Source organism: Streptosporangium sp. CA-135522 (assembly GCF_050949235.1).
Lineage (GTDB): Bacteria > Actinomycetota > Actinomycetes > Streptosporangiales > Streptosporangiaceae > Streptosporangium.
This window is the reverse complement of record NZ_CP192026.1, coordinates 956,610-1,011,385: the sequence shown is the minus strand read 5'-3', so window position 1 is coordinate 1,011,385 and position 54,776 is coordinate 956,610. Positions and strand designations below refer to the sequence as shown.

59 protein-coding genes, 1 tRNA gene and 1 pseudogene (2 of these 61 cut by a window edge) are annotated in these 54,776 nt (G+C 67.8%); 24 read left to right on the top strand and 37 right to left on the bottom strand.

Going from position 1 to position 54,776, the window contains the following annotated elements:
- Window positions 1-212, top strand: partial view of a hypothetical protein gene (locus tag ACQPYK_RS05010; RefSeq protein ID WP_433250921.1) — the end only. 763 nt of this gene lie to the left of the window's left edge; only the last 212 of its 975 coding nucleotides appear in the window; its start codon lies beyond the left edge, outside the window; its stop codon occupies window positions 210-212.
- Window positions 213-591: 379 nt separating this feature from the next.
- Here ACQPYK_RS05010 and ACQPYK_RS05005 read toward each other — a convergent pair whose 3' ends face one another.
- The 9 genes from ACQPYK_RS05005 to ACQPYK_RS04965 all read right to left on the bottom strand — a co-directional run bounded on the left by ACQPYK_RS05005 (window position 592) and on the right by ACQPYK_RS04965 (window position 5,529).
- Window positions 592-891: a DUF1416 domain-containing protein gene (locus ACQPYK_RS05005; RefSeq protein WP_433250918.1), complete on the bottom strand. Its 300-nt coding sequence runs from the start codon at window positions 889-891 to the stop codon at window positions 592-594.
- A complete protein-coding gene (locus ACQPYK_RS05000) occupies window positions 891-1,730 on the bottom strand; it encodes a sulfurtransferase (protein ID WP_433250915.1) in 840 nt (279 codons plus the stop codon). The genes ACQPYK_RS05005 and ACQPYK_RS05000 overlap by 1 nt, the downstream gene beginning before the upstream one ends.
- A 13-nt stretch (window positions 1,731-1,743) precedes the next feature.
- Window positions 1,744-2,142, bottom strand: a complete 399-nt coding sequence (locus tag ACQPYK_RS04995) for a DUF4395 domain-containing protein (RefSeq protein ID WP_433250912.1) — start codon at window positions 2,140-2,142, stop codon at window positions 1,744-1,746.
- A 63-nt stretch (window positions 2,143-2,205) separates the two neighbouring features.
- Window positions 2,206-2,289 carry a putative leader peptide gene (locus ACQPYK_RS04990; protein WP_362807785.1) on the bottom strand — a complete coding sequence of 28 codons (84 nt, stop codon included), beginning with the start codon at window positions 2,287-2,289 and terminating at the stop codon, window positions 2,206-2,208.
- 91 nt (window positions 2,290-2,380) lie between these two features.
- Window positions 2,381-2,797 (bottom strand): TlpA family protein disulfide reductase, encoded by a 417-nt coding sequence (locus ACQPYK_RS04985; protein ID WP_433250909.1) that lies wholly within the window; start codon window positions 2,795-2,797, stop codon window positions 2,381-2,383.
- 141 nt (window positions 2,798-2,938) lie between these two features.
- Window positions 2,939-3,715 (bottom strand): zf-HC2 domain-containing protein, encoded by a 777-nt coding sequence (locus tag ACQPYK_RS04980; RefSeq protein ID WP_433250906.1) that lies wholly within the window; start codon window positions 3,713-3,715, stop codon window positions 2,939-2,941.
- The gene (locus ACQPYK_RS04975) at window positions 3,712-4,263 is read right to left on the bottom strand and encodes a sigma-70 family RNA polymerase sigma factor (RefSeq protein WP_433250903.1); all 552 of its coding nucleotides are present in this window, start codon (window positions 4,261-4,263) and stop codon (window positions 3,712-3,714) included. The genes ACQPYK_RS04980 and ACQPYK_RS04975 overlap by 4 nt, the downstream gene beginning before the upstream one ends.
- Window positions 4,264-4,272: 9 nt before the next feature.
- The gene (locus ACQPYK_RS04970; RefSeq protein WP_433250900.1) at window positions 4,273-4,959 is read right to left on the bottom strand and encodes an LmeA family phospholipid-binding protein; all 687 of its coding nucleotides are present in this window, start codon (window positions 4,957-4,959) and stop codon (window positions 4,273-4,275) included.
- Window positions 4,960-5,277: 318 nt separating this feature from the next.
- A complete protein-coding gene (locus ACQPYK_RS04965; RefSeq protein WP_433250897.1) occupies window positions 5,278-5,529 on the bottom strand; it encodes a MoaD/ThiS family protein in 252 nt (83 codons plus the stop codon).
- Window positions 5,530-5,736: 207 nt separating this feature from the next.
- Between ACQPYK_RS04965 and ACQPYK_RS04960 the strand changes: the two genes are divergently transcribed.
- On the top strand, window positions 5,737-6,450 hold the full coding sequence (locus ACQPYK_RS04960; RefSeq protein ID WP_433250894.1) for a response regulator transcription factor: 714 nt from the start codon (window positions 5,737-5,739) through the stop codon (window positions 6,448-6,450).
- A gap of 131 nt (window positions 6,451-6,581) precedes the next feature.
- Here ACQPYK_RS04960 and ACQPYK_RS04955 read toward each other — a convergent pair whose 3' ends face one another.
- The gene (locus tag ACQPYK_RS04955; protein WP_433250891.1) at window positions 6,582-8,378 is read right to left on the bottom strand and encodes a bifunctional metallophosphatase/5'-nucleotidase; all 1,797 of its coding nucleotides are present in this window, start codon (window positions 8,376-8,378) and stop codon (window positions 6,582-6,584) included.
- A 131-nt stretch (window positions 8,379-8,509) separates the two neighbouring features.
- On the opposite strand from ACQPYK_RS04955, the gene mshD reads away from it, so the two are divergent.
- Window positions 8,510-9,484 carry a mycothiol synthase gene (gene mshD, locus ACQPYK_RS04950; RefSeq protein WP_433250888.1) on the top strand — a complete coding sequence of 325 codons (975 nt, stop codon included), beginning with the start codon at window positions 8,510-8,512 and terminating at the stop codon, window positions 9,482-9,484.
- A gap of 252 nt (window positions 9,485-9,736) precedes the next feature.
- Here mshD and ACQPYK_RS04945 read toward each other — a convergent pair whose 3' ends face one another.
- The 3 genes from ACQPYK_RS04945 to dcd form a co-directional block, all read right to left on the bottom strand.
- A complete protein-coding gene (locus ACQPYK_RS04945) occupies window positions 9,737-10,741 on the bottom strand; it encodes an anion permease (protein WP_433250885.1) in 1,005 nt (334 codons plus the stop codon).
- Window positions 10,742-11,359 carry a DUF47 domain-containing protein gene (locus tag ACQPYK_RS04940; RefSeq protein WP_433250882.1) on the bottom strand — a complete coding sequence of 206 codons (618 nt, stop codon included), beginning with the start codon at window positions 11,357-11,359 and terminating at the stop codon, window positions 10,742-10,744.
- A 546-nt stretch (window positions 11,360-11,905) separates the two neighbouring features.
- Complete coding sequence (gene dcd, locus ACQPYK_RS04935) at window positions 11,906-12,481, bottom strand: dCTP deaminase (protein WP_433250880.1); 576 nt, start codon at window positions 12,479-12,481, stop codon at window positions 11,906-11,908.
- Between the two features lie 109 nt (window positions 12,482-12,590).
- Here dcd and ACQPYK_RS04930 point away from each other — a divergent pair.
- Both ACQPYK_RS04930 and ACQPYK_RS04925 read left to right on the top strand, forming a co-directional pair.
- Window positions 12,591-12,664, top strand: a tRNA-Gly gene (locus tag ACQPYK_RS04930).
- 143 nt (window positions 12,665-12,807) lie between these two features.
- Window positions 12,808-12,987, top strand: a complete 180-nt coding sequence (locus tag ACQPYK_RS04925) for a DUF6980 family protein (RefSeq protein ID WP_433250877.1) — start codon at window positions 12,808-12,810, stop codon at window positions 12,985-12,987.
- Window positions 12,988-13,070: 83 nt separating this feature from the next.
- On the opposite strand, the gene ACQPYK_RS04920 is transcribed toward ACQPYK_RS04925, so the two are convergent.
- Both ACQPYK_RS04920 and ACQPYK_RS04915 read right to left on the bottom strand, forming a co-directional pair.
- Window positions 13,071-13,718 (bottom strand): GntR family transcriptional regulator, encoded by a 648-nt coding sequence (locus ACQPYK_RS04920; protein WP_433250874.1) that lies wholly within the window; start codon window positions 13,716-13,718, stop codon window positions 13,071-13,073.
- A gap of 156 nt (window positions 13,719-13,874) precedes the next feature.
- On the bottom strand, window positions 13,875-14,153 hold the full coding sequence (locus ACQPYK_RS04915; protein WP_433250871.1) for a hypothetical protein: 279 nt from the start codon (window positions 14,151-14,153) through the stop codon (window positions 13,875-13,877).
- A gap of 360 nt (window positions 14,154-14,513) precedes the next feature.
- Between ACQPYK_RS04915 and ACQPYK_RS04910 the strand changes: the two genes are divergently transcribed.
- Window positions 14,514-15,806 (top strand): hypothetical protein, encoded by a 1,293-nt coding sequence (locus tag ACQPYK_RS04910; protein ID WP_433250868.1) that lies wholly within the window; start codon window positions 14,514-14,516, stop codon window positions 15,804-15,806.
- 54 nt (window positions 15,807-15,860) lie between these two features.
- A complete protein-coding gene (locus ACQPYK_RS04905; RefSeq protein WP_433250865.1) occupies window positions 15,861-16,706 on the top strand; it encodes a toll/interleukin-1 receptor domain-containing protein in 846 nt (281 codons plus the stop codon).
- A gap of 281 nt (window positions 16,707-16,987) precedes the next feature.
- Here the strand turns inward: ACQPYK_RS04905 and ACQPYK_RS04900 are convergent, their stop codons facing one another.
- Window positions 16,988-17,365, bottom strand: a complete 378-nt coding sequence (locus tag ACQPYK_RS04900; protein WP_433250861.1) for a hypothetical protein — start codon at window positions 17,363-17,365, stop codon at window positions 16,988-16,990.
- Between the two features lie 695 nt (window positions 17,366-18,060).
- Window positions 18,061-18,612, bottom strand: coding sequence for an ArsR/SmtB family transcription factor (locus ACQPYK_RS04895; protein ID WP_433250858.1), 552 nt, complete (start codon window positions 18,610-18,612; stop codon window positions 18,061-18,063).
- Window positions 18,613-18,685: 73 nt separating this feature from the next.
- Between ACQPYK_RS04895 and ACQPYK_RS04890 the strand changes: the two genes are divergently transcribed.
- Together ACQPYK_RS04890 and ACQPYK_RS04885 are read left to right on the top strand one after the other, a co-directional pair.
- Window positions 18,686-20,035, top strand: a complete 1,350-nt coding sequence (locus tag ACQPYK_RS04890; RefSeq protein ID WP_433250855.1) for a M20/M25/M40 family metallo-hydrolase — start codon at window positions 18,686-18,688, stop codon at window positions 20,033-20,035.
- Window positions 20,036-20,052: 17 nt separating this feature from the next.
- Entirely contained in the window at window positions 20,053-21,318 is a 1,266-nt protein-coding gene (locus tag ACQPYK_RS04885; RefSeq protein ID WP_433250852.1) for an MFS transporter, read from the top strand.
- Between the two features lie 126 nt (window positions 21,319-21,444).
- On the opposite strand, the gene ACQPYK_RS04880 is transcribed toward ACQPYK_RS04885, so the two are convergent.
- The 6 genes from ACQPYK_RS04880 to ACQPYK_RS04855 form a co-directional block, all read right to left on the bottom strand.
- Window positions 21,445-21,987 carry a GNAT family N-acetyltransferase gene (locus ACQPYK_RS04880; protein ID WP_433250849.1) on the bottom strand — a complete coding sequence of 181 codons (543 nt, stop codon included), beginning with the start codon at window positions 21,985-21,987 and terminating at the stop codon, window positions 21,445-21,447.
- A 408-nt stretch (window positions 21,988-22,395) separates the two neighbouring features.
- A complete protein-coding gene (locus tag ACQPYK_RS04875) occupies window positions 22,396-22,698 on the bottom strand; it encodes a YciI family protein (protein WP_433250846.1) in 303 nt (100 codons plus the stop codon).
- A 321-nt stretch (window positions 22,699-23,019) separates the two neighbouring features.
- On the bottom strand, window positions 23,020-23,610 hold the full coding sequence (locus ACQPYK_RS04870; protein WP_433250843.1) for a hypothetical protein: 591 nt from the start codon (window positions 23,608-23,610) through the stop codon (window positions 23,020-23,022).
- A 461-nt stretch (window positions 23,611-24,071) separates the two neighbouring features.
- Entirely contained in the window at window positions 24,072-24,281 is a 210-nt protein-coding gene (locus ACQPYK_RS04865) for a type II toxin-antitoxin system RelE/ParE family toxin (protein ID WP_433250840.1), read from the bottom strand.
- A gap of 357 nt (window positions 24,282-24,638) precedes the next feature.
- Window positions 24,639-24,953, bottom strand: a complete 315-nt coding sequence (locus ACQPYK_RS04860; protein ID WP_433250837.1) for an SCO4225 family membrane protein — start codon at window positions 24,951-24,953, stop codon at window positions 24,639-24,641.
- 47 nt (window positions 24,954-25,000) lie between these two features.
- A complete protein-coding gene (locus ACQPYK_RS04855; RefSeq protein ID WP_433250834.1) occupies window positions 25,001-25,246 on the bottom strand; it encodes a tyrosine-type recombinase/integrase in 246 nt (81 codons plus the stop codon).
- 489 nt (window positions 25,247-25,735) lie between these two features.
- Here ACQPYK_RS04855 and ACQPYK_RS04850 point away from each other — a divergent pair.
- A protein-coding gene (locus ACQPYK_RS04850; protein WP_433258694.1) for an IS3 family transposase occupies window positions 25,736-26,880 on the top strand; the annotation gives its coding sequence in 2 pieces (ribosomal slippage) (window positions 25,736-25,949 and window positions 25,949-26,880; 1,146 coding nt in all).
- Here ACQPYK_RS04850 and ACQPYK_RS04845 read toward each other — a convergent pair.
- Together ACQPYK_RS04845 and ACQPYK_RS04840 are read right to left on the bottom strand one after the other, a co-directional pair.
- Complete coding sequence (locus ACQPYK_RS04845) at window positions 26,865-27,449, bottom strand: hypothetical protein (RefSeq protein ID WP_433250831.1); 585 nt, start codon at window positions 27,447-27,449, stop codon at window positions 26,865-26,867. The two genes, ACQPYK_RS04850 and ACQPYK_RS04845, sit on opposite strands and share 16 nt — an antisense overlap.
- 384 nt (window positions 27,450-27,833) lie before the next feature.
- Complete coding sequence (locus tag ACQPYK_RS04840; RefSeq protein ID WP_433250828.1) at window positions 27,834-28,073, bottom strand: helix-turn-helix domain-containing protein; 240 nt, start codon at window positions 28,071-28,073, stop codon at window positions 27,834-27,836.
- Here ACQPYK_RS04840 and ACQPYK_RS04835 point away from each other — a divergent pair.
- Window positions 28,072-28,392 (top strand): helix-turn-helix domain-containing protein, encoded by a 321-nt coding sequence (locus ACQPYK_RS04835; protein WP_433250825.1) that lies wholly within the window; start codon window positions 28,072-28,074, stop codon window positions 28,390-28,392. The two genes, ACQPYK_RS04840 and ACQPYK_RS04835, sit on opposite strands and share 2 nt — an antisense overlap.
- Before the next feature lie 149 nt (window positions 28,393-28,541).
- Here ACQPYK_RS04835 and ACQPYK_RS04830 read toward each other — a convergent pair whose 3' ends face one another.
- Complete coding sequence (locus ACQPYK_RS04830; protein ID WP_433250822.1) at window positions 28,542-29,357, bottom strand: hypothetical protein; 816 nt, start codon at window positions 29,355-29,357, stop codon at window positions 28,542-28,544.
- A 295-nt stretch (window positions 29,358-29,652) separates the two neighbouring features.
- Here ACQPYK_RS04830 and ACQPYK_RS04825 point away from each other — a divergent pair.
- From ACQPYK_RS04825 to ACQPYK_RS04815, 3 genes and pseudogenes are all read left to right on the top strand, one after another.
- A pseudogene (locus ACQPYK_RS04825) lies at window positions 29,653-29,871 on the top strand (transposase family protein); the annotation flags it as partial.
- Window positions 29,872-29,903: 32 nt separating this feature from the next.
- A complete protein-coding gene (locus tag ACQPYK_RS04820; RefSeq protein ID WP_433250819.1) occupies window positions 29,904-30,137 on the top strand; it encodes a hypothetical protein in 234 nt (77 codons plus the stop codon).
- Between the two features lie 1,047 nt (window positions 30,138-31,184).
- Window positions 31,185-31,322: a hypothetical protein gene (locus tag ACQPYK_RS04815; RefSeq protein WP_357596394.1), complete on the top strand. Its 138-nt coding sequence runs from the start codon at window positions 31,185-31,187 to the stop codon at window positions 31,320-31,322.
- Window positions 31,323-31,856: 534 nt separating this feature from the next.
- Here ACQPYK_RS04815 and ACQPYK_RS04810 read toward each other — a convergent pair.
- On the bottom strand, window positions 31,857-33,080 hold the full coding sequence (locus ACQPYK_RS04810) for a cytochrome P450 (protein ID WP_433250815.1): 1,224 nt from the start codon (window positions 33,078-33,080) through the stop codon (window positions 31,857-31,859).
- 404 nt (window positions 33,081-33,484) lie between these two features.
- Window positions 33,485-33,757 carry a hypothetical protein gene (locus ACQPYK_RS04805; RefSeq protein WP_433250812.1) on the bottom strand — a complete coding sequence of 91 codons (273 nt, stop codon included), beginning with the start codon at window positions 33,755-33,757 and terminating at the stop codon, window positions 33,485-33,487.
- 512 nt (window positions 33,758-34,269) lie between these two features.
- Between ACQPYK_RS04805 and ACQPYK_RS04800 the strand changes: the two genes are divergently transcribed.
- Entirely contained in the window at window positions 34,270-34,884 is a 615-nt protein-coding gene (locus ACQPYK_RS04800; protein WP_433250809.1) for an HAD family hydrolase, read from the top strand.
- 26 nt (window positions 34,885-34,910) lie between these two features.
- Here ACQPYK_RS04800 and ACQPYK_RS04795 read toward each other — a convergent pair whose 3' ends face one another.
- Entirely contained in the window at window positions 34,911-35,882 is a 972-nt protein-coding gene (locus ACQPYK_RS04795; RefSeq protein ID WP_433250806.1) for an ArsR family transcriptional regulator, read from the bottom strand.
- A 70-nt stretch (window positions 35,883-35,952) separates the two neighbouring features.
- On the opposite strand from ACQPYK_RS04795, the gene ACQPYK_RS04790 reads away from it, so the two are divergent.
- Together ACQPYK_RS04790 and ACQPYK_RS04785 are read left to right on the top strand one after the other, a co-directional pair.
- A complete protein-coding gene (locus ACQPYK_RS04790) occupies window positions 35,953-36,903 on the top strand; it encodes an MFS transporter (protein ID WP_433250803.1) in 951 nt (316 codons plus the stop codon).
- Window positions 36,904-36,918: 15 nt separating this feature from the next.
- Complete coding sequence (locus ACQPYK_RS04785; protein ID WP_433250800.1) at window positions 36,919-37,200, top strand: hypothetical protein; 282 nt, start codon at window positions 36,919-36,921, stop codon at window positions 37,198-37,200.
- Between the two features lie 19 nt (window positions 37,201-37,219).
- Here ACQPYK_RS04785 and ACQPYK_RS04780 read toward each other — a convergent pair whose 3' ends face one another.
- The 4 genes from ACQPYK_RS04780 to ACQPYK_RS04765 all read right to left on the bottom strand — a co-directional run bounded on the left by ACQPYK_RS04780 (window position 37,220) and on the right by ACQPYK_RS04765 (window position 40,761).
- Window positions 37,220-37,720: a DinB family protein gene (locus ACQPYK_RS04780; protein WP_433250797.1), complete on the bottom strand. Its 501-nt coding sequence runs from the start codon at window positions 37,718-37,720 to the stop codon at window positions 37,220-37,222.
- 123 nt (window positions 37,721-37,843) lie between these two features.
- Window positions 37,844-39,037, bottom strand: a complete 1,194-nt coding sequence (locus ACQPYK_RS04775; RefSeq protein ID WP_433250794.1) for an NAD(P)/FAD-dependent oxidoreductase — start codon at window positions 39,035-39,037, stop codon at window positions 37,844-37,846.
- 66 nt (window positions 39,038-39,103) lie between these two features.
- Window positions 39,104-39,955, bottom strand: a complete 852-nt coding sequence (gene sigJ, locus ACQPYK_RS04770; RefSeq protein WP_433250791.1) for an RNA polymerase sigma factor SigJ — start codon at window positions 39,953-39,955, stop codon at window positions 39,104-39,106.
- 176 nt (window positions 39,956-40,131) lie between these two features.
- Window positions 40,132-40,761 (bottom strand): TetR/AcrR family transcriptional regulator, encoded by a 630-nt coding sequence (locus ACQPYK_RS04765; RefSeq protein WP_433250788.1) that lies wholly within the window; start codon window positions 40,759-40,761, stop codon window positions 40,132-40,134.
- Window positions 40,762-41,025: 264 nt separating this feature from the next.
- Between ACQPYK_RS04765 and ACQPYK_RS04760 the strand changes: the two genes are divergently transcribed.
- Both ACQPYK_RS04760 and ACQPYK_RS04755 read left to right on the top strand, forming a co-directional pair.
- On the top strand, window positions 41,026-42,486 hold the full coding sequence (locus ACQPYK_RS04760; RefSeq protein ID WP_433250785.1) for an alpha/beta fold hydrolase: 1,461 nt from the start codon (window positions 41,026-41,028) through the stop codon (window positions 42,484-42,486).
- A 62-nt stretch (window positions 42,487-42,548) separates the two neighbouring features.
- On the top strand, window positions 42,549-43,754 hold the full coding sequence (locus ACQPYK_RS04755; RefSeq protein WP_433250782.1) for a multidrug effflux MFS transporter: 1,206 nt from the start codon (window positions 42,549-42,551) through the stop codon (window positions 43,752-43,754).
- 115 nt (window positions 43,755-43,869) lie between these two features.
- Here the strand turns inward: ACQPYK_RS04755 and ACQPYK_RS04750 are convergent, their stop codons facing one another.
- Window positions 43,870-45,285, bottom strand: coding sequence for an MFS transporter (locus ACQPYK_RS04750; protein ID WP_433250779.1), 1,416 nt, complete (start codon window positions 45,283-45,285; stop codon window positions 43,870-43,872).
- Between the two features lie 177 nt (window positions 45,286-45,462).
- On the opposite strand from ACQPYK_RS04750, the gene ACQPYK_RS04745 reads away from it, so the two are divergent.
- Genes ACQPYK_RS04745 through ACQPYK_RS04735 form a run of 3 tightly spaced genes read left to right on the top strand, consistent with a single transcriptional unit; the run spans window position 45,463 to window position 48,145 of the window.
- On the top strand, window positions 45,463-46,431 hold the full coding sequence (locus ACQPYK_RS04745) for a hypothetical protein (RefSeq protein WP_433250776.1): 969 nt from the start codon (window positions 45,463-45,465) through the stop codon (window positions 46,429-46,431).
- Window positions 46,428-47,543 carry a sensor histidine kinase gene (locus ACQPYK_RS04740; protein ID WP_433250773.1) on the top strand — a complete coding sequence of 372 codons (1,116 nt, stop codon included), beginning with the start codon at window positions 46,428-46,430 and terminating at the stop codon, window positions 47,541-47,543. Before ACQPYK_RS04745 ends, ACQPYK_RS04740 begins: the two co-directional genes overlap by 4 nt.
- Window positions 47,540-48,145, top strand: coding sequence for a response regulator transcription factor (locus ACQPYK_RS04735; RefSeq protein ID WP_433250770.1), 606 nt, complete (start codon window positions 47,540-47,542; stop codon window positions 48,143-48,145). The genes ACQPYK_RS04740 and ACQPYK_RS04735 overlap by 4 nt, the downstream gene beginning before the upstream one ends.
- Window positions 48,146-48,486: 341 nt before the next feature.
- Here the strand turns inward: ACQPYK_RS04735 and ACQPYK_RS04730 are convergent, their stop codons facing one another.
- Both ACQPYK_RS04730 and ACQPYK_RS04725 read right to left on the bottom strand, forming a co-directional pair.
- Entirely contained in the window at window positions 48,487-48,648 is a 162-nt protein-coding gene (locus tag ACQPYK_RS04730; protein WP_433250767.1) for a hypothetical protein, read from the bottom strand.
- Window positions 48,649-48,760: 112 nt separating this feature from the next.
- A complete protein-coding gene (locus ACQPYK_RS04725; protein ID WP_433250764.1) occupies window positions 48,761-49,183 on the bottom strand; it encodes a YjdF family protein in 423 nt (140 codons plus the stop codon).
- A 1,154-nt stretch (window positions 49,184-50,337) separates the two neighbouring features.
- Here ACQPYK_RS04725 and ACQPYK_RS04720 point away from each other — a divergent pair.
- On the top strand, window positions 50,338-51,330 hold the full coding sequence (locus ACQPYK_RS04720) for an alpha/beta fold hydrolase (RefSeq protein WP_433250761.1): 993 nt from the start codon (window positions 50,338-50,340) through the stop codon (window positions 51,328-51,330).
- A 291-nt stretch (window positions 51,331-51,621) separates the two neighbouring features.
- Here ACQPYK_RS04720 and ACQPYK_RS04715 read toward each other — a convergent pair whose 3' ends face one another.
- On the bottom strand, window positions 51,622-52,179 hold the full coding sequence (locus ACQPYK_RS04715; protein WP_433250758.1) for a hypothetical protein: 558 nt from the start codon (window positions 52,177-52,179) through the stop codon (window positions 51,622-51,624).
- A 722-nt stretch (window positions 52,180-52,901) separates the two neighbouring features.
- On the opposite strand from ACQPYK_RS04715, the gene ACQPYK_RS04710 reads away from it, so the two are divergent.
- Window positions 52,902-54,776 carry the 5' portion of a discoidin domain-containing protein gene (locus ACQPYK_RS04710; RefSeq protein ID WP_433250755.1) on the top strand. It continues 1,455 nt past the right edge of the window, so 1,875 of the gene's 3,330 nt are visible here — the first part of the coding sequence; it begins with the start codon at window positions 52,902-52,904; its stop codon lies off the right edge, out of view.

Sequence of the window (54,776 nt, the reverse complement as noted above, 5' to 3'; positions counted from 1 at the left end):
TCGAGAGCTGCCTGCTGGACAAGGGCTACCGGTATGTGGTCTACGTTCACCCCGCCGATCGGTTCTGGCGATTCCAGCTCACCGAGGCGGCGATCCTCCTGGCCGGGACCCTCCTGCTGGGCGGGATGACCGTTCGGAGGACGCTCAACACGCTGAGGAACCGCGGTAGACGTCCTGTGCGGCCGGGCGGGCGGCCTCCCGCGGCTGCGTAAACACCTCGCCATGGTCAACGTCACCCGGTTCGATCCCCCGATCGGACCGGGTGACAGCCGTCCGGCTACCCGCGCCCTGGCCCGTCGCCATGAAGGAGAGTCCGAAGCGGCACCCTCAGGACCCATGCGGTCACCGGACTGGTCGCACCGTGCTGCTGACATGTGGTGTCGCGGTCACCGACGTTCTCCCGCCGCTCGACCTCCTGCCGCCCAACACGTCCACCCGAACGTGGTCAACGCCGGATTCCGTTCCAGATCCCTCTGACCACCGAGTCGTCCTCGTCGCGCCCGCCCGCGAACGAGGTGCGGGTGCGGGTGCGGAACGACCGAGGGCCGGCGCCCCGCGAACGGGGTGCCGGCCCTCGGCCGTGAGACGGGGTCAGACAGCCACGGCGAGCTGGGTGACCTCACCCAGGCGGGCCTGGGCCTGAACGTCCTTGGTGACGCCGCCACCCGCGATGATGCGGACGGTCCAGTCACCCGGAGCGGCGAAGAAGCGGAAGATGCCCTCCTCCGACACCACCACCTCACCGGTGAACTCGCCGGAGTGGTCCAGCAGGCGGGCGTAAGCAGTGCCCGCGCCGGACACCACCCCCTGGATGACGGCCTGGGTCGACAGGTCGATCCCGGCCGGAAGAGCGATCGTCTGTTCCGGAGCAGCGCAACCCTGAGTCGTCATTATCGAGCCTCTCCCAGTTCGATCGGCACGCCCACCAGCGAGCCGTACTCGGTCCATGAACCGTCGTAGTTCTTCACACCCGTCTGACCGAGGATCTCGTGCAGCACGAACCACGTGTGCGCCGAGCGCTCGCCGATCCGGCAGTAGGCGATGGTGTCCTTGCCGAAGTCGACGCCCTCGGCCTCGTACAGCGCCTTCAAATCCGCGTCGGACTTGAAGGTGCCGTCGTCGTTGGCCGCCTTGGACCACGGGATGTTACGGGCGGTCGGCACGTGGCCGCCGCGCTGGGCCGCCTCCTGCGGGACGTGCGCGGGAGCCAGCAGCTTGCCGGTGAACTCGTCGGGCGAGCGCACGTCGACCAGGTTGAGCTTGCCGATCGCGGCCAGCACGTCGTCGCGGAAGGCGCGCAGCGAGTGGTCCTGCTCGGCGGCCCGGTAGCTCGTCGACTCCCGCGCGGGCACGTCCTTGACCAGTTCGCGGGAGTCGAGCTCCCACTTCTTCCGGCCGCCGTCCAGGAGCTTGACGTTGTGGTGGCCGTAGAGCTTGAAGTACCAGTAGGCGTAGGCGGCGAACCAGTTGTTGTTGCCGCCGTAGAGGACCACGGTGTCGTCGTTGCCGATGCCACGGGAGGAAAGAAGCGTCTGGAAGCCCTCGCGGTCCACGAAGTCACGGCGGACCGGGTCCTGGAGGTCCTGCTTCCAGTCGATCTTCACGGCGCCACGGATGTGGCCCTTGTCGTAGGCACTGGTGTCCTCGTCGACCTCGACGAGGACGATGCCGTCGGCGTCGAGGTTGGCCTCGACCCAGTCAGCGTCCACCAGGACGGCGGAGCGGCTCATGAATCCTCCGGGATTATCTTGCGGCGGGCAGTAAACGGCGAATGATGAGAAACATCTCGCAGCCGAGGCAGAAGCCGAAAGCTGCGTTGAGGAAGGCGGCGAAGAGAGCCGCAGCGGTGGCGCCGAGGGCCAACGGCGTGATCTGCGTGATGTATCCGATCAAGCCCACCAGAGCGAAGACGAGTCCGACCCCCTGCGCGAAGCGCGGCGGGGCGGCCTCCTCCAGCTCCTTGGGAGGGCTCTTCACTATCCCTTTGAAAATCATCCCGTACGGCGAGGCCCGGAAGATGCTCAGAGCGAACACCGCTGCCTGCGCGGCCAGCAGCCACGCGCTGCCTGTGACCAGGACGAGCGCAAGAACGATGGTCGTCACGGCCGCCGCGAAGCGGAGAGCCCGGGGATCAGCCTGCATCGCTTGATGCTCCTGAAGGGTTGTGCAGATCGGTGCGGCTCGAAGGCCGCTTGAGATCGCCCTTTAGGAAACGCGACAGAGCGCGGTGGTCACGCGGCAGAAATCAACCGCGCGCCGCTTCGTCAGCAGCTCTGTCGTGGGGTTCATGCCGATGACACTACCCCGACGTTCCGGGATCTGTCACATCCCTGTCCAATTCCTGAGACAAGATTGCTCAACCGGCGGTAAGGTGCGCCGCTCATTCCTCGACGACCGAGCCCAGGGCTCCGATCACGTCAACCTTCCGTGGCTGCCCGGAGGCGCGTTTCACAACCCGTCCTGACGCGTCGAGGACCAGCACGGTCGGAGTGCGCATGATGTTCAGCGACCGGACCAGATCGAGGCGGGACTCCGCGTCGATCTCCACGTGCGCCACTCCCGGCACCATCTCCGTCACCTCGGCGAGGACCCGGCGGGTGGCCCGGCAGGGCTGGCAGAAGGCGCTGGAGAACTGGACGAGTGTGGCCCGCTCCCCCAGCGCGGCCTCAAGATCGCCGGATGTCAGCCGCTCCACGTCGCCTCCCACCTCGCGCGGCACACCGCCGCGCCGGCGCATCACCACGCCCACCAGCGTGGCCACGGCGAGCGTGACGAGCACCACCGTCAGTCCGGTCACAGAGCACGACAACACGTGTCCGCGTCACGCCATTCCCCGTCCCGTCCCCGTCCCGTCCCCGTCCCGTCCCCACCCCCGCGCCGCCCTCGCGTCGCTCGGAAGGAGGGCGGAGCTCAGGGAAACTCGGAAGGAGGGCGGAGCTCAGGGAAAGTCGACGCTGGCCAGCATCCGGCCTCGGGCGGTCATGATCTCCGCCTTCGCGATGCTTCCCGGGGGGAGCGTGGTGGTGCCGTTGAAGGCGCCCGACTTGTCGTAGGCGGCCCTGTCGACGATCCAGTTCCCGGCCGTCTCCCGGCTCCCGTCGACGCCGACCACCTCCAGCCGGCAGCGGGTGCCCTTGGCGACCCCGGTGAGCATGACCTTGACCGTGGTCGCCTTCTCCCCCGGTATCGCGGTCACCGTGGCGTGGACGGGGGCGTCGCCGCCCTCGGCCGTCCGCTCGCCGGCGCTCTCACGCAGGAGCCTGGCCTCGGAGTCGGGTCCCGCGGAGGGGACGGCCTTCTCCTTCAGGAAGGCGCCGCCGCTGTCGTCCGCCGCGCTCGACTGGGGGGCGGCGGCCGTCGTGGCCTCCTGGGCGGGCGGGGTGGACTGGGTGGTCGACCACAGGGTCCCGCCGAGCCCGATCAGCAGGACCGAGGCGGCCAGCGAGAGCAGCGCCCGGGTCATCCGGCGCCGCTTGACCCTGGCGCTGAGCAGCCGGTCCAGCACCGCCTGGGGCGGGCTGGACACCTGGGCCACGTCCGCCTCGGAGACCCGGCCGAGGAACGCGGCCACCCCGGACAGCTCCTCGAACTCCGCCCGGCAGGCGTCGCACTCGGCGAGATGCGCCTCGACGAACACGCACTCCTCGGGCTCCAGCGCCCCGAGCGCGTATGCGCCGAGGGAGATCCGGACCTCGTCACATGTCGTCATCATCATGGCGCGAGCCCCCGCTCCTCCAGCGCCAGCTTGAGCGCCCGAAGGGCGTAATACGTGCGCGACTTCACCGTTCCCGCCGGGATGCCGAGTGCCTCCGCGGCCTCTTTGACCGACTTCCCCTGGTAGTAGACCTCGGCGAGCACCTCGCGGTGCTCGGGCCGCAACGTGGCCAGCGCCTCGGCGACCGCCCAGGACTCCACGGCCCGTTCGAGCTCGTCGTCAGCGGGCAGCACGGAGAGGGCCTCGTCCCCGGTCTCCGGGGGACGCGACTTGCGCGCCCGGTGCTGGTCGACGACGAGGTTGCGGGCCACCGTGAACAGCCACGCGCGGATGGGGCGCCCGCTGAGAACGTCAGGATGCCGCCAGGCCCGCAACAGCGTCTCCTGCACGACGTCCTCCGCTCTCCCCGGGTCACCCGTCAGCCGCAGAACGTAGCCGTAGAGTGGCCCGCCGTGCTCGTCGAAGAGGGCTCTGACGAGCTGCTCGTCGGCGGTTCCGGCTTGACTCACATCCTCATGACGTACGGCGGGGCGGATCGGTTCGGACATGGGACGGCTTCAGTCGTGAAGAGGGACGTCAGACGCCTCACCGGTGACCTGGACGCCTCCCGGCACGGTCTTCACGCCGGTCACCTTGAGGTCGAACGGCAGGTCCTTGATCGGAACCCGGTAGGAGAGGAACCGCTCCGGCTGCGGCACCGGGATACCGCCGCCCAGCGTGACCTGCTCGGGGACGAACCGCAGCGCGCCGTCGTCCAGCCCGATCTTCATCTTGGCCTTCACCGGCACCTTCCGGCCCAGCACGGTGATCTCGCCGTTGACGTTGAGACCCTCGCCGTCACCGTCGGCCTCGACCTTGATCCCGCGCGGGGCCCGCTGGTTCAGCGTCTCCAGGGGAACCACCACGACGCCCGCCACGCGCTCGGCGCGGATGTTCACCTGATCGGCATGGAGCACCAGCTGGTCCAGCGGCGCGGTGACCCCGTAAAGGGTGAAGTCCACGCTGGACAGCCGGACGCCGGCCAGGCTCATCGGGCCCGCGGCGACCTTGACCTCGTCATAGCGCCCGGCGATCGCCTGGGTCAGGAAGGGGATGCCGAGAATCTTCACCTCGGGCGGGGTGTCGAGGTCGTATTTGGCGGTGGCCCGCGTGGCGATCTCCCGCTGCACTCCGGTGACCGCGACCCTGTCCAGAACCGCCAGGAGAACGAGCAGCAGAATCAGAAAAGCGGCCAGCTTGCGCATCCGGTCCCCTGTTCGTTTTTTGAATTCGGCCAGCGTGCCATCGCAGCACATCCCCCGGCAATATTGTGTAAAACGTCACGCCAATCATCGCTTACCCGGGATCGGGCGTTTCCCGCCGCCCTTTCACCGGCTTCACCGGCTTCACCGGCTCGCCGCTCACGGCGGCCGGCCCCGCGGAGAAGAGCCGCTCCCCCTGAGATGCCGCTCCCCGAGAGGCCGCTCCCCTTGGGATGCCGCTCCCCTGAGATGCCGCTCCCCTTGGGATGCCGCTCCCCTGAGATGCCGCTCCCCGGAAAGGCTGCTCCTCCGAGGGACCGGTCAGCCCCCCGCGAAGGGGGGAAGCACCTCGACCGTCGCCCCGTCGGCGAGGGCTATCGCGTCATGAGCCCGCCGCCCCACCGGGTCCCCGTTCACCAGGAAGGACGACCGTCGCGCCACACGGGCCAGCTCGTCACGGCCCACTGTGATCTTCGTTATGAGCTCGGCCAGCGTCGCCGCCTCGAAAGCCTCCTCGGCGACGCCTGCCGCATCCTTCGCCACCGCCCAGTAGCGGATCGTGCCCCTTGCCATCTGTAGATCAACCCCTTCCCGCACACGTACGGTTACCACGCCATTACGGTGAATCCACGAGGGAAACAGGTGTTCACCAGGTGGACGCTCGCTGGACGCTTCAGCCTCGTGGGCTATCCTCACCTACTACGGGACCTGGGCGACGTAGCCCCCGGGTCCTTACGTGTTTGTACGGCTATCGCCGGCATGACGCGGGAAGGGAGCATAGTGAGCAATCTCCTGCTGCTCACCAACGCCCTTGAGCCCTCGACCGAGGTGCTCCCGGCGTTGGGGCTGCTGCTGCACTCGGTCCGGGTCGCGCCCGCGGAGGCATCCGCGCTGATCGACGCGCCACCGGCCGACGCCATCCTGATCGACGCACGCCGCGAGCTCGTCCACGCGAAGAGCCTGTGCCGGCTGCTGCGCACCACGGGCGTCGCCTGCCCCCTCCTGGTGATCGTCACCGAAGGCGGCCTGGCCGCAATGACCGCCGAGTGGGGCGCCGACGACGTGATCCTCGACAGCTCGGGCCCCGCCGAGGTCGAGGCGAGGCTCCGGCTGGCCGTGGGCCGGCTGAACCTGTCGGCCGCAGAAGAGGTCCCCGACGAGATCCGCAGCGGCGACCTGTCGATCGACGAGGCCACCTACACCGCCCGGCTCCGCGGCCGCGCACTGGACCTGACCTTCAAGGAGTTCGAGCTCCTGAAATACCTGGCGCAGCACCCCGGCCGGGTCTTCACCCGCGCCCAGCTTCTGCAGGAGGTCTGGGGCTACGACTACTTCGGCGGCACCCGGACCGTGGACGTCCACGTCCGGCGACTGCGCGCCAAGCTCGGCGCGGAGTACGAATCGCTGATCGGCACCGTGCGCAACGTCGGCTACCGCTTCGTCCCCGAGCGCGGCAACGAGGCCGCCGAGGAGCGCGAGCCCGCCCGCCACTGACCCTGCCGGCCCCCCGGCGGGTCACGCCGGGCCGTACAAACCGAGTTCATGGGCAAGGCCCACCGGATGCGTCCGGTGGGCCTTGTCGTTTCGAGCCGGTCGAGGACCGGTTCCGGCTGGGCGGGGTCGGGTCAGGGGGTGACGGTGATGTGGTCGGGAACCGGAGGCGTGATCGACGGGTTCGCCGCGAAGTAGGCGGCGAAGGCGTCGATGTCGAGCGGGCCGCTCCACAGGTCCGCGCCGTCCTTGAACGCCAGGAAGGCGTCACCGCCGCCGACGAGGAAGTTGTTGGCGGCGACCCGGATGGTCTGGGAGTCGGTCACGCCGACACCGTCGATCTTCAGGTTGGAGACCTTCGAGCCCCACGGCGCGCCGGTGCTGTAGGTGTAGGTGAGGTTCGACGACGGCTGCAGGATCTTGGTGAAGGGCTGGGCGTTGGGTCCGCCGGTGAACTGCTGCTCCAGCACGGTCTTGAGCTGGGCGCCGGTGAGCGTGACCGCCTGCAGGAGGTTGTTGAACGGCTGCACGGTGAAGGCCTCGCCGTAGGTCACCACGCCGTCGCCCTCACCGGCGGCCGAGCCCGCGTAGGCCAGGCTCGCGCGGACACCGCCCGGGTTCATCAGGGCGATCTGCGCGTTGCCGCCGGTCCTGGCGGCGGCGAGCTGGCCGTCGGCGATGAGGTTGCCCAGGGAGGACTCGCCGGACGCGGACGCGGTGTTGGTGACATCCGCGGTGATCCTGCCGATCGGCTTGTTGGCCACCGGCGCGACGCGGTCCTTCCAGGTCTTGACGAACTCGGCGATCTCCGGGTCCGGGGTGACGGTCCGGGTCACGACCTGGTTGTCGGCCACGACCGAGGAGCGCACGACGTCGCGGGTCCTGACGTCGACCTGGAAGTCGACCTTGGTGATCACCCGGCCGAACGAACCGCCCTGGCTGTACAGGCGCTTGCCGCCCTGAGGGTCGGTCACCGTGCACAGGTAGGCCTGGTGGGAGTGACCGCTGAGGATCATGTCGACCTCGGCGTCCACCTGGGTGGCGATCCGGTTGCCCGCGCCCGGCTGGGCGCTGCAGGCGTCGGGCGACTGGCCCGCGGTGACCTGGTCGCCCTCGTGCACCAGCACGACCTGAGCCTTGACGCCGACCAGCTTGAGCAGCCTGGAGGCGACGTTGGCCGCCTTCACCTCGTCGATGAACTCCAGGTCCTTGATGCCCTCGGAGGTGACGATGTTCGGGGTGCTCTGGGTGACCAGGCCGATGAAGCCGACCGGCACGCCGTTCATCCAGCGGACGGTGACCGGGGGCAGCGCGGGGATGCCGTAGTCCTTCAGCAGCGCGCGCAGCGAGGCGGTGTCCTGGCCGCCGAACGCGGTGAGCGCGTCCTTCTCGGCGGAGGCGTTCGGCCGCTTGAAGATCACGTTGGCGCCGAGGTAGGTGTAGTCCGCGCCCTTCCACTCACCGGCGGGCGAGCAGCCGTCCACCGGGTGGCAGCCTCCGCGCATGATGCGCCTGAGCTCGGAGTAGCCCTCGTCGAACTCGTGGTTGCCCACGGCCGAGGCGGTGACGCCGACCTTGCCGAGGAACTCGACCGACGGCTCGTCGTGGTAGGCCGCGGAGATCAGCGGCGTGGCGCCGATGAGGTCGCCCTGGGCGACTTTCAGCGTGTTCTTGTCCGACAGCTGCTTGAGGTGCGTGGCGATGTAGGCGGCGCCGCCCGCCTCCACCGTGGCGCCGTTCTCGTCGACCATGCGGCCGGACGAACCGGTCGGCGGCTCCAGGTTGCCGTGGAAGTCGTTGAGGGCGAGCAGGCGGACCGGCACCGTCTTGGGGGGCTTGTTGCCCGCCTCGGCCGGTCCTGTCGCGAGCAGGAGCCCGGCCCCGGCGAGCGCGCCGGCCAAGGCCAACCGTTGGAAGGAACGAGACATCATGAACCACGACATTAGGGCGGCGATCTATGCAGGGAATGTCCGAGAGGTAACGATTCACCTGACGAGAAGATGGCGGTTTTTGCCAGCACCCGGTGATCCGATGACGTGCGGTCCGGCTTAGAGTCCAGAACATGGACGCGCGTGTGGAACATCGAGGACGACTTGACGAGCGAGAGGTGGCCGCCGTCCTCACGGTGGTCGAAGCCGCCACCGAGGCCGACGGAGTCAGACCGCTCAACGAACATGTGATGCTGCACCTGCGCTACGGCGGCGACGAGCGGGCGGGAGCCGTGCTGCTGTACGTCGGGGACGACCTGGCCGGCTACGCGCACGTGGACCCGACCGACCCGGTCGAGGGGCCCAGCGGGGAGTTGGTGGTCCATCCCGCCTTCCGCGGCCGTGGCCACGGGCACCGCCTGCTGCAGGCCGTACTGGAACGGACGGGAGGACGGCTGCGGCTGTGGGCGCACGGCGGGCATCCCGGGGCGGAGGCCCTCGCCCTGTCGACGGGATTCGCCAAGATCAGATCGCTGTGGCAGATGCGCCGCTCGCTGTTCGCGGCGATCCCCGGCTTCGAACTGCCCGACGGAGTACGGCTGCGCACGTTCCGGCCGGGGACCTCCGACCAGGAGGGCTGGGTGGCGCTCAATGCCAAGGCCTTCGCCCACCACCCCGAGCAGGGATCGTGGACGCTGGAGGATCTGAAACGACGCGAGCAGGAGCCGTGGTTCGACCCGGCGGGCTTCTTCCTGGCGGAACGGCCGACCGGGAGCGACGGGGCGGACGGCGGCGTCACGAGCGGCGGAGTCGTGAGTGAGGCCGCCGCGGACGGCGGGCGGCTGGTGGGTTTTCACTGGACCAAGGTGCACGGCGACGGCGGTCACGCGCACGAGCCGATCGGCGAGGTCTACGTGGTCGGCGTGGACCCCGCGGAGCAGGGAGGCGGGCTGGGCAAGTCACTCACCCTGGCGGGTCTGTCCCACCTGAGGTCACGCGGCCTCGCCCAGGTCATGCTGTATGTGGACGAGAGCAACACCCCGGCGATCCACCTCTACGAGAAGCTGGGATTCACCCGGTGGGACGTCGACGTCATGTACCGGAAATGAGATTCGCCCGGCGGAGATGACGCTCGCACCGGAGGACGGGGACGATGTTTCCGCCGGGGCGGGAACGATGTCCTCGCCGGGCGAAGGTGACGGCCTCGCCGGGCGAAGACGATGTCCTCGCCGGGGCGGAGGCGACGTCCTCGCGGTGCTCTCGCCGTTGTGCTGGCCGAAGACGGCGGAACGCCGGCCGGGAGGTCCCGACCGGCGTTCCGCTGTTCGCGGTGGCGCGGTGCTCTCGCCGTTCCGGAGTGACTACTCGACCATCCAGTGGAGTCCGTAGTAGGTCAGCGCGGCGACGAGCGCGGCCGCCGGGATCGTGAGAACCCAGGCGGTCACGATGTTGCCCGCGACGCCCCAGCGCACGGCCGACAGGCGCTTGGTGGCGCCCACGCCCATGATCGCGCTGGTGATCGTGTGCGTGGTGGAGATGGGGGCACCGAAGCCGATGGCCGCGGTGTAGAGGACCGTCGCCGCGGCGGCCTCCGCGGCGAACCCCTGCGGAGGGGTGAGCGCGATGATCCGGCGGCCGAGTGTCCGCATGATCCGCCAGCCGCCCGCGTAGGTGCCGAGGGAGATGGCCGTCGCGGCGGAGAGGATCACCCACTGCGGGATCGGGTCTCCGTCGTTCTTGAACCCCCCGACCACGAGCGCCAGGAAGATCACTCCCATGGTCTTCTGCGCGTCCTGCAGGCCGTGACCGAGCGCCATGGCTGCGGCCGAAACCGTCTGCGCGTGGCGGAAACCCCGGTTGGTCTTCCCGGGCTGGGAATGGCGGAAACCCCATAGGATCGCGATCATGATGATCGCGGCCAAGGTGAAGCCGATCACCGGGGACAGGATCATCGGGATGACGACCTTGTCCACCACGCCGCCCCAGTGGACGACGCTCGACGAGGCCAGCGCCGAACCGACCAGACCACCGATCAGCGCATGGCTGCTGGAGGAGGGAAGGCCGAAGTACCAGGTGACGAGGTTCCAGGTGATCGCACCGATCAGGCCGGACACCACGATCACCAGACCGTGGGAGCCTTTCGGGGCGTCGATGATGCCCTTACCGACGGTCGCCGCCACCTGCGTGCCGAGATGCGCGCCCAGGAAGTTCATCGCCGCGGCCATGAACAGGGCGGCCCTCGGCGTCAGCGCACGCGTCGAGACCGAGGTCGCGATCGCATTGGCGGCGTCGTGGAAGCCGTTGGTGTAGTCGAACGCCAACGCCACGACCACCACGCCGATGACGAGTACGAGCGTGAGGTCCACTTAGCTTTCCTTGACCGCGATCGACTCGATCGTGTTGGCCACGTGCTCGAAGGCGTCGGCGGCCATCTCCAGCTGATCGATGACCTCCTTCATCTTGAGGACGGTCAACGCGTCGTACTCCCCGCCGAAGAGCTTGGCGAGAAGGCGGCGATAAACCTGGTCGGCCTGGTTCTCCAACCGGTTGATCTCGATCCAGAACTCGTTCAGGTTCCTCATCGAGCGCAGCCGGGGCATGGCCTCGGCGGTCAGCTCGGCGGCACGCTCCAGAACCTCGACCTGACGGACGACCTCCTTGGGCAGGTGGTCGATCTGATACAGGACGATGAGGTCTGCGGCGGCCTCCATGTAGTCCATCACGTCGTCCAGGTTCGAGGCGAGACGGTAGATGTCCTCGCGGTCGAAGGGCGTGATGAAGCTCTCGTTGAGCCGGTTCATGATCGCGTGAGTGCGTTCGTCACCGGTGTGCTCGCAAGCGCGCATCTTGTCGGCCAGGGCTTCCCTGTCCGATCCGTCGCTGATGATCTCTACCAACAGACGGGACGCTGTGACGAGGTTGTTCGCCGAGTCGGCGAACAAGTCGTAGTAGCTGTCCTCACTAGGCGTGAGACGCAGGCGCACGTCGTTCTCCAGATGTGCGGGGATGGTCCGCAGAGAAGGGTACGGGTTACCAGCGGAAATACGAACTTCACCCGCTAGACGCCTACTCTTCCAGTTGTCGCTACCCGGCGTATACCTGGCGACACTCGGCTTGAGGGAGCCTTGGCGGCATCTTTCCGATGACCGTTTTGCTGGTTTTGGTCATTTTATGCCGGAACTGGTCACGTATGGGCCCCACCCCCGGCATAGGACGAAGAGGCCTCCAGGCACCCGCCCTCACCGGACTTCAGAGCCCGCCTCAGGCCGTAACGACGGCTTTCCGCACCGCCGTCGCCGGGAACCCCTCCACATGTGGACCACCACGGTGATTTCCGTCACGGTGGGCCTTACACCTCCGCCCCGGCGCCCCAGAGGCCCCGGCGGCCACAACAGGGCCGGAGCCTCTCACCGGGCACCACAACGGCCTGTGAGCCTCATCGACCGCCGCGGCGACTTGCGGTCCCGCCCCATCCCTTCCGAGGCTCCACAAGCCTCTCAACGCGACCCGCCCGCGCGAAGGCCGGCCTCTCAGATCTGAGTGCGGTGAAAGTTCAGATAGGAACGGCTCGGCGTCGGTCCCCGCTGCCCCTGGTATCGCGAGCCGTACTTTTGCGAGCCGTACGGATGCTCGGCAGGCGAGCTGAGCCGGAACATGCACAGCTGGCCGATCTTCATGCCGGGCCAGAGCTTGATCGGCAGCGTCGCGACATTGGAGAGCTCCAGCGTCACATGCCCGCTGAAACCGGGGTCGATGAAGCCGGCGGTGGAGTGGGTGAGCAGGCCGAGCCTCCCCAGCGAGCTCTTCCCCTCCAGCCGCGAGGCGATGTCGTCCGGAAGGCTGATGACCTCGTAAGTGCTGGCCAGCACGAACTCCCCGGGATGCAGGATGAACGGCTCGTCGCCGTCGGGCTCGACCAGCCGCGTGAGGTCGGACTGCTCGATCGCCGGGTCGATGTGGGGGTACCGGTGGTTCTCGAAGACCCTGAAGTAACGGTCCAGACGCACGTCGACGCTGGAGGGTTGGATCATCTCCGGCTGGAAGGGGTCGAGTCTGACCCTGCCGGACTCGATCTCGGCGGCGATGTCACGATCGGAAAGCAGCACGTGAGGCAACCTACCAACGCGACGCCACCGGGCAGACCGAGAAACTCCGCCCCGCGGACGGCCAGAGCGGCGCAACTTTCCGCTACAGTGGTGGACGCGGCAGACCGCTGCGGGTGTAGTTCAATGGCAGAACATCAGCTTCCCAAGCTGACAGCGCGGGTTCGATTCCCGTCACCCGCTCCACTCCAAAGGCCCAGGTCAGGGATGGTTTCCGGACCCGGGCCTTGATTGTTTTCTGGACTCTTCGATCTTCCCGTGCCATTAGCTCTCATCTGCGAGAACCTTGCCTTATGGCCAAGCACTGCTGTGAGTCGATGACCCGTTAGGTGACGTGGCGCTGCGACCATCATGAAGATCCGTTTGAGTGCCCGGACATCCTCGTAAGGTTCGACACCAGGTTCCAGGAGTACGGCCTGATCATCCACGACGGCGGAACCTCGACCATCGACATCGCTTTCTGTCCTTGGTACGGCAGCCGCCTGCCCGTTTCTCAGCGTGATCGCTGATTCGAGGAGCTGGAGCAGCGCGGAATCGCCCCATGGGGAGCCGGGCTGCCCTGGCGTGTGAGGAGCGGAAGTATGAGAGACACTCAAGCAGTGGGATAGGCGTTTTCCCGCTCGTGGCGGTCTGCCGGGAGAAGCACTTCCACCACGGCCAAGGCAGTTCCGGAAGCGTCCGGGACCGCCCCATAGACCGCCAGGAGCAGTGTGTTCTTCGGCATGCCGAGTTGCTTGGCCTCGTCGGTGGCGGGCATGCGTGCGGTGATCTGTTCCACGACGTGGTCGAACCGCACACCCTTACGGGACTGGAGGTGGTCGCGAAGGCCCTGCGGGAGCGGGTCTGCGCTGGTCAGGTCGGCGCCCTCGGACAGCGCCAGCGGCACCCACACCGAGACGATCTCGGTGGGTTCACCGTCGCGGCTGATGAGTCGCCGGCGCAGGAACACCTTGATCTTCGGGGCGAGGTTGAGCAGGGCGGCGATGCGGTTGGATGCGGCTACGGCTGCCGCTTCGACAACCTCACCGGCCGACGTGGTCTCCGGAGCGATCAGGTAGGCCTGTCCGGGACGGGGCTGTTTCGCCGAGGCCATCGCCGGGCGGCCGCGCACGAACCGGCCCTTGCCCTGCTGGGACTCGATCCAGCCTTCATCGCGTAGCACGCGCAGGGCGGCGACCACGGTGAGCCGGGAGACGCCGACCCTGTCACGTGAGTCGGGACAGGAGATCGGAGAAGACAAGAGTCCCGGCAGGCAGAGAGCGGGGGAAAGGACGCACGCCGGGGGTGGGCGCATGCATCAGCATCTCTGCCTGCCGGGAGAGGAAAGGCGCGACGGGGCAGGGGTGACGCTCCCCGGACCCCTCCTGACCGGGGGACCCTCCCCGCCGCGCCCGTCTCAGTGACCGACGTAGTCGGCCAGGACCCGGGCCGCACCCGGCACGTCGCTCACCGGATGGCGCTTCTCGGCGGACTGCCAGGAGTAGAAGGCGCCACCGTAGCCGACGAACACCCACACCGGCAGTCCCACCTGTGGACGATGGACCATCAGCGCGGTGTCGTTGTCGCGCAGCTCAGCCCGGACGCCGAGCGGCAGGAGCGCGTCATGCAGGAGGGTGAGGAGAAGGGCCTCACTCTGCTGCTGTTGTTCGTATAGGTGGGCCGCAACGGTTCGCATGATCGGATTCATCTGGCGTTCCCTTCGGCCCGGCCGCTTGCGAGGCAGTCGAGACATTCCTGTTCTCCGTGTGTCTCGGGATCATCGCTGCTCTCGCCGACGAGAAGGGCACGGCGTGAGCTGCGCAGCTTGGTCCCACGTCCCCGACAGGCGGGGCAGAGTGTTTTCTCGCTGGACTCGTCTGGCCGGGTCACCGTCGCCATCTCCTCGAATTTGATCCGCGCTCCCTGTGGCGAAAGGCGGGTTGACGTACCGTGGCTGCTTGATGGCAAGTCCACCGGCAATTCACGAATGGCAGGACCCCCGAAAAACCCCCCTTCTTTCCCCCTCTTGAGCCCCCCGCCGCGAGGAAGACCCGAGATGCCAGACGACATCCCGAATGTCCAACTCCGAGCGTGGCGTAATGAGCACCAGCTCACTCGCGCTGATATGGCCGACCGAATTAACGCCACTCCGGCCGGTATCGCCGAACGTCTGAATTGCGATGAGGAGCGGATCAGGCGGTGGGAGGCCGGTGAGGTCTCCTGGCCGCATACCTCCTACCGGCTCGCCCTCACCCAGTTGACCGGCTTGCAGCCCGAAGCCTTGGGTTTCCGCCAGAACCGGCGTGGTCAGAGCCGCCTGATCGAGGCCACCGTGATGCCTCCCATGGATGCGCTCCGGGCCGAGGCCGACCTGTACGGGACGATGGAACTCGCCCAGCAACTTCAGGCATCCGACGTCGGGACCGGAACGCTCGAAGCTCTCGCCGAGGCCGTCGATCTGCTCTGCCGTGCCTACCCCGTTGTTTCGGCCGCCACGTTGCGCGACCGGACGCAGAAGCGCCTCGCCCAGGTCAACGGCCTACTCGGCGGGCGGATCACTCTCGATCAACATCGAGAACTGTTGGTCATCACAGGATGGCTGACCGCGTTGCTTGGGTGCGTTCACTACGACCTGGGAGAGCGCGAGGAGGCCGAGACTGCCCGCCGTGCCGCCTATGAAATGGGCCGACAGGTAGGGCATGGCGAACTCATGGGCTGGGCCTATGAGATGTCGGCGTGGTTCGCCCTGGTCGAAGGCCGCTACGAAGACGTGGTCACCTCAGCCCGCATGGGCCAGGCCTCCGCCGGCCAATCCAGCGCCATGGTGCAACTCCCCCTGCAAGAGGCCCGCGGCTTGGCCCGCATCGGCGACCGCCGCGAAGCCGACAAGGCCCTCACCCGTGGAGCCGACATCCTGGGCAAGCTTCCGCTTCCCACCAACCCAGATCACCACTTCGTGTTCGACCACGCCAAGTGGGTCTTCTACGCCGCTACCGCCTACACCTGGCTTGAGGACAACGACCGGGCCGAGGAACACGCGCTGGAGACCATCCAGATGCACACCCGCCCGGACGGCACCTCCAACGCCCCCATGCGCGTAGCCGATGCCCACATCGACCTCGGCATCGTCCACGCCCGACGCGGAGATCTCGATGCTGCCGTAGAGCGGGGAATGGCTGCATTCGACATCGATCGCCGCTCACTCACCGACCTTGTCCATCGCGCCGGAGATCTCGACCGTATCCTCCGCCAGCGCTATCGGCGCGAAGTTTTGGCTGAAGAGTTCCATGAGCGCTATGTCATCGCGAGGCAAGCTCTCAGCCTAAGAAGATCAGACCTGCTTGACTAGCATGCATCGAATACTTCTTCGATAGAGATAGACGACCTGGTGTAGGGAGATTTTATGGCAAAGCGTGATCTTTTCATATCGCACGCTTGGGAAGACAAGGATAGCCTCGTTCGCCCTCTCGCTGATGCGTTTAGGAATTTAAGTTTATCTATATGGTATGACGAGTTTACTCTGACCATCGGGGATAGTCTATCGGCCTCCATCGATAAAGGTCTTTTGGAATCCAAATACGGCGTTGTAGTGATCAGCCCTAACTTCATTCGTAAGCCGTGGGCAGAATATGAATTCAGAAGTTTGGTTGCCTTGGAGTCGGGAAATCCAAAGAGGATACTGCCGGTCTGGTACAACATTACCCGGGATGAGGTTCTGAAATACAGTCCACGTTTGGCAGACAAAATAGCTCTCGTTGCCAACGATAAAACGCCACTCCATGTTGCCCTTGAAATTATGGAAGTCGTAGCGCCTGGGCGCTACAGAGAACTGGCGCGGAAGCATGCTGCAGAGAGATCCGCAGAGAAGATGGCAGTTCCCATAGGGAACCTTGAAGGATGGCCATTCTTGCGAGAGCCTCTAACTCAACATCAACTATGGCGGATCAAACTCATGCAGCAAGCTCTAATGGAGGTCTTCCCACAAGAGTGGGAAGAGATGATTTCCGACTTCCAGCGAGATCACCCTGATTTCAGGGATGGAGAAATCCATTTATGGGAACGGATAGCCGGGACATATTTGAGTGTGAGCCGGGAATTTCAGCTTACGATAGAAGATCGCAAGCAGCTATTTCAGGATCTTCTCGGAGTTACGCTTAGTAGGCCAATCCCCGTTGACGACGAAGCTCCGGCCTGGAACAAGGCCGCCGCGCGGGAGTTTGGTAGCGATCTCCCTAACGCAGGAGAGTGAGCTGACTCCCGCCTCGATGACAAAAATTTCGGATCGCACGAGGTGCTGGAGTCTCCGCGCCGCCGCACGGCCCGCCGCCCGAACGCCGCCCGAGCGTGCGGCGTGGGCGCCGGTCCCGGACGGCGGCGGGACTCAGGGCCGCGCGCCGCACCCAGCGCCCGCCGTACCCATCCGACCCGCCGCACGAGGCCACGCCGCCACTCGGGGCAAGAGCTTCGCAGCCAGACCCTGGCTTTGTCGATGCCTTTCGGATATCCCGGCCGCTTCGGCCTCGTCTAATGTCACACAGGTGTGTACGGCGTCCAGGTGATGACGAACGCGGCAACCAGCAGGAGCGGAAAGACCTGCACCAACGCGATGTCCCTTCGGCGACGCCTCCACGCCACAGCAGCAACCACCAACAGAATCAAGGCCACGGCCGCCGATAACGTGTAAGCGGCAGCGGAACGGAAATTCATTTCCGCCAGCCATTCGGTGGGAGTCGGGTCTCCTCGCCCGTCACACCACACGCTGGCCCCATCACAGAGCTCCCCCCGGAGGTGAACACTGCTTTTAACCCATCCCGCCATCAATAGAAGGAGTAGGTCTCCAATCAGAACCGCACTGACAGAAACAACTCGCTTGGTCGCTGAAACTCCCCCAGCTTCTTGATCACTCATTCTTCGATCGTACGAAAGATATGCCCCCGGCGGGGGTCTTCGGCTCCGGGATGATCGCCCATGCACTGCCGAAGACCGTAGATGGCTGAGGTGGAGCCTGATCACCCCGCCTGCCACGACCCAGGCAGAGCCCAGCAGACCGGCTCCTCCGGCACAAGCCCGTCTGTGACCGCAGGGCAACCGATGACCGAGGAACGGCGGCCGGTGAACGTACACACGAAGACGGGCTTGCGCCTCCGTCCCCGGCCCGCTGCCCTTCGGGTGGGCCGAGGCAGGCGGGACGATCAGCCGGGCGGGGTATGCGCGCCGCGCAGGTAAGGCCAGGTCATGGGCTGATCGTCGTGCCATTAGGCAGGGTGACGAGGGGTCAACCGCGGTCACTCACGACCGGCCCGAAGCCCAGGCCAGCCGCCCTACGAATCGTGATCCATACACTTCCCAAGCTGACAGCGCGGGTTCGATTCCCGTCAACCGCTCCACCCCATACTCGTCCAGCTCAACGGCATGGCCTTCTCCCATAGGGCGCTACGCGCCTTAGGGAATCAGACTGCGTCCATGCGGGGGCGCGGTCCCCCACATCCCGGCCCAACTGCATCGCCTTCACGTTGAGGTGCTTCGCGCCGATGACCTCAGACAGCGTCTGATTGGGGCTCCGCCCCAAACCCCAGTCGAGGGGTTCGGCCGGTGCGCCCGCCCTACGGCGTGTTTCGCTGCTCGATCGCGTTCCACAGGACGGATATCGGCGTGCCATCCGGCGTGGATCGGTTCTCGAATTCGCCGAGGAGGGCGTCGATCCGCTGGTCGAGTTCCGCGCGGGTCGCGGCGTCGAGGTGCAGGATCGCGCGTCGGGTGTGCCGGCTGGGGGTCGGGCCGCTCTCGACGAGTTCAGCACGGTGGGCATCGACGATGGCCAGGTCGATCTGAGCGGTCAGTTGATCCGCGTCCGTACCGAGATCGAGACGCCAGGTCGCACCGGTGGCGCGGTACGGGCGTTCCCATGCTCCGTGTTCGCCCTGACGGGGTGGCTCGACGGTGAGGAAGCCGGCGTCGGTGAGGGATCGCACTCGGCGCAGCAGCGTGGCCGGCGAGACGCCGAGCCGCTGTGCGAGCTGCTGGTTGGTCTGTGGTCTCTCTAGGCAGAGGCGCAGAATCCGCCAGCTCAGCGGGTGTGTCAGGGCGCGCAGGTCTTGCGGGGTCGCCCGCCGACGCGGTTCCGGTTCAGCCATCGACAGCGTTGGTTCAGCCATTGACAGCAGTATAACCGATGTCGATTATTGGGATCGATTTCACTTTATGGAGGCAATCGCAAGGGGCGGTGGCATGTCGATCGAGGACATCAAGGACTACGTGGCACGTAACCGGGCGCGACACGAACAGGAGCTGGCCGACTGGATCGAGGTGCCGAGCGTCAGTGCCACCGGGGAGGGCATGCCGGAGGCAACCGAGCACGCCAAGAGATTGCTGGCCGCAAGTGGTCTCACGCCGCGAATCGTCGAGACCGGCGGGTGGCCGCTGGTGGCTGGTCACGCGCCGGGTCCCGAGGGCAGCCCGCACGTAGTGATCTACGGGCACTACGACGTGCAGCCACCTGGCCCGCTCGAGCAGTGGGACAGCCCGCCGTTCGAGGCCGCGATCCGTGACGGCCGGATGTATGGGCGCGGCACAGGCGACAACAAGGGGCAGCATTTCGCACAGTTGCTCGCCGTGCGCGCGCTGCGCGCGAGCAAGGAGGGGCTGCCCTGCTCGGTGACGGTGCTGCTCGACGGTGAGGAGGAAATCGGCAGTCCGCACCTCGCGGCCACGCTCGCAGGGATGCGTACGGACCTCGACGCGGACGTCGCGGTGTGGAGCGACGGGCCGGTTCACGACAGCTACGAGCCGACGGTGTTGCTCGGCGTGCGCGGTGCGGTGAGTTTCGAGATCACGGTCCGTGGCGCGGATACCGCCTTGCACTCGGGGAACTGGGGCAACGTCGCGGCCAACCCGGCGTGGGAGCTGGTGTGGCTGCTGTCGACGATGCGGGCACCCGATGGGCGCATCCTCGTCGAGGGCTACGACGCCGGCACCACGGAGTTGACCACGGCCGAGCGTGCGGCACTCGACGCGCTGCCCGTGGCCCCACAGGAGCTACTCGCCGGAGTCGGGCTCGACCGCATGGACGCGTACGGCGATGCCGGGGTCAACGAGCGGTTGGCATTGCCCACCTTCACCATCAACTCGCTCACGTGCCTGGACAATCAGGAGCACCGGTCGGTGATCCCGTCGATCGCGATCGCCCGTTGTGACATGCGGCTCGCCTGCGGCCAACGGACCGCCACGGTCGTCGATGCGGTGCGCAAGCACGTGACGGCCCGGCTTCCGCATGCCGAGGTCGTCTTCAAAGCCATGATGGAGCCCTCGCGTACCTTGCCGGACGCGCCCTACGCGCAGGCGGTGCTCGATGGGGTGAGCGCCACGGCGGACAAGTCAGCGCTGTTCGCGCCCGCGATGGGAGGCAGCCTGCCGATCGCGGGCATCACCGAGGGGCTCGGACTACCCTGCTATGGCATTCCGCTGGCCAACGTCGACGAACGCAACCACGCTCCCAACGAGAACTTCGAACTCGCCCGATTCCATGACGGCATCGTGACCGCGGCCGCGGTCCTGCGCAGCATCGGTGGTGCAATATGACCGGCAGGTGGCGGCCCGTGGCCGCAGCATCGGTCGGGAACGCTTTGGAATGGCTCAGCTTCACTGCGTACACCCTGGCCGGCAGCACCATCGCGGAACAATTCTTTCCCAGCCGGGATGAGAAAAGCTCACTGCTCCTGGCATTCGGCACCGTCGCACTGGCCTATGTCATCCGCCCGGTCGGCGCGCTCGTGCTCGGCGCCTACGCCGACCGTGCGGGCCGGATGCCCGCGCTGATGGTCTCCATCCGCATCATGGTGCTCGCCACACTGATCATCACGTTCCTGCCCAGCTACGACACGATCGGTATCGCCGCGCCGATCGCCATGGTGCTCGCGATGCTGCTGCAAGGCTTCTCCGCGGGTGGAGAGTTCGGCAGCGCCACGGGCTATCTCGTCGAGCAGAACGCCGACCGGCGCGGCTTCATGGCCAGTTGGCAGGGCGCCAGCCAGGCGTTCGCCACAGTTCTGGCCACCCTGCTGCTCGCGATCACCAGCAGCACCCTGACTGACGCGCAGTTCGAGGCGTGGGGCTGGCGAGTTCCCTTCGCGGTCGGTCTGCTGCTCGGCCCTGTCGGCTATTACATCCGCAAGAACCTCAGCGAGACACCGGAGTTCAGCCAGGCGCGCCAGGCTCACCAGCTCAAGCAGCCCGTGGCACAGACACTCCGCTCACACAAGACCAGGATGGCGCTCTGCATCGGGATTCTCGCAGTGTCCACCGCCTACTCCTATCTGATCACCTACATGCCGACGTACGCCATCCGGCAATACGATCTGCCCGCGTCGGCCAGCTTCACCACTGTCATCATCACCGGCTCCATCATGGTGCTGATCGCTCCGCTCGCCGGCCACGTCTCCGACGTCATCGGCCGGACCAAGATGCTCATCATCGCGGCGGTGGGCATCGCCATCTCCGGCATCCCGCTGTTCCTGCTCCTCCAAGCCGCGCCGAGTTTTGCCACGATGGCCATCGTCATGACGCTGATGGGGCTGATCAAACCCTGGTACACCGGGCCCCTCGCCGCCCGCATGGCCGAGCTCTTTCCGACCACGGCCAGGGGAACCGGCCTGTCCCTCAGTTACAACGTGGGTGCCGTCCTCTTCGGCGGCCTCACACCGGTCGCCGTCACCTGGCTGCTCGCAACCCTCGGCACGCCCCTCGCGCCGGCGTTCTGGCTCGTCGCGCTCGCCGCGCTCTCGCTCGTGAGCGTGCTGGCCAGTAACCGCTATGTCCGCACGACAAGCCAGATCAATCCGACGAGCCAGCACGAGAAGGTGTGAAGGCGCGTCTGGTTCGCAGGTCGTCCGGCGGCGCTTCCGGCTTAGAGCTCCTAACGAAATGAGCCGTCCTGACCCTCGGCCGTCCATGTCGGCTCCGCGGCCCGCCCTTGACCGTCGGGCGGCAGCCTAGCCCTTCGAGTCCGGCTTCCAGTCCTGGACGAGGAGCCCGAGCAGCACCTCGTCCAGGAACTCGCCCATCACCCAGGCCGAGGAGCGCAGCACGCCCTCGCGGACAAAGCCGTTGCGCTCGGCGGAGCGCAGCATCGCGGCGTTGTCCGACAGCGTCTCGATCTGCAGTCGCTGCAGGCCGCGCACGACGAACCCGTAGTGGCACAGCACCGCGACCACGTCGGTGCCGTAGCCCTTGCCGCGGGAGGACGGCAGTAGCCCCAGCCCGATGTGCGCGGACCGGTTGTGGTTGTCGATGCCCCACAGCGTCGCGGTGCCGACCAGCGTGCCGCCGTCCAGCTCCACCACGGAGAACGGGACGTGCCCCTGCTCCTTGTCGTCCACCACGAGCTGCGAGTCCTTCGAGCCAGGCGTGATCGGCCGCCACGGCTGGCCTTGGGCCCGCGAGTGGGTGACCACGTCGTCGTAGAGCTCGGCCTGCAGGATCGGGATGTCACCCTCGTGCCGGGCCCTGAGCCCGACCTTACTGCCCTTTAGCATGCAAGCTTCCTATCCGACCGGGCAGGCCGGCGGCAAACCTATTGAAACTCCTATCTGCCGGCGACGTCTCCAACGTTCATTGCGTTAGGGCCTCTAAGGACGCGGGCCAAGTGGTCGGGATCACTGAAAGCCACGTTAGCCAAGGGACCACGGCAAAGCAGTGACCAGATGCCCTCGACCGGGTTGGGATCGGGGGCGTAGCCGGGCAGTCGGTAGGCGCTCAGCCTTCAGGATGGGATTACGGCACACCAAGGGCGTGGTGTCCGGCTCCAGGCTGCGGCCGGTCCCCCAAGGCCCCCAACATGCCGACGACGATTCCCTCAAGGACAGGAAGACGATCCAGTTCCACCGCCTACTGCCGGTCCGGCGCCGAGCCTCCGCCGCCCCTGACCGCCGGTCCGGACCCGGTCAGATCGGCAGGGGCTGCTGGCGATAGGAGGACAGGGACGGAGCTGTCTTGGTGGCGAGGAACTCGATGATTCGGTAGTTTGCCACCTTCTCAACGGTGAAGGGGTCGGTCGCCACGAGGGCCTCGATGGCCGCGCGGTCCTCGCCGACAGCGACGATCACTCCACCGTCGCGCGGAACCTTGCGGCCTGAGGCGATGAAAACTCCAGCCTCGTACTGCTTCTCTAGCCACGCGACGTGATCCGCCAAGACGATATCGACACGTTCGGCAGGGGCGATATAGGTGAGTTCGAGTATGAACATGGCCGCCAGACTAGTCAGGGTGTTCGGACCACCCAGCGCTGACCCAGAGGAGCCAGTAGCGCGCAGCAGCCGGCGGCGGAAACCTTTGGACTCCTGAAGCGGAACAGCAGGTCAGCGCGGAGCCGTCGTCAGCCCCGACGACATCGCGCCTACAAGCTCAGTAAGAACAATCGTTGTGGAAGACGGCCACGGACGGACAACGACTCGATGCCACTTGGCACTTCGCCCATGTTCGCTCTCGTATGCCCAAGCGAGAATTCAGATCATGGAGTCAGAAGGAAGCACTCCGGGCTCGATGGTCTCGCAGGTCATTACATCTCGCTACGGGAGCCGCACGCTGCGCTCCGCAGCCTGCCGTACCCCACCGCCATGCGAGATCCGGTCAGCCTTGTAGAACCTCGCCAGCGGAGCCAGGGCGACGGCGAGCAGCAACGTGCCGAGCGATATGAAATCCAGGCCCAGCAACATGGCCACGACTCCCAGTACGAGCGTGATCGGAATCCAGACCGGGACCGGTCGCGGGCGGGCGAAGGCGAGTACGCCGGCCAGGTAGATCAGGCCGAGGTAAAGGCACATCGGGACGACGCTGTAGATCAGGGGCATCACCAGCGGCTGGCTCTGGAACTGGAGCTGCCACTGCACCATCTCCGTCTGCGTGCCGGAGACCGCGGCCGCATACAGGTCGATCGCCGCCTGGACCGCCACGGAGACCGAGCCGAGAACACCCAGCACCGCGCCGACGGCGGCGTTGATCCGGCTGGCGCGGCCGGAACCGGAGGCGAACGTGCCGAGGAAGAGGAAGACCGGGATGAACCCGAGCGCGCCGAGCAGGAGCAACGCATGCCCGGTGGACCAGGCGATGCCGGGCCCGTACTGGTCGCTCAGGAGCCGGATGACGCCGTAGAGACTCATCGCCAGCGGCGCTCCGGGAAGAATGAACGTGCCGACAGTCGGCCTACGGTGGGGGGATCTGCCCGAAACGCTTTGCATGGGGCAATCCTCTGACCGGAGGTGCGCCGAGCGAATCGGTGATCTCCCAGAGAAGCCCCCGGCTCACCCCTGACACACGGCTCAGGGGATCGTCGACCTACGGATGCGGCAGGCTTGGCGGGGGTGGGGCGACCGATGGCCGCCGCACGGTACGACCGGTCTTCAGCGGATCCAGGAACGCGGCTCCACAAAACTCGGGACACATCAGAGTCTCCACCGAACCCGGGGCGATTCATGAGTCAGCCCAAGCTGTTCGCGGCGTAGCCGTACCGCTTCACCAAGCTCGAAACGGATCCGCGCCGCTTCGTACGCGGCCCCCGCGCCGGGACGACTCATGATTTCTTCCCGCTTGTCGGCCCACCTCTTGCGTTCGCCCATTCCGCTCACTCCTCATCTGCCGTGTGAGCCCCAGCGATACATCGCCGCATGACCCGCCACGCACGCTCGACCTCGGCAGTCTCACGCATCCGCTGCTTACGGAACACCGTCAAAAGGATGATCCGCCTGCCCGGTGCGGCCCAGTAGCTGACGCGCACCGCCTCTCGTTCAAGGTGGAAACGCAGCTCGCGCAACTTGCCACGCAAAGCAACCAAGTGCTCCAGCCGGACAGCTGACCCCAGTCCGATTCTCCCGCAGGTAGACCGAGGCGGACGAGACGGTCAAGGGGCAAGATGTGGACGCTGTACTGGTAAGACCAGGCCGCGAGTTGGTCGCCGGGCCATCAGCGGGCCATCGACCAGGGTGACGAGGGGGCAACCAGGGTCACTCACGACCGGCCCCGCGCTCAGGCCAGCGTCCCTACCAGCCATGATCCATGCACTTCCCGGGCTGACAGTGCGGGTTCGATTCCCGTCACCCGCTCCACGCTCGAGGGCCCAGGTCAGAGAGCTTCCGGAGCGGGGCCTGATCATTTCTGGCGCTGTTCGATCTTCCGTGCGATTAGCGTGCGATCAGGCGGACTTTCTACCCCGGCGAGCCAGCCGCCGCACGAGGCGCGAGACCGCCCATGCCTGGAGCCAACCCGCACCCATGAGGAGCAGGATGAGCACGATCGGATTCGTCAGCTCGATCGGCAGCAGGTCCCATGCCTGCCAGACCAACCAGCCGAGGGGGAACGTGAGGTACATGAGCGCCACCCCGGACAGCAGGATCGGATCCTGGACTGTCAACAGAACCACGATCGAGTAAACACCCAGGGCCAGCACAAGGCCGGAGTAGGCGAGAGCAAGGCACCCGGCGGGACCGGGCTTATGGGGCTTCGTCATTCCGGCTCCATGCTTGACCTGGATAAAAGCGCCGACCGTACTCACGGTCAGCCTGTTCGGTCCTCTCGGTCATTCGACCGCTCGCCGACATGCTGGTCAATCGCATCGGTGATCGCCTTGTCCGCACCGCCTACGGCGCGCTGGTAGATCATGGCAGCTCTGACCTCGTCGTGCCCCATCCGGGCCATGAGCTCCTTGAGCCCCGCGCCGGACTCGGCGGCGAACGTGTTGCCCGTGTGCCGAAGATCGTGGAAGTGGAGACCGGGGATACCCATCTCCTTGACGACGTCCACCCAGCGCGTGCGGGTGTTGAAGCCGCTGCCCCGGAGGGGCCGCCCTTCGCGTCGGGGAACATGAGCGCGCCGGGCTCGTCCTGGACGTAGGCGGCGATGTGCTCCCGAGCGCCGGGACGATGGTCTGCGGGATGCCGGCCACCCGCCGACCCGAGCGAACTCGCCGACCCCAGCGCCACGCCGCCGCACGAGTACAGCCCTACGATCGCCCCGTGTGGGCTTGCCTTCGTAGATGGCCTGGGGCGATCGACGAGCCGGGTAGTGGTCGTCTGTCCGTACTCCCGCGCACATCTCCATGCATGGCCGGCGCGATCAAGGCAGTTCACCGACCGGCGCGACGGTGTGCGTTCCATCGCCGGTGCACCGCCAAACGGCGATCCCATGTGGAGTTGACCCGGTTTGGTGGACACCTGATTTCTGAGGAACCCTGGTTCCCGGAAGAAGGAGTCCACTGTGCCGAACAACTATCCGCCGGAGTTTCGCCGGCAGATGGTGGAGCTGGTGCGCGCGGGACGGTCGCCGGAGGAGCTCGCCAAGGAATTCGAGCCCTCCGCGCAGTCGATCCGTGTCTGGGTGCGCCAGGCCGACCTGGATGACGGCCGCCGCCAAGACGGGCTGACCAGCGCCGAAAAAGACGAGCTGGCCCGGCTGCGTCGTGAGGTCAAGCTGCTGCGCGAGGAGAAGGAGATCTTGCGTAAGGCCGCGGTTTTCTTCGCGCGGGAGACGGATCGGCCGAGATGAGATTCCGGCTGATTCATGCGGAGAAAGACCACCACGGCGTCTCCCTGCTGGCCCGGGTGCTGGGTGTGTCGCGCCAGGGCTACTACGCCTGGGCCGGGCGCGGCCCGTCGGCTCGCGCCCGTCGCGATGCGGAGCTGACCGAGAAGATCCACGCTCACTATCAGGCCTCCGATGAGATTTACGGAGCGCCGCGCATCCACGCCGACCTGCGCCAGATCGACGGGGACAACGTGGGCCGCAAGCGGGTGGCCCGGCTGATGCGCGCGGCCGGGCTGGCCGGAGTGTCTCGGCGTCGGGGCTGTCGCACGACGATTACGGATAGGAAGGCGGCTGCCGCCTCAGACCTGGTGAGGCGGACGTTCGAAGCCGACGAGCCGAACCGGATCTGGACCGCCGATATCACGTATGTGCCGACGTGGCAGGGCTTCCTTTACCTCGCGGTCGTCTTGGATGTCTTCTCCCGCAGGATCGTTGGTTGGGCGATGGCCGAGCACATGCGCACCGAACTGGTCACCGATGCCCTGGCGATGGCGGTTGGTCAGCGCTGCCCTGACGCCGGGGTGATCCATCACAGCGACAAGGGCGGTCAATATACGTCGATTGCGTTCGGCCAGCGGTGTGCGCAGGCCGGCGTGCGCCCCTCCACCGGCCGCACCGGCACGTGCTTTGATAACGCGATCACCGAGAGCTTCTTCGCCTCGCTGGAGTGCGAGCTGATCGACCGGCGGACTTTCCACACCAGGTCAGAGGCCGGGCGCGCGGTGTTCGCCTACATCGAGGGCTTCTACAATCCACGCCGCCGTCACTCCGCTAACGGCCAGCTCAGCCCGGCCGAATATGAGCGACGCCAAGCCCTCAAGCCCATTCAAGAAGACGACTATGCTGCCGCGTAGCCGAAAGCCCTGATGTGTCTACCGAACCGGGGCAACTCCACATGTTCCAGTTCGGCGCGCAGGCCACGATCATGCGTGGCGCAGACAGGCCAGACTTTCCAGATCAGCTCCATGATCGTTTCTTGGACGGCATCAGCGACCTCCGCGAGCGCCCCCTGAGCGTCGTTTCCCACGATGGGCGGGATGCCGTTGCCGTGGTAGCTACCCTGGAACTCCACCCAAGCATGGCGGCTACCGTCCCAGTCGTGAGTGACCAAGCGGAGCGCACCGTTGATTCCTCCGCTGCGAACGTCGCGCTCCACGACCTCTAGCGCGTGCTTCAACGTCGCCCACAGACTGGGTTCAAGGGCGAAGGCCGGCTCGAAGTTGGTGTCGCCGAGAAGGCTCTCGCCCAGGCGGGTCAGGTCGGCCGTGGTCAGATGAGCAGCGGGGCGTCCGAGGAGTTCCCGCGTCGCCGGAGTGCTCACGCCCCACTCATCCAGCGAGGAGGCCAGCTCGAGGACGGGTTCGGCGTCGAGGGTGCCGTCGCGCGATGCAGTGTAGATATGGCCCCTCAACTCGTCGACCACCTGTTTGGCTTGCTCTTCTGAGTGCACGGTGCAGTGTCGCCTACTGCATGAGCCCCGGCAAGGGAGATCTTCCGCGCGGAATCGACGATGCACGACAGCCCCGGGTGACCGGCTGATCGTCGGGCCATTAATCAGGGTGAGGAGCGGTCAGCCACGGTCACTCACGACCTCGCCGACAACATCTGCGACCAGCAATGCCCTGCTCCAGGGAGCGTGATCGGTGCAACTCCCAAGCTGACAGCGTGGGTTCGATTCCCGTCATCCGCTCCACTTCAAAGACCAGATCACGGGTCTGATCGCAGCCCGGGCCTTGATCTTTACCAGAGCCTCAACAACCATCCATGCCCGTTGCGTACCCGATGGCTTCGGCACCTCTTCAACAGATCAGCTAGTCTCGCGCAACGGCTGGAACTGGACACTGAGCCGCATCTCCAACGCCTCCGCAAGCCTCTCCAGCACCGGAATCGTCGGCATCGTCCCACCCGCCTCGAACCGCGCCACCGCGGGCTGCTTCAACCCTGTGCGCTCGGCGAGTTCGGCCTGAGTCAGCCCAAGCTGTTCGCGGCGTAGCCGTACCGCTGAGGCCGAAGCGCGTCCCGAGTACACGCGAGCCGTCCGGGACATGGATCTGGGAGACAGGCTTCGTGAGGTTCGTGTGGCGCGGAACCTGACTCAGGCCGAGGTCGCCAGGCGAGCAGGGATCTCCCAGCCGGCTCTGTCGTGTATTGAGCTGGGCGGTGGAGTCCCGACGCTGGAGATGCTTGACCGGATCGGCAGAGCGATGGGGGTTCGGTTCACCATCTCCGTAGGAGACGACCAAGCGGAACAGGTCGATCTCCTGGCCGGTTGGTTAGCCGAACGAGGCAAGCAGGTCGTCCTTACGATTCCAACCCGATGGCGCAGGTCATCAGGGGTGGGTCAGCCGAGAAGAAGCTTCCGGTGAAACAACAGCCGGCTGAGATCAAATGCCCTGACGGCAGCCGCTTCGCCAGGCATGGCAGCCGCTTCTCCGGACATGGGGGCCGCCAACGGTCGGACGGAAATGGCGGAGCCCTTCCGTCCGCACGGGTGGAAGGGCTCCGGGGCAGGGGATCAGCCCGGGGGGAAGTTGCCGTTCTTAGCGACCGGCAGGGCCAGCTGGCTGGCGCCTGTGAGGGTGGCCTGCTCGATCGGGAGTCCTGCGAGGACGGGGTTGATGTGCCGCAGGGTCAGCGAAACCGTGGGCAGGGCCGGGGTGACGAGGTCGAACTTCTCCAGGTCGATCCACCGGACGATGCTGAACACTGCGCTCGGGATGTTGTCGCCGGCCTTCTGCACCGGAACGCACAGCCGGCGGGCGTAGAGGACCTGCGCGCCGTGCGTGGGGATTATCGGGGTCAGGACGGGGTTGAGCTGGCGCAGAGACAGCTGCTGGTTCAGCGGGTTGTTGGGGGTGATGCCATAGCACTTGAGGTCGATGTGGCTGACGAGCGACAGCACCTCGGTGGGCGGGGCCATGTTGTTCTTGATGACCGGCACGCACAGCTGCTGCGGGGTGTTCATGGAGATCTGCGTGCGCGGCAGGGTCTGGAACAGCGGGTTGAGGTGGCTGAGCACGAGACCCGTGGTCACCGTGGTGCCGGAGATCTTGTAGCAGGCCAGGTCGATGTACTTGATGAAATCGAGCGCGGGCGACGGCGGCATCTGGGTGTTCTTGGCGACCGGGACGCACAGCTGCTCACGCTGGCCGAGGGTGACGGTCTCGATCGGCAGGGTGCTGAGTGCAGGGTTGATGTGCCGCAGTGAGAGCGTGGTGGTCGGCGGCTGGTACGGGTTGGTCTTGAAGCATTCGAGGTCGAGGAAGGCCGTCAGGTCCTTCGGCGTCGGCAGCGCGAGGGCGGTGGCGGGCGGCACACAGAGGAATGCCACGGCGAGCACCGTGATGACGGCGGATGTGAGGCGCCGGATCATCGATTTTCTACGCTCGTGAATTCCGGTTACAGCTCGGTCCATTGTGGCTCCAAAATCTGGGGCGGGCCTGCTTGTCACCGAGTGTGTGCCGCTGCGGCCGGACTTACAATATCGCTGACTATTTTTTGTCGTGCTCGAAATTCGGGTCGGCGGCCCGGAGAGTTATTAACGGCCATAAAAGCGTTGTCAGTTCGCTGAAAATCGGAGCAAACGGCTTTAATGAGACTTATCAACCTGATGGTGCAGACCATCAGATGAGAAAGCCGCCGTCTTACGCGCGAGCCTGCCGGCCTACGCCGTCCTCGACGGCACACTGATTCCCCTCGACCGCCTGGCCGACCAGCAGCCGTACTACTCGGGCAAGCACAGACGCCACGGCATGAACGTCCAGGTGCCGGCCGGTCCCGCCGGTCGGCCGGCGCGAACCTCGCCTGCCCTGCCCGGCGCCACGCACGACCTCACCACGGCACGCACGGCGGGTCCGATCATCACAGGCCGGCCGCATTGCTCGGGTGCGTCCACCATGACCTGGGCGAGCGGGAAGAGGCCGAGAGCGCCCGCCGTACCGCCTATGAGACGGACGGCCACGGCGCCGCGGTAGAGCAAGGTACGGCCGCGTTCGATATCGAATGTAAATCCCTCACCGACCCGTCCACCGGGCCGGAGACCTGGACCGCGTCCTACACCGGCGCTACCGTCGCAAAGCCCTTTCTGAAAGGTTTCACGAACGCCATGTGACCGGCCACCGAACACTTGCTACAAGTATCCTGAGCTAATCGGTTAAGTGAAGTCGGCCGACAAGATTCCAGAACGCCTCAAGAGGACCGCTGAGACGGCTTTGTCGGGATCCCCGGCCATGCCCCCGCCAGGGCGCACCCATCAGTTCTTTCTCCGATGCAGCACCGTGAGGGCATGCCGATCAAGAACCGCCCTCGCATCAGCTCGACGTTTCGGATCGGAATGGAGAAGAGCCGTCAAAACGGCTACGGCATATGTTCCGAGCAAACAGCAGGTGAAGACACCCACGAGCCACGGAGTCACCGCAATGAGACCAACCAGAACAGCGGGCACGACAAACCGCCTCTCAAGGAACGGCATTTGTCGCTGAAATCTGTGATACGTCGTTCTCCCATGCGGAGATCGGCGCAAGGACGGATCTCAGCGCTGGCCCCAAGGTCACACAAACCGGGTGTTCTGTCAATGCGCAACCATCAAGCCGGTACCGCCCCCACAGGGGACTCGGCGAACTCAGGCCGGTTCCCCCGGCGGCCTTCGCACTCGGCAACCGTCCAATCCCCAACGTGAGCGATCCTGGTGATCTCCTCAAGGCTCCCCACTGACTGGTGCTCGGCGACTTCCCTCAGCCGAGCACCAGGCACTGTGACATGTCACGCCGGCCGAGGACCCTGGTATCCGGACATGATGACCACCTTGATCGCGTGCCAGAACAGGCGGGAACCGCGGTCACTCACGGTCACTCGACCCGCCCCTACCTGCACACCTGTTTTCCCAGCTCAGGACGGCAAGATCAGTAGATGATCCCCAGCCGACAGCGCGGGCTCGATTCCCGTCACCCGCTCCAGCCATGAAGGCCCAGGCTAGGGGACAAATCCTCGTCCGAGCTTTGATCATTTTGGGCGGAGCTTGTCGCTCCTCCGTTGCGAGCGTTCCTACAGGCAGCACATACTGGGGAGGATGAAGCCAGCTAGCGGCGCGTCCCGCCGTCACCTGTCCACAAGTCCCTTCAAGCCCCCGCCCCCGGCTCCGCCTGCCGAGCAGTTCAGCGTGAACGACCAGGTAACCCATGATCGGTACGGCCTTGGCGTCGTCATCGGTGTAGAAGACGAGGTCGCCGTGGTCGTCGATTTCGGATCGCGGCAGGAACGAATCACGACACCATTCAACAAGCTATACAAACTCTGAGCCCGCACCACGGGGAAGCACACCGCGCGAGCACCTCCACGCCGGCGGTCCAGTTCGGCCTGGCCAAACGAGCAGGAGACTTCCCAAGCTGACAGTGCGAGTTCGACTCTCTCCACCCGCTTCATTTCATAGGCTCAGGTCACGGATGAGGCGGGGTGCGCGCGGGTGCGCCGGACCTTCTGGTCGTGCCACGGTGATGCCGTGTTCAAGCTACGGGAAGATGCCCGAGTCGGCCGAGGTACAGATGGCCCCTCCACTCGTCGCGCAGGAACCCCGAGAGGCCGTTTTCCGTGCCCCGCTCGCCGCTCAGAGGATCGCCGGTCCCTGGTCCGTCAGATGCCACATGTCGGGTGATCGCCTTGACTTCGAAGGAATCGCCGCCAAGACGGTTCGTGCTCACTTCACTGTGCCCGGCGTCGAGTGGCTGCTGTTCTCCGTGACCGCCGACGAGCCCGCACTTCAGCCCGAGCAGAATCAACCTCCGAGCGAGACGGAAACATAGACGAAATCGACCATCGGCGCCTGCGGTCACCGTCATGCACGTCGTTCACCCACGGTGACGTGCATGGCGACCGGACGGAAGACCAGGCCATCGGTCCAGGTCACCGACTCGGGCGAGGCGGTCAGGCGGAGGGCGGGTCGCTGGGTGACCAAGGCTTTGATCGCCTCGGTGAGCTCGACCCTGGCGAGGCTGGCGGCCAGGCACCTGTGCGGGCCGTAACCGAATGCCACATGCGGGTTGGGAGGGTGATCGCCGAAGCGGTGGATGTCGAACCGGCCGGGCTCGGGAAAAGCCTGCGGGTCATGGTTGGCCGCGTTCAGGTTCGGCATGACGACCGTCCCCGCACTCAGCGAGCCGCTGGGAAGGTCGGTGTCCTTCGTCATCCGACGCATGAAGGCGCTGGCCGGCGGCCCGTCAAAGCGCAGGATCTCCTCGACGGCGGTGGTCGTCAGGGCCGGGTCCGTGACCAACTCGGCCCACTGGCCGGGGTGCAGAAGCAGCCGGAAGACACCGCGGGCGATCATCGAGGCCGTCGTCTCGTGACCGGCCGTGATGAGAGAGAACACGGTGTTGACCAGCTCGCCCTCCGACAGCCGGTCGTCCTCGTCCCTCGCCTGGATGAGCAGGTCGATGAGGTCCCCGCCGGGCTCCGCGCGATGCTGGGCGACCAACTCGGCGGCATAGGCCATGAAGTCGGTGTAGCTCTCGTAGCGCGCCTGCTCGGTGGCCGTGGAGGTGGTCAGAAACATGTCCGTCCACCGGACGAACCGCTCGTAGTGGTCCATCGGCACGCCGAGCATCTCGCAGATGACATGACCTGGTAGCTGCAGCGCGTATCCCTGGACCAAATCGAAGTCGTCGCCCAGACCGTCGAGGAGTTCTTGGGCGATCTTCGCGATACGGGGACGCCACCGTTCGATCTGGCGCGGGGTGAAGGTGCCGTGCATGATCCGTCGGTAGCGGGTGTGCTCCGGAGGGTCCTGATTGATCAGCGCGTCCGGGTCGTCGTCGATGCCGATGCCGCTCACCAACCGCGGCAACCCCGGCAGTCGCAGGTTGCGGCTGGAGGTGGGCGAGGCCAGCAGAGCACGGACGTCCTCGTACCTGACGGCCACCGGGACGCGGTCGCCGCTGGGCATGGTCGCCGGCTCCAGCGGCCCTGACTCGTGTCTGCGGGCGAACTCCGGCGACGGCGTGGCAAGTGGTCCCGGCACGATGTCCGGCCAAGTCCCGTTCGGATCCAGCTCGGTGGTCATCGAAGCCCCTTCCGATTCGGGGCGCCCAGGAGACGGCCCACGCGGAACGTACGAAATGCCGTGCCGCCCGTCAACAGGCGAATTTCGACAACCGGGCCACCGCGTTGCGCGAGTCCGCCGGGAAGACACGCCTCCAGAGGCCGGAACCCCCACAAGGTCGTGACCACGGTCATCGGCGGCGGGTAAGGCATGTAAGGGGTGTGACAACGCCTCCAGCGGCACCACCCGCCGCCGACGGGTTCGGGCCCAGCCGAGGGACTGTCGAGCTCTGCTGCTGCCCTGACAAGCACCACGGAGCTTCCGCCTCGGCAGGCATCACGGAGCTTCTGCCCCGCGATCAACGCGGATCAAAACCTTCGTCAATCCCGGACAGGTTCAGTGCGAAGTGGACTCGTTCAGGCTGCTCACCGATCGCGTGCCTCGATGGCCAAGGCGATGAAGTCACGAAAACGTGCGAACTCCTCTTGGTCCATCTTCAGTCTCACCCCACCGGTGACCTGGTCGTTCCCCTGCCTGGCGCCGAGCCGAACCTTGAACCCGTCGCCGTGCGGCTGGACGTCCACCCCCAGAAACGCCACGTGATAGCGGGTGCTCTCGGACAGGCCCCGGTGGAAGATCTCAAGGGTCCTGCCGTCCTGTACCAGGATGTGATCGCCGAGCTGAAACTCTGCCGCCATAGCTCCCGCTCCGAAACCGTGTAGATGACAGTGACCCAGACTGTCCCATACGACCGGTCCCGCTCATCGCTCCGATGTCAGGCGAGCTACGGCAGCGTCGGACCGGGCTGTGCGGAGCCGCGGTGGGGTCGTCGAGGCCGGCTCCAGGCCGTAGCCGTGGGCAGTCCTCCGGCGGAGCATGGCGTGACCGTCGGCGTATCTGTTCACGTAGTTCAGGGACAGCGGTCAGCGGTCATCAGCAGGGTTTCGAGCTGGTCGGTGGGATCGGCCGGGCAGCCGTGAGCACGCATGCACTTTCGCTATGTTCATTCAAACGTGGTACATGTTAGAAAGTCAATTGGTCGATCGCTGCCGGGGCCGAACGTGAAGCCTCCGGCACACGGAGAGGTCGGGAGATGCCGTGTGGCGCACAGGCTCCGCCTCCACCGGGGCTCCGGATTCCAGGATCAAGACCGTTGTCGCGATCGCCGCCGGCTGGAAGACCTCGCCGCCAGGTCAACTGTGGAGTGCTTGTGAGATGGGTCGTCTTCGACTACGCCGGGGTTCTCAGCTTTCCGCCACCCGAACATGCGGGCGCTTTGCTGCCGCAGACCGTTGAGGTCGCACCGGAACGGTTCTGGCCCGCGTACTGGAAGGCTCGGCGAGCCTACGACCTCGGCGCGGTGGACGCGTCCCGCTTCTGGGGCGATGTGTGCGCGCGGTTGGGCAGGAGCGCCGATGCGGATCTCCTGGAGGTCCTGGCCGCCCTTGACCTCAGGGCCTGGACGTACTTGAACCCGGACACCATGACGCTCCTGAAAGAGCTTGCCGGCAGGAGCGTCAAGCTCGCGCTGCTGTCGAACGCCCCTGTGGAGCTGGCCCGGCTGATCGACGGCCAGTCCTGGGCCCGCCTGTTCCGGCGCCGGTTCTTCAGTGCCGATCTGCAACGGGCCAAACCCGACCCGCGGGCATTCCTGGAGGTGTGCGAACGACTCGGCGCGCGGCCGGGCGACGTGCTGTTCGTCGATGGCGGACAAGAGAATGTCACCGCGGCCAGTGCCGCCGGGATTGAGGCCGTGCTCTTCACCGACGCCCTACGGCTACGCGCCGACCTCGCACGCGCACTCGCCATGGGACCGGCTCGGTGAGCTCATGGATCGGATCGCCGTCGGCGTCAGGCGTTCGCGGCGAGAAGGGATTCGGCGACGGCCGTTCGGGCGTAGAGGACCGAGCGTCCGGCGCGGTGGGCGCTGACCATGCCCGCATCGCGCAGGGCGGTGAGGTGCTGGGAGACCCCGGCCGCGGAGATGCCTGTGCGGTGGGCGAGGTCGGTCGTGGAGGCAGGAGCCGCCAGCTCGGCCAGCAGGATGGTCCGGGAGCGGCCGAGGACCCCGGCGATCGCGTCGGTGCGCGTCACCGGGCGATGCTCCCACAGCGTGCCGGCGCCCCGGGCAGGGTAGGCGAGCTGGGGCGGTTGTGGCGGACGCGCCCAGGTGAGCGTGTGCACGGCGAAGGCGGAGGGGACCAGCAGCAACCCCGGCCCGGCGTTCTCTCGGGAGATGCCACAGTGCCTGCGGACCATCCGGAGGGTGTTGTCGTCCCAGCTCAACGTGGAATGCAGGTCGTTGAAAAGGCGGCCCACGCCGTGCTCGGCCACCTGCCGGGCACGATAGAAGACGTCCGCGTCCAGCACCACGCGGATCTTCGCCCAGTAGGGGGCGAGTGCCAGCTCCCAGTAGGCCTCGATCTCCTCCGAGATCCGGGCCAGCCGGCTTTCCGGGTCTGCGCGCAGGGCCTGGCAGCGAGGTCCGGTACGGCGCAGCATGTCGAGGTCGGCCAGCACCCGATCGGCCGGGGTGGCGCGGATGGCGGCGAGTTCGGTGTCGAGGGTGGGGGTCGGCTCGTAGGGGGGCGGGGTGAGGAAGTCGGGGATATAGCCGCCGAGTGGGATGAGCTCGGCCAGCCAGCCCGAGTCGAGCCCGGCGGCGACCACCCGTGGCCGCACCTGGCCGACCCAGGTGCGGTGCACCGGATGTGCCGAGCCCGCCGCCAGCAGCCGGAAGCTGGTGATGACCTCCCACATCGGCGAGACCGCGAACCGGGTCAGGGCCAGGTCATCCGCTGAGAAGGCCAGTTCGGACAGCATGGCGACTCCGTGGATTCAGCGAGAGCTTAATCAGTGGTGTCGAGTTTATGGGGATCCCAGGATTCTCACCATGCTCTCAACCTTCAGCGGGTTGCCGCGCACCGCCTGGATCGTCTTCGCGGGAACCGTGGTGAACCGGCTCGGTTACGTCGTCACGCCCTTCCTCGTCTTCTATCTCGGCTCGCGTGGCGTCCCCACCGAGCAGGCCCCGTACGTTCTGGGCGCGTTGGGCGCGGGCAACCTGATCGGCCCGGTGGCCGGCGGCCTGCTCGCCGACCGGGTGGGCCGGCGCCCCACGATGCTGGCCGGACTGGTCGGCACGGCGCTCGCCCAGGGCCTGCTGTTCGCCGCCCCGAACGTGGTCACGCTGGCGCTCGCGGCCGTGCTCCTCAGCGCGGCGGGCTCCATGGTCGGCCCGGCCGCCGGCGCGCTGCTGGCCGACACGGTCACGGCCGGGCAGCGGCGTTCCGCCTTCTCGTTGTACCACTGGGCGGTCAACATCGGCACCGCCGTGGCCGGGATCCTCGGCGGGTTCCTGGCCACGCACGGCTACTGGCTGCTGTTCGCGATGGATGCGGCGTCCTCGCTGGCGTACGCGCTCATCGTGGTCGCGCTGCTGCCCGGTGGACGCGGCGACGCCACCCGGGCCACCGGTTCCGGGAGCGAGAGCGCCACCGGTTCCGGAAGCGAGAGCGGGGCGGGCTACGGGGTGGTGTTGCGGGATCCGCTGATGCGGGCGCTGCTCCCGCTCCTCGGCGTCGGCCTGGTGATCTACTCGTTCACCGAGGTCTGCCTGCCGCTGGCGATCCGCGACCATGGCCTGCCCACCACCACCCTCGGCCTGATGGCCACGCTCAACGCGGTCCTGGTGGTGGCGTTGCAACCGGTCGCCACGAACCTCCTGTCCCGGCTCCCGCAGATCCCGGTCTACGTGGGCGCCAGCGTGATCGCCTCGGTGGGCATCGCGCTGACCGGGGTGGCGCACGACGCCTGGTCCTACGGTGGCACCGTCGTGCTCTGATCGATCGGCGAGGCGATGGTCGGCGGCATCCCCGGCGCGATCATCGCGAGCCTCGCTCCCGCGGACGCCCGTGGCCGCTACCAGGGCAGCTACCAGTGGACCTGGGGCGTCGCCCGGTTCGTCGCCCTGGCTCTGGGCACCAGCGTCTACGTCACCGTCGGTCCCGCCGCGGTCTGGTGGTTCAGCGCCGTCGCAGGCGTCGCCGCCGCTCTAGGAATCGGAGCCCTGGCCCCGGCGATCGCCCGCCGTACGGCCGCCCCCGAGCCCGTGGCCGCTCCTGAACCGGCCACGGCCTGAGGAGACCGCCGACGCGAGGTCAGCTCCGGGGGTAGGCTCCGGTCGCCCCGTCGATGAGCTCTCGCACGATGTCCATGTGGCCGGCGTGCCGGGCGGTCTCCTCGATCATGTGAATGAGCACCCAGCGCATCGACACCGCGTCGCCGAACCAGGCCTTGCCCACGTCGTCGACGTCGAGCTCGTCGATCACCCGGTCGGCCGCGGCCCGGGCCCGGCCGTAGAACTCCATGATGTCGGCGGTGGTCTCGTGCGGCTCCACGCGCATGTCCGCGTTCTCGTCCTCGTCGTCGAAGGGAAGCGGCTCGGTCTCGCGTCCGAAGGTCTCGCAGAACCAGCCGTATTCGACGCTCGCCAGATGCTTCACCAGGCCCAGCAGGCTCGTCCCCGACGGGGTCATCGGCCGGCGCAGCTGCTCGTCGTCGAGGCCGTCGAGCTTCCACACCACCACGTCGCGGTGCCGGTCCAGGCTGATGTGCAGGCTCTGCTTCTCGTCGCCGGTGAAGGGAACTTGTCGAGTCATGGGCGGACCGTAGCAGCCGAGTCCGACAGCCGGATCGAAGGGAACTCCCTTCCACCGGTGCCCGGCGCCACCACGCCGGGCACCGGTGGCACGATCAGGCGCCTACGGCGAGGCGGATGGAGGTCACCGGTCGCCGCTCCGCCGCGTCGCCTCCGGAACGAGTGGCGGGGCAGGCGGTTCGTCTCCCCCGCGTGCACGAGCGTCCGCGGGGGCCGGGCCCTTCGGCCACAGGTAGGTGCCCGGGCGCCGGCGCTCCACGCGCAGGGATCCGAGGGTGAAACGGCAGACCTGCTCCTTGACCCAGGCGGCGGTCCGCCCGGCGAGGATCAGATCCAGCGGTGAGTCGTCTCGCCGGACCAGCTGGATCACCCCGTCGCGGCGGCCGAGGCTGACGCACTGGATGAGATACCGGAAGCGGAACGGCCTGGCCGTACGGCCCGCGGCCCTGGCGTTGACGACGTCGGCGGCGTGGGCGGCGATCGGCATCCCGACGGCGCACGACATGCGCGACACCCCCGCGCCGGGGATCTCGACCGCCGCCGCGTCGCCGACGACGTACACGTCGGGGTGCGACACCGACCGGAGTGTCCCGTCGACGCGTGCCCGGCCTCGCTCGTCGACGGCCAGACCCGCCTCGGCGGCCAGGGCCGGTACGGTGAACGCCCCCGCCCAGACGACGACGTCGGCCGGGATGTCCCCCCGGGTGGTGCGCAGCCGATCCGGCTCCACAGCCGTGACCCGGGCGCCGGGGTGACCGCTGACGCCGAGCCGTGCCATGGTCCCGGCGACGTGGTCTCGGCCCCTGGCCGAGAGTCCCGCGCCCGGCTCGGTCTCGGTCACCAGGCCGACCCGCCAGGCGGGATAGGCCTCGGCGAGCTCGGCGGCCAGCTCTACGCCGGTCAGCCCGCCGCCCACGACGACCAGGTCCCCGCCTCGGGAGTCCAGGCGTGCCCGCAGTTCGGCGGCCGTCTCCGCGGTGTAGGCGTGCTCGGTCACGCCGGGAGTGCTCACGTCGGTGCGGCTGCCGAGGGCGTACACCAGCGTGTCATAGGGGATCTTCCGCCCGTCGGCCGTCCGCACCAGCTTCGCCTCCGGGTCGAGGCCGCTCACCCGGGCGGTGACGGTGACGATGCCGGTGCCGCGGGTCAGCTCCGCCAGCGGCACGGTCACGCTCGGCCTGCCCGCCGCGAGCTCGTGCAGCCGGATCCGCTGCGTGAAGTGCTCGTCCGCGGTTACCAGGGTGATCCGGTGCCGACGGTCCAGCCTCAGCGCCGCCGTCATCCCCGCGTACCCGGCTCCGATGACCACGATGTTCATGCCCGTCTCCTTCCAAGGTCCGCAGGGGAGACGGCGCCGCGGGTCGCGATGTGACGGTGACGTGCGTCACATGGCCAGGTGACGGAGCTTTTCCGGGTTGCGCACCAGGTCGACCTCGGTGATCCGGCCGTCGGCGACCGTGAAGGCGAGCACGCTGTCCACGGTCCCCCTCCCGTCGAGCACCAGCACTCCTGGCGCGCCGTTGACCTCGTGGAACCGGGTGGACATGCCGTCGTACCAGCGCTCGACCAGGCCCAGGACGAGCCTGGCGACCCGGTCGGCGCCGAGGACGGGCACGCGCGCCGCGGCGACCACGCCGCCGCCGTCCGCCCGCCACACCACGTCGGGGTCGAGCACGGCGACCAGGGCGGGCAGGTCGCCGGCGGAGGCCGCCGCGGCGAACGCCTCGACCACCTTCAGGTGCGCCGCACGGTCGGGCGCGCGGCGCGGGGCGTACTGCTGAACGCGTCGGCGGGCCCGCGACGCCAGCTGCCTGACCGCGTCGGCGCTGCGCCCGATGATGCCCGCGATCTCGTCGAACGGCAGCGCGAAGACGTCGTGCAGGACGAACGACGTGCGCTCGGCCGGAGTGAGCCGTTCCAGGACGGCGAGGAGGGCGAGGCCGACCGATTCGTCCATGGTGACCCGGTCTTCCGGGCCGAGCTCGTCCACCACGGGCTCCGGCAGCCACTGGCCGACGTAGGACTCCCTTCTGGAGCGAGCCGAGGTCATCGCGTCGTAGCAGAGCCTGCTCACCACCGTGGTCAGGTAGGCGCGGGCGTCGTCGACTTTCTCCCGGTCGGCCTGCCGCCAGCGCAGCCAGGCCTCCTGCATCGCGTCGTCGGCGTCGGTGACGGTGCCGAGGATCCGGTACGCGACACCCCAGAGGTGACCGCGATGGACCTCGAACTCCTCCACAAGCCACCGACTATACGGCGGCGCGCATCCGGCGGGTTCCCCGCCCCGGCCCGGCCCGGCAGCCGATGGGTTCCCCGGCCCGCCTCGCCCCGGCCCGGTAGCCGGTGGGTTCCCCGGCCCGCCTCGCCCCGCCCCGCCTCGACCCGCCTCGACCCGGCCCGCCCCGGCGGGCGAACCTAGGGGACGAAGACCCCGGCGCGGGCCGCGTGCGCGACCATCGCGGCCACCCGGGCGGCGAGGGCGAAGTCGATCGGCTCCCCGGTGACGAGCATGCGGTAGTAGAACGGGGCGCCCACCATCCGGATCACCTCTTCGGGATCGGTGTCGGCGGGCACCTCTCCACGCTTGACGGCCCGCATGACCAGGACGGAGGTCTCCCGTATCCGGATCGCCAGGACCCCGGAGAGGGTTTCGCGAGCGGCCGGGTCGCGGACCGCGGCCGCGACCATGGCGTCGAGCCAGATGCGCTGGGCCACGTGCTCGTAGAGGGTCACGATGACCTCGGCCAGTGCCCGCAGGTCGGTCTCAAGATCTCCGGAATCGGGGAAGAACTCCCCGCTGGGGGGCACGCCCACGTCGTCGGCGAACTGGGACGCCAGGTCCTGGATCACGCCTTCGAGGTTGGTCCACCGCCGGTAGACGGTGGAGGTCGCCACTCCCGCCCGCGTCGCGATCTTCTCCATGCTCGTCTCGGCGTAGCCGTGCTCGACCAGCTCGGCCAGCGCGGCGTCCAGTACGGCGGCGCGGTTGCGCGCCGTACGGCCACCCGGTCGCCGCTTCGACCCCAAATGGGAATCACCTTGCATTAAGCGCCCTCCTCCTGTCATCATCCAGATTAACGCAAAGCAGTTCGCATTAGACGGGAGATGCGAGCGGCGGACATCGAGAGGGATGTCCTGGATCGAGACGACGCCCCCGGCGGGCCCATCCCCGCACATCGGGGCGTTGACCGGGACCGACGCCGGCGACCCTCCGGCCGAGCCGTATGACTAACGCCAAAACCACCTATTGACCCATTAGATCCTTGCCCGCTATAACTAATGCATCATCACGGCTTGGAGGCATGTGAAATGAGCACCCCTCGTGTGACGCACCGGTTCGTGGACGTCGACGGAGTTCGAGTCTTCTACCGGGAGACCGGTCCGGCCGACGCACCCGCCCTGCTTCTCCTGCACGGCTTCCCCTCGGCGTCGTACCAGTTCCGGCGGCTGATGGACGCCCTCGGTGACCGGTACCGGCTGATCGCCCCCGACTACCCCGGATTCGGGCTCACCGAGGCCCCGGAGGACTTCACCTACTCCTTCGACCGGCTGGCCGACGTCACCGAGGGCTTCGTGACGACGTTGGGGCTGGACAGGTTCGTGATGTACACCTTCGACTTCGGCGGCCCCGTCGGCATGCGGCTGGCCACCAGGCATCCCGAGTGGGTCGCCGGTCTGATCGTCCAGAACGCCAACGCCTACGACGAGGGCCTGTCGGACATCGCCCGGGGCATGATCGCCAACCGTCCCGGCGTCGAGGGGGCCGAGGCCAACGTCAGGCAGATCCTCGAACTGCCGGTCACCCGCGGGCAGTACGAGGGCGGCACCACCGACGTCGAGCTCGTCGCCCCCGAAGGCTGGATCCTCGACCAGCACTTCCTGGACCTTCCCGGCCGCAAGGAGGCCCAGGTCGACCTGGCCCTCGACTACCACTCCAACGTCGCCCTCTACCCCGAGTGGCAGCGGTGGCTGCGCGACCACCGGCCGCCCACCCTCGTCGTGTGGGGCCGCAACGACGCCTTCTTCCTGGAGGCCGGCGCCCGCGCCTACCTCCGGGACCTGCCGGAGGCGAAGCTCCACCTCTTCGAGACCGGCCATTTCGCTCTCGAGGAGAACCTCACCGAGATCGCTCCCCTCATCGCCGACTTCGTCGACGACCTGCGGAAGGACACGCCCATGAAGATCGCAGTCATCGGTGCCAGCGGAAACCTCGCCGGCGCCGTCGCCCGGGAGGCCGCGGCCCGAGGCCACCAGATCACCGCGCTGGGCAGGGACACCATGGACGTCGCCGACCCCGCCTCGGTCAAGGAGGCGGTCGCGGGACACGACGCCGTGGTGGCCGGGATCAAGGGCTCGGACCGGCTCGTGCCCCGGGGCGCCCTGGCGCTGCTGGAGGCGCTCCCGCTCGCCGGGGTGAACCGCCTGGTGTTCGTCGGCGGCGGCGGAAGCCTGGAGTACGCCCCCGGACAGCGCTTCGTGGACTCCCCGAACTTCCCGCCGCAGTATCTCGAGACCGCCCGCGACCAGACCGAGGCCCTGGAGATCTTCCGCGCCGCGGAGACCCCGGTCGAGTGGTCCTACGTCAGCCCGCCGCCGGTGCACCTGGTCGCGGGCGAGAAGACGGGCGTCTACCGGGCCGAGGCCGGCGACACCCCCATCACCGACGCGAACGGGGAGAGCCGCATCTCCATCGGCGACTACGCCAGCGCGATCGTCGACGCCCTGGAGAACGGTTCCTTCATCCGCGAGCGTTTCACCACCGCCTACTGACCGGCACCGCGTTCGGAGTCCGCAGACCCCCGCGTGAACACAGGATGGGATCACCGATCATCATGGGCTCCGAACGTGCCGGCCTGGCACTGATCCTCGGCGCGCTGACCGCACTCGGCCCGCTGTCGATCGACATGTATCTGCCGGCGCTGCCGGCCCTGACCCGGGATCTGGCCGCCGGGCCCTCGCTGGTCCAGCTCACCCTGACCGCGTGCCTGATCGGGCTGGCGCTCGGCCAGGTCCTGGCCGGACCGCTGAGCGACGCGGTCGGGCGGCGGCGCCCGCTCCTGGCCGGCGGGACGGTGTACGCGGCGTCCTCCGCGCTGTGCGTCATCGCCCCGACGGTGCAGACGCTGGTCGCGCTGCGGCTGGTGCAGGGCGCGGCCGGCGGCGCGGCGATCGTGATCGCCAGGGCGATCGTCCGCGATCGCTGCGAAGGGGTCGCCGCCGTCCGGCTCTTCACCCTGCTCATGCAGATCAGCGGGGTCGCCCCCATCCTGGCGCCCCTCGTCGGCGGTGAGGTTCTGCGCGTCACCTCCTGGCGGGGCGTGTTCGTGCTGATCACGATCCTGGGGATGGCGCTGGTCATCGCCGTCCTGACGGCGCTGCCGGAGACCCTCGAACGGGACCGGCGGCAGACCGGCGGATTCCGCACGACGCTGCGCGCCTTCCGGGACCTGATCGGCGACCGCGCGTTCACCGGATACGCCCTGTCGGGCGGGCTCGCGTTCGCCGCGATGTTCGCCTACATCTCCGGCTCGCCCTTCGTCGTCCAGGACGTCTACGGCCTCTCGCCCCAGGCCTTCAGCTTGATCTTCGCTCTCAACGGGGTCGGGATCGTCGTCGCCGGGCAGGTGAGCGGCCGACTGTCCGCACGGTCGCCGGCCACCACGCTCCTGGCCGCGGGACTCGCCATCTCCCTGGCGGGTGCGCTCATCCTGCTCGCCGCCGTCCTCACCCGGGCCGGGCTCCCCGCCCTTCTCGCGGGACTGTTCCTGGTCGTGGCCGGGATCGGGCTGACCATGCCCAACGGCGCGGCCCTGGCCCTGTCCGGGCAGCCGCCGGAGCGGGCCGGCACCGCCTCGGCGCTGCTCGGCCTGGCCCAGTTCGTCATCGGCGGACTCGCCGCTCCGCTGGTCGGCGCCTTCGGCACGCACACCGCCCTTCCCATGGCCGTCGTCATCGCCGTCCTCGCGACCGGAGCGGCGCTCGCGGCCCCCATGTGGAGGACGCGCGGGCGCCGGCTCCCGGAGAGGCGACGGCAGTGAGGCCGTCGCGCGAGGCCGGTCCGTCTCAAGGCTCCCGACCGACCCCGCGGCACAAGGCCCGGCTCAGGAAGAGGGCCCTGAGCCGGGCGTGCTCTGTCTGGTTTTCTCCGGTTCCTTACTGGTGGCTCCTGCGCGGCAGCAGCTGGACGAGAAGGGCGAGGAGGAGTTCGACACCGATCAGGTACGGCAGGCTCCGTTCGAAGGCACCAAGGAAGCCGGCGCTCTCCGCCGCGGCGTAGAAGACGATGCCGATGAGCGCGACGCCGAGGGAGTTGCCGATCTGCTGCGCGGTGGACAGCACACCGGAGGCGGCCCCCGCGTGCGCCGGGGTCACCCGGGCCAGCACGGTGGTCGCCAGCGGCGCGACCGCCATGCCCATCCCCGCGCCGTCCACGATGAGGGCCGGGATCAGCCAGCCCATGTGCCCGCTCGTGCCGATGGACGCCGCGGTCGCCAGCAGCAGGCCGAGTCCCACGGCCATGATCAGCGCGCCCAGCGCGATGACCTGGCGGCCCAGCCGTCGAGCGAGGTGGTGCGCGGTGAGCGAGGTGGCCAGGTAGCCGGCGCCGATCGCCATGAAGATCAACCCGGCTTGCAGCGCGTCGAGGCCGCGACCACGCTGGACGTAGAGCGCGAACACCAGGAAGAACGAGGCCTGGCCCATCCAGAAGGCCAGCTGGGCGAGCAGCCCGGCGGTGAAGGCCCGCTCCCGGAACAGCTCCAGGTCGACCAGCGCGCTCACGCCGCGCCGCCGCTGGTGGGCGGCGAATGTGCCGAACAGCGCCGCCGAGATGGCGAAGGACGGCCAGATCCACAGCGGCCAGCCCTGCTCACGGCCCTGGACCAGCGGGAGCACCAGGGCGACCAGCGCGAGGGTGAGCAGGATGACGCCGCCGGTGTCCAGCCGGGACGTTCCCGGCCCGCGCGACTCGGGCACCAGCCGGGGCGCCAGTGCCAGCGCCACGGCCCCGATCGGGATATTGATCAGGAAGCAGGCGCGCCACCCCAGGCCGAACAGGTCGGCCTGGATGAGCACGCCGCCCACGAGCTGGCCGAACACCGCGGCGAGCCCCATCGTCAGCGCGTAGGTGCTGAAGGCGCGGGCCTGGGCGGCGCCGGCGTAGGACGAGCGCAGGATCGCCAGCACCTGCGGGGACATCAACGCGGCCGCCAGCCCCTGCACCACCCTGGCCGCCACCAGCACCCCGGCGTCGGGCGCCAGCCCGCACACCGCCGAGGCCAGCGTGAACAGGGCCATGCCGATGATGAAGAGTCGCCGCCGGCCGTACAGGTCGCCCAGCCGGCCCGCGGTGATCAGGGCGATGCCGGAGGCGATGCCGTACCCGGCGACGATCCACTGGATCGCCGCGGCGCCGGCGGTGAGGTCTCGCTCCATCGAGGGGATCGCGACGTTGACGATGAAGAAGTCCAGGGAGGACATGAAGACGCCGGACAGGATGATCGGCAGGGTGGCTCGGTGTGGTGCCGGGGGCGCGGGGCTCGCGACCGGTGGAGCGCTGACAGTGGTCATGCTCCGCAGTGTCACCGTACGGCCCGCCCGGGCGGCAGAGGAAAATGTGGTCGGCGGCCGATGACATTTGAATCTGGCATCAGCCACCTTCACCGGACAAGACTCTCAAAGATGTCCATGTCTCTGGCACCACCTCAGTGGAACGCTCTACGATGGCCAATCGCAGCGCGGTCACAGGTGGGGGGCAGGCTGAAACGTCGTTCCGGCCGGCTCATCCGGCTCAGCACGGCGGGCATCATCGTCTACAACGTCTCGATGCCCCTGCTGGACCTGGTGCGCCAGCTCGCCGTGCCCTTCGGCCCCGGCCCCGGCCACGCACCGAGTGCCATCGCGGTCACCGTGTGTTATCTCCCGCTGCACCTGCGGCACGTGCTCCACAGCGTGCGCGGGACACGCCCGCCCCACGCCGGCTGGAGCCTCGCCACGATGGCCGTGGTGATCATCGGCTCCGTGCCGCTGATCGGCATGGACTCCTTGGGCGGCTTCTTCTCGCTCAGCCTGTCGGCGCTGCTCATCCTGCGTCCCCCGTGGTGCTACGCCGCGTTCGCCGCGGTGGTGGCCGTCTCGGTGCCGCTGGCCCTGGCGCTGGGCGCCACGCCGGCCACCGCCACCTTTTTGACCTTCGCCGCGACGACGCGGGCGCTGCCCGTCTTCCTGACCCTGCAGCTGCTGACCGCGATCCGCCGGCTCCACGCGGCCCGGCTGAAGATGGCGGAGGAGGCGGTCGTCATGGAACGCCTGCGGATCGACGACGAGCTGGGCAGGACGGTGGGCACGGCGCTCGAATCCCTCGTGACCGCGGCCGGCCGGGCAGGTGAGCTGGTCCGCGCGCAGGACGCGCCGGCGGCCGAGGTGCAGCTGCGTGACCTGGTCGGCGCCTCACGACGCACACTCGCCGAAGCCCGGCGGATGATCAGGGGCTACCAGCGGACTCCACTCAGGGAAGAACTGGACACCGCCCTGACCCTGCTGGCCGAGGCGGGCATCGAGGTCAGACTCGTCCTGCCCCCGGATGAGCCGCCCGAATCGCTGAGGCCCGCGCTGCGGTCGGCCCTCTCCAGGCTGCTGCGCGACGACACGGTACGGCGGTGCACCATCACGATCACCAGCGACGGGGAACTGCACCTCGAATGCGATCCCGCATGAACCTCGAACGATGGACACCTCGGCGGGCCCGCTGGTTCCTGATCGCCGTCCACATCCCGTTCCTGGTCCCCTCCTTCGCCTATACGATCACCGGTCTGTCGGGACCTTCGGGCGACCCGCTGCCGACGGCGCTGGGGATTGCGGCGATCGGCACGATCCAACTGCGGCACAGCTTCGCCGCCGCCCAGGGCGAACGTCCCCGCGGCTGGCCGTGGACGCTGCTGGCGCTGACCGTTCTGGTGAGCCTGCCGCTCGTCTGGCTCCATTTGAACTGGGCATCCCTGCAATACTGCCTCGTCGCCTCCCTGACGATGCTGCTGCGGGGACGCGCGGTGGTGATCGCCGCCGTCCCGGCCCTGTTCACCTCGGTCCTGGCGGCCGTCGTCACGGCCAGCGACCCGGCGGGGCACGCGGTGGCGATCGTCTACACCTTCCTCGCCTGGTCGCTGTCGTTCGTGGGGGCGACCGCGTCGCTGACGGGCTCAGCCCTGCTGGTCCGGGTGGTGGATGAGCTGCACGCCACCCGCGGCGATCCGGCCAAGGCCGCGGTCGGCGGTGAGCGTCTGCGCCTCTCCCGTGACCTGCACGACCTGCTCGGGCAGAGCCTGTCGGCGATCTCGCTCAAGGGCGACCTGGCCGCCCGGCTGCTCGTCGCCGACCCGGCCGCCGCCCGGGCGGAGATCGAGAGCCTGGCCGAGGTGGCCCGCCGTACGCTTCGCGACATCCGTGCCGTCACGCGCGACGCGCACGCCGTCTCCCTGGACACCGAGCTCCAGGGCGCGAAAGTGCTGCTGCGCGCGGCGGGCGTCGAGACGCGGGTCACGCTGGACCCGCCGCCACCCGCGCCCGCGGCCGAGGCCGTACTCGCCTGGGCGGCCCGGGAGGGAGTGGCCAACGTGCTGCGCCACAGCGAGGCCCGCACCTGCTCGATCACCGCGACGGGCACCCGCCTGGAGATCGTCAACGACGGGACACGGGGGCCGATGGGCACGGGCAGCGGCCTGAAAGGGCTCGCGGAGCGGGCCGCGGCGCTGTCCGGCGCGGTGTCGGCGGGCCCCATCGCGGGTGACCGGTTCAGATTGCTCGTCGAGATTCCGCGGGAGCCCGCATGATCCGGATACTCATCGCCGAGGACATGCACCTGATCCGCGGCGCGCTGGTCGCCCTGCTCTCCCTTGAGGAGGGCATGGAGGTGGTCGCCGAGCTGGAGCGCGGCGACGAGGTAGTGGAGGCCGCCCTGCGCACCCGGCCTGATGTGGCCATCTTGGACATCGACCTGCCGGGGCTCGACGGCCTCACAGCCGCCCAGCGGCTCCACGAGCGGCTTCCCGAATGCCGCACGCTCGTACTCACCGGCCTCAGCCAGCCCGGCCACCTACTGCGCGCGCTGAAGGTCCACGTGCGGGGGTTCATCGTCAAGGACGCTCCGGCGCAGGCCCTCGCCGACGGTGTGCGCAGGGTGGCGGCGGGCCAGCGGGTCATCGACCCCGAGCTGATCTCCGCTGCGCTGGAGACCGGCAGCAGCCCGCTCACCCCGCGGGAGGCCGACGTGCTGCGCGCGGCGGAGAGCGGCATCCCGACCGAGGAGATCGCCGCTCTCCTGTCGCTGTCGTCGGCGACCGTGCGCAACTACCTGTCGAACGCCATCAGCAAGGTGGGCGGGCGCAACCGCATCGACACCATCCGCATCGCGAGGAACGCCGGATGGCTGTGAACCTCGCGCCCCGCCGGTCCGCCCTGCCGATCTCACGCCCGGGGCGGGTCCGGCCCACCGCGCCGTCGCGAGAGAGCCCGGTGCCCGCATGACCGCGAGGTAGTGCTCGGCGAACCGGTCGAGCTGGGCCGACACCGCCGGCGGCTCGTTGAACTGGTAGTCGACGAGGATACGCCCGTCCGGGTCCAGCAGCACGACGTCGAGGCCCACGGCCAGAACGTCGTCGTCCCCGTCCTGCACCATCCGCCAGGTGAACTTCGCCACCTCGTGATGGGTCACCAGGTCCTCTCCCGAGGTGAATCGCATCCCCGCCCCTCGCACGAACTGCTCGTGTGCCTCGGTCACCCGGGCGTCCAGGGCATCGAGTCCCTGAAATCTCCTGGTCCGGGTGAGTGAAGCCCGTCGGGGGTCCACAGCCGGGCCACCGCGTCCCGGCGCGCGGAGGCGTCGGGTTCGTTCCAGACCGTCACGTACCGCTCCAGCAGACCATCGGGCACGCCCACGATGTCTCCCTCCTCGAATCGATCGTCATCGGAGCCAGGCTCCTCCGGGAGACCGCGGCACAGGTAGATGCCGATGTCCCCTGGCGTACATGACGAACATCATCGGGAGAGGTCACCTGTCGCGGCGGCGTTCGACGCGCTTCCTGCGCGCCACCTCACGCCGGTGCTCCGCCTGCGCCCGCTCGCGCGCCTTGCGGTCGGCCGCCGCCTCCTGCTTGCGGCTCTCCAGTTCCACGCGCATCGCCTCCTGGGAGGCCGTGCTGCGCAGGGAGACCCGCCCGGCCGCGCGGGCGGCGAGCTTGGCCGCGCGTTTCGGGTTGGCCCGTGGCCCCCGGCGCGTGTCCGCCGGCACGGCGGGGGCCCCTTCGGCGCGCTCCAGCAGGGCGACGCCGTGCCTCATCAGGAATTCGTACAGCTCCGCGTCCGTGGGTTCGGCGCCCAGGACGAACCGGACCGCGCGGAGCTCGCCGTCCTGGACGATCTCCAGCACGCCGACCCAGAAGGGGTCCTCGAAATACACCGACAGCGAAACCACAGTGCCCTCCCACAGGTATGCCGACCGGCGGCTTGGCGAAGCCGCTTTCCGACACACCGGACATCCCTGGAGAGGGCGGATACAGAACCGTCGGCCGGTTGGCCGGCGGGCGCCCGGGCTACCGACCGGGACCGCGATTTCGTGTGTGCCGACACGATACATCGGGCGGCTCGCGAGTGCCCTCGTGTGCCACCGCGCGGCACACGAGGGCATTCGTCAGAGCTCGGGGAGGCCGCCGTCAGAGCTTGAGGGAGTCGAGGTCCACCGCATCCGCCATCGCCTGCGCGCCCGCGTCGTCGAGATGCATGTGGTCGCCGCTCCCTCGGCCGGCTCCGGACCACCGCCTCCCGCCAGGTGGTGCCCGGTTACGGCCACCGTTCCCGCGTTCCTCGATGACCGGTCGCTTTTCCAGCGATCCATCTGGCGATGCGGCCGAAATCGTCACTGCGTCAAATGGAATGGTCCTTGCTGGCCGGAAATATCATATGGTTCCACCCGATAATTCCATATGACGCGGAAGCGCTGTGGCGATGGAATGGCGACCCCGAGGACATGTGCCGATTCGGCGACGACCCTCCGGAGCCCCCGGCCCAGGTCGTCGCCCGTTGTGAGGAGCGCGCACGAAACCCCTACGGGAACGTGCCCTCCGGAATCGAGACGCCTCACGACGGCGGGGCCGCGACGGCGAATGGCACGACATGATCCTCATGGACCTGCCGGAAGGTGAGCTTCGCGACCGAACCATCGACTCACACCGTTCCGTCCATATTTCAAGCGTTCATGCAGTTAAATCCACAATGTGGTCATGACGTTTCAGATCAGTCATGCGGCATCAAAAGGCCATCAACCTACTTTTCGGGCAACGTGATAAGTCGGAGAGACCGGGAAAAAAGCACGATCGAAGAAGACGGCGGTCTCTCCGGTCGGGCAGGCTTCATTCGACCACATCGACACAAGACGATCCGTCGCCTCCGCTACCGCCATCCGCAGATCTGGTAATGGCCGTGCGCGCCGGCCGGTGATCCGGCGCACCGCGGAAGTGGGCTCATACCGCCAAAACTGGACCGTCCCGTGGTTCTTTGGTCCATGGAAAGGAACTGGATATGCCGGTAGAGGAAACAACCGTACGAGCATCGAAAGCAAGGCCGCACTTCATGACACTGGGACGGGCCGTCGTCGGCGCGTCCGTCGCCCTGGCCGTGGCCCTTTTCACCACGACCGCCAGCGCCGGCGCCAGCGCGGCTCCCCATAAGCCCTCGAAGAGCGCGGCGAGCTCCACCGTCACCTTCACCCACGGAAGGGTGGCCGTGGACGGCGGCACCCTCCACTACGTCCGCGGCGGTTCCGGGCCGGCCCTCGTGCTCCTGCACGGCTGGCCGCAGACCTCGCTGATATGGAATCCCGTCATGTCCGAGCTCGCCCGCCAGCACACCGTGATCGCGATCGACCTGCCCGGGCTGGGCGAGTCCTCCATCCCGACCGGCGGCTACGACAAGGTCACCACCGCGCGGCGGATCCGCCAGGCCGTCAACCGGCTCGGCTTCACGCAGGTGAAGATCCTCGGCCACGACCTCGGCGCCCTGGTCGGCTATGCCTACGCGCGTGACTTCCCCACCGAGGTGACCCGCCTCGCCGCGGTGGAGACGCCGCTGGCCGGCTTCGGTCTCGAGGAACTCTACGGAATCAGCTGGCACTTCCGGTTCAACTCGTCTCCCGCGCCGATCCCTGAGAAGATCATGGACAACGACGACGTCAGCACGTATCTCGGCATGATGTTCAACTTCAGCCACCATCCCGAGGCGATCAACCGTGAGTCGTACTACCGGGCCTACGCCGACCCGGCCAGGCGCACCGCGGGATACGGGTACTACCGGGCGTTCGCCGCGGACGCGGAGAACAACAAGGCCAACGCGTCGAAGCGGCTGACCATACCGGTGCTGGGCATCGGCGGGCAGTATTCGTTCGGAACCGGGGTCGCCGACTCGTTCGGCAAGGTCGCCGACGACGTCCGCGCGGTGGTGGCACCCGACTCCGCCCACTTCGTCCCCGAAGAGAACCCGACCTTCACCAGCGACTGCGCCAACCTCTTCTTCGGCCCCTCGAACGGCACGCCGCAGCGGCCCGAACTCGCCGGCTGCGCTCCCTGACCTCAGCGCCCCGACCTCGACAGCTCCGACTTCGACACCTCTGACCTCGACACCTCTGATACCGGCCCCTTTGTGATGCCGGCGCCCCCTGACGCCGACATCGACCCCGTCGGCCTGATCGGAGACCGTACCGAACGCCGGTCTCCGATCAGGCCGATTCGTCTGTCATGAGGCCTCGCGCGGCCGGGCCGGGAGTCCTCCCACACCCGAGCCGGCCCACGCCCGAGCCGTAAGGCTTCTGAGCCATAAGGCCTCCGAGCCATAAGGCCTCCGAGCCATGAGGCCTCCGAGCTATGAGGCTTCGCACGCTTGGGCCGCGAGGGCGGCCTGCCACGACGCGGTGGCCCCCTTGCCGGACAGTTGCAGGGGAAGGTAGATGATTTTCTCCCCCTCGTCCGACTGCATACGGACCGGTACGGGCCAGTCTCCCTTCTGGACGGCCTTGCAGCTGGTGACCTCGTACCTGAGGGAAAAATCAACGTTTCGTCCGGGTTGGAGGACGTAAGGGTCACGCGCCTCGCGAGAGACCAGCTTCAGCCCTTGCCCGCTTCGACCGATTCCGGTGATGGTCACCGCTTCGTCGCCCTGGCTGTAGACCCTCAATTCGACGACGAACTGCGCCTGGAACCTGCCGCCGCGTTGAACGGAATAGGTCGAGCTCTTCGGCGATCCCAGCTTGAAGGCGGCGGGTGCGGACGGGACGGGCGGGGAGTGCGGGACGACGGTTCCGGCCGAGGCCGGAGCGGCCGAACACAGCCCGCCCACCAGGACAAGCGCCAGGCCGTAGGCGGCCCCGCGTGCTCCGGAACGTCGAGCACCGTTCATTTCACGATTCATGACCACGATCATTCACGGATTGCGTTAAAAACAAACTCATACCGCGGTCACCCTAATCTTACGGCTTTCCGACGAAGAAGCAGCATAATTAGACAGCAATGGCGCTGCAGCAAATTATCCCCATTGACCGTTTTAATGGGAATAGCGTCATCGGCCGGCCGCCGCCCGCCTCTCCGGACGGGCCCGCCGCGCGCCTCCCGGCGCCCTCCGGCCCCCTCCACCCTCTCCGGATCTGCGGCCCCTCCGGACCCGCGGCGACGAACGCGAGATCCACCGGAGGTTCGCGCACAGGTCAGACCGTCCTTTTGTGAGATGACGCAACACCGATCTTTTCCAACCGTTGACGCGGCTGTAGCGCGTAGTTAATATTTGGCCAGCGCAATGCAAGATTCTTGCAAACCAATGTCACTTTCTCTCTGTTCTTCGCAACTTCCCGCAGGGGCGCTCTCTGTCCTCTGCCTCCGCTCCGCTCCCCCACGGAGAGGCTCCGGTGATGTCGGCTTCGGCATTGCGCGTTCGGTCGCCGCCCGACGACCACGATCCCCGCGTTCGTTTCCCGTGTCCCCGCTGACCGGCATGACCGGCGCCGTGACAGGCCCACCCGGTGGATTCCGGGAATCCGGGATCCACCTCTCGTGAGCACGGCCGTACCCACCGGCAGCCGAATGCGCCGCACGGCGGGGCCGTGGCTCCTCGCCGCACCTGTCGTTCCAGACAACAGATAGAGGAACGCGATGACAAGCAAGTACGTGACGTTGTTACGGCTGGTCGCGGCGGTGCTCGCGACCAGCCTGCTCGCTCTGTTCGGGCCGCCCTCCCCCGCTTCGGCGGTGGCCGACCCCAACCTGGCGGCGGGCAAGACGGCCTCGGCGAGCAGCGCCAACGCCCCCTACACGGCCGGCAACGTCAACGACGGCAACCAGGCCACCTACTGGGAGAGCGCCAACAACACCTTCCCCCAATGGGTCCAGGTGGATCTCGGCGCCGCGGCCGACGTCAACAAGCTCGTCCTGAAGCTGCCACCGGCGGCGGACTGGGCCACCCGGACCCAGACCCTGACCGTGCAGACGAGCACGAACGGCACGACCTTCTCCACCGTCGTCGCGTCCGCGGGCTACAGCTTCGACCCGGCCACCGGCAACACGGTGACGATCCCGGTCACCGCCACCGGCACTCGATACGTGCGGTTGAACATCACCTCGAACTCCGACAGCTGGCCGGCCGGCCAGCTGTCGGAGTTCGAGGTGTACGGCCACGCCACCGGCGACGGCGGCGGTTCCAACCTGGCCGTCGGCCAGCCGATCACCGCGTCGTCCTCGGTCTTCACCTTCGTGGCGACCAACGCCAACGACAACAACGTGACGACCTACTGGGAAGGCGGCGGGGGCGGCTATCCCAGCACGCTCACCGTCCAGCTGGGCGCGAACGCCGACGTCAGATCGGTCGTTCTGAAACTGAACCCCGACAGCGCGTGGGGAACCCGCACGCAGACCATCCAGGTCCTCGGGCGCGAGCAGAACTCCTCCTCCTTCACCAGCCTGTCCTCGGCGGCGGTCTACACCTTCAACCCCGCCTCCGGCAACACCGTGACGATCCCGGTCACCGCCAAGGTCGCCGACGTGCAGCTCAAGATCACTACAAACTCCGGCGCGCCCGCCGGACAGGTCGCCGAGTTCCAGGTCGTCGGCACCCCCTCCGCCAACCCGGATCTGGTGATCACGGCCATGTCGTCGGCTCCCGCGGCGCCGGTCGAGACCGACTCCGTCACGCTGTCGGCCACGGTCAGGAACGCCGGGACGGCGCCCTCCGGCGCGACGAACGTCACCTTCTACCTGGGCACCACCAAGGTCGGCACAGCCGCGGTCGGCGCGCTGGCCGCCGGAGCCTCCACCACCGTCTCGGCCGGCATCGGGCCCCGTGACGCGGGCTCCTACCCGCTGAACGCCAAGGTCGACGAGGCCGGCGGCGTCGTCGAGCTGAACGAGTCGAACAACGCCTACACCAACCCGTCGCCCCTGGTCGTCAAGCCCGTCGACAGCTCCGACCTGGTCGCCACGACCAGCTGGACCCCGAGCAACCCGGCGAACGGCAACGTCGTCACCTTCTCGGTCGCGATCAGGAACCAGGGCACCGTGGCGTCCGCGAGCGGCGCCCACGGCATCACGCTGACGATCGCCAACGATTCGGGAACCGTGGTCAGGACGCTGACCGGCTCCCACACCGGCGCGATCGCCCCCGGCGCCACGACGAGCCCGGTCAACCTGGGCACCTGGACGGCGGCCAACGGCAAGTACACCGTCAAGACGGTGCTGGCCGACGACGCCAACGAGCTGCCGGTCAAGCGAGCCAACAACACCGACACCCGGCCGTTCTTCGTCGGGCGCGGCGCCAACATGCCCTACGACATGTACGAGGCGGAGGACGCCGTCGTCGGCGGCGGGGCGGCCGTGATCGGCCCGAACCGCACCATCGGCGACCTGGCGGGCGAGGCGTCCGGCCGCAGGGCCGTGACGCTGAACTCGACGGGCAGCTACGTCGAGTTCACCACCAAGGCAAGCACGAACACCCTCGTCACCCGGTTCTCCATCCCGGACGCGGCCGGTGGCGGT

Bases quoted from the DNA above. Each gene is read 5' to 3' on its own strand.
- ACQPYK_RS04910 (WP_433250868.1), top strand. From the start codon at position 14,514: ATGCCAGACGACATCCCGAATGTCCAACTCCGAGCGTGGCGTAATGAG.
- ACQPYK_RS04995 (WP_433250912.1), bottom strand. From the start codon at position 2,142: ATGCAGGCTGATCCCCGGGCTCTCCGCTTCGCGGCGGCCGTGACGACC.
- ACQPYK_RS04750 (WP_433250779.1), bottom strand. From the start codon at position 45,285: ATGACCACTGTCAGCGCTCCACCGGTCGCGAGCCCCGCGCCCCCGGCA.
- mshD (WP_433250888.1), top strand. From the start codon at position 8,510: ATGGACGCGCGTGTGGAACATCGAGGACGACTTGACGAGCGAGAGGTG.
- ACQPYK_RS04915 (WP_433250871.1), bottom strand. From the start codon at position 14,153: ATGCGAACCGTTGCGGCCCACCTATACGAACAACAGCAGCAGAGTGAG.
- ACQPYK_RS04875 (WP_433250846.1), bottom strand. From the start codon at position 22,698: ATGTTCATACTCGAACTCACCTATATCGCCCCTGCCGAACGTGTCGAT.
- ACQPYK_RS04980 (WP_433250906.1), bottom strand. From the start codon at position 3,715: ATGATGATGACGACATGTGACGAGGTCCGGATCTCCCTCGGCGCATAC.
- ACQPYK_RS04840 (WP_433250828.1), bottom strand. From the start codon at position 28,073: ATGTCCCGGACGGCTCGCGTGTACTCGGGACGCGCTTCGGCCTCAGCG.
- ACQPYK_RS04780 (WP_433250797.1), bottom strand. From the start codon at position 37,720: ATGACTCGACAAGTTCCCTTCACCGGCGACGAGAAGCAGAGCCTGCAC.
- ACQPYK_RS04880 (WP_433250849.1), bottom strand. From the start codon at position 21,987: ATGCTAAAGGGCAGTAAGGTCGGGCTCAGGGCCCGGCACGAGGGTGAC.
- ACQPYK_RS04955 (WP_433250891.1), bottom strand. From the start codon at position 8,378: ATGATGTCTCGTTCCTTCCAACGGTTGGCCTTGGCCGGCGCGCTCGCC.
- ACQPYK_RS04755 (WP_433250782.1), top strand. From the start codon at position 42,549: ATGGGCTCCGAACGTGCCGGCCTGGCACTGATCCTCGGCGCGCTGACC.
- ACQPYK_RS04795 (WP_433250806.1), bottom strand. From the start codon at position 35,882: ATGCTGTCCGAACTGGCCTTCTCAGCGGATGACCTGGCCCTGACCCGG.
- ACQPYK_RS04715 (WP_433250758.1), bottom strand. From the start codon at position 52,179: ATGATCGTGGTCATGAATCGTGAAATGAACGGTGCTCGACGTTCCGGA.
- ACQPYK_RS05005 (WP_433250918.1), bottom strand. From the start codon at position 891: ATGACGACTCAGGGTTGCGCTGCTCCGGAACAGACGATCGCTCTTCCG.
- ACQPYK_RS04895 (WP_433250858.1), bottom strand. From the start codon at position 18,612: ATGGCTGAACCAACGCTGTCGATGGCTGAACCGGAACCGCGTCGGCGG.
- ACQPYK_RS04790 (WP_433250803.1), top strand. From the start codon at position 35,953: ATGCTCTCAACCTTCAGCGGGTTGCCGCGCACCGCCTGGATCGTCTTC.
- ACQPYK_RS04990 (WP_362807785.1), bottom strand. From the start codon at position 2,289: ATGAACCCCACGACAGAGCTGCTGACGAAGCGGCGCGCGGTTGATTTC.
- ACQPYK_RS04835 (WP_433250825.1), top strand. From the start codon at position 28,072: ATGGATCTGGGAGACAGGCTTCGTGAGGTTCGTGTGGCGCGGAACCTG.
- ACQPYK_RS04970 (WP_433250900.1), bottom strand. From the start codon at position 4,959: ATGCGCAAGCTGGCCGCTTTTCTGATTCTGCTGCTCGTTCTCCTGGCG.
- ACQPYK_RS04760 (WP_433250785.1), top strand. From the start codon at position 41,026: ATGAGCACCCCTCGTGTGACGCACCGGTTCGTGGACGTCGACGGAGTT.
- ACQPYK_RS04965 (WP_433250897.1), bottom strand. From the start codon at position 5,529: ATGGCAAGGGGCACGATCCGCTACTGGGCGGTGGCGAAGGATGCGGCA.
- ACQPYK_RS04975 (WP_433250903.1), bottom strand. From the start codon at position 4,263: ATGTCCGAACCGATCCGCCCCGCCGTACGTCATGAGGATGTGAGTCAA.
- ACQPYK_RS04890 (WP_433250855.1), top strand. From the start codon at position 18,686: ATGTCGATCGAGGACATCAAGGACTACGTGGCACGTAACCGGGCGCGA.
- ACQPYK_RS05000 (WP_433250915.1), bottom strand. From the start codon at position 1,730: ATGAGCCGCTCCGCCGTCCTGGTGGACGCTGACTGGGTCGAGGCCAAC.
- ACQPYK_RS04785 (WP_433250800.1), top strand. From the start codon at position 36,919: ATGGTCGGCGGCATCCCCGGCGCGATCATCGCGAGCCTCGCTCCCGCG.
- ACQPYK_RS04805 (WP_433250812.1), bottom strand. From the start codon at position 33,757: ATGGCGGCAGAGTTTCAGCTCGGCGATCACATCCTGGTACAGGACGGC.
- ACQPYK_RS04735 (WP_433250770.1), top strand. From the start codon at position 47,540: ATGATCCGGATACTCATCGCCGAGGACATGCACCTGATCCGCGGCGCG.
- ACQPYK_RS04775 (WP_433250794.1), bottom strand. From the start codon at position 39,037: ATGAACATCGTGGTCATCGGAGCCGGGTACGCGGGGATGACGGCGGCG.
- ACQPYK_RS04810 (WP_433250815.1), bottom strand. From the start codon at position 33,080: ATGACCACCGAGCTGGATCCGAACGGGACTTGGCCGGACATCGTGCCG.
- ACQPYK_RS04900 (WP_433250861.1), bottom strand. From the start codon at position 17,365: ATGAGTGATCAAGAAGCTGGGGGAGTTTCAGCGACCAAGCGAGTTGTT.
- ACQPYK_RS04905 (WP_433250865.1), top strand. From the start codon at position 15,861: ATGGCAAAGCGTGATCTTTTCATATCGCACGCTTGGGAAGACAAGGAT.
- ACQPYK_RS04720 (WP_433250761.1), top strand. From the start codon at position 50,338: ATGACACTGGGACGGGCCGTCGTCGGCGCGTCCGTCGCCCTGGCCGTG.
- ACQPYK_RS04860 (WP_433250837.1), bottom strand. From the start codon at position 24,953: ATGACGAAGCCCCATAAGCCCGGTCCCGCCGGGTGCCTTGCTCTCGCC.
- ACQPYK_RS04765 (WP_433250788.1), bottom strand. From the start codon at position 40,761: ATGCAAGGTGATTCCCATTTGGGGTCGAAGCGGCGACCGGGTGGCCGT.
- ACQPYK_RS04870 (WP_433250843.1), bottom strand. From the start codon at position 23,610: ATGAGTCTCTACGGCGTCATCCGGCTCCTGAGCGACCAGTACGGGCCC.
- ACQPYK_RS04740 (WP_433250773.1), top strand. From the start codon at position 46,428: ATGAACCTCGAACGATGGACACCTCGGCGGGCCCGCTGGTTCCTGATC.